Below are 56,137 nucleotides of genomic sequence, written 5' to 3'. Positions count from 1 at the left end.
GCGTGTTGCAACACGGCGTTGGATGCATAGGGGTCCGGCTGCGGCAGGCGTAGCTGTGGCCCTGCCGACCGTACTCCTCCTAAGCCATGGAAGCCTAGCTAACCCATTGTTCATTTCATCCTTCCTCAGCAACTTCCTCATCTCCCTTGCAAGGGTCTCAGCGATCACGCTTCTATCCCTAGTCGCCTCCGTGGCCCTAGCATACCTGGCTTTGACGAGGCAGTGGGGTGTTGGAATAGCGTTCATCGGCGAGGTGCTCGGCTCAATACCAGCCATCATCTGGTGGCCCCTGCTCTCACCGCTGGCATCACCCCTACCCTGGCTTGTCTCACTCGTCGTCTTCCTCCAGGGCTCCTTCTGGTACGAGTTCTTCAACATAATGCTATTCGGCGTCCCAGAGGTTAGAGAGGAGCTCATGGAGTTGGCCAGGGTCTACGGCGTCAAGGGCTTCAACTACTTCAGATACATCCTGCTACCCTCCCTCCTCCCCTCGATAGCCTCCGGTGCGCTGAGCGCGTGGGGCGGTGCATGGAACTCCACGATAGTAGCCGAGTACTTCTCAAGCGGCATACTAACCGTGGATCTCGGCGGCGTCGGCTCCACACTAGCTAGATACGTGTACAGCGGGAACCTTGAGGCTGCAAGCCTCACAATCCTACTGTGGGCTGTAATGATAGTTGTACTGGATAAAATCCTATGGTCCAGGATATTCAAGCTGGTTGAGAAGACGCATGCCGTGGGCGAGTAGCCATGCAGCCCATCATCAGGCTTAGGGAAGTATCCAAGAGCTTCGGGGAGGGCGGGAGAATCCTGAGGGTCCTGGACAGCATTACACTGGACATAGGCTCAGAGTTCATCGCTATACTGGGTCCATCCGGCTGCGGGAAATCCACGCTACTAAAGATCATTGCCGGCATCGAGAAACCTGACAGCGGGTCGATAGAGGCCCGTGGCAACATAACATACGGGTTTGTATTCCAGTCACCAACCCTGCTACCATGGCTAACAGTGCTGGATAACGCGGCTTTACCGCTCATCGCTAAAGGCATCAGTAAGAAGGAGGCCAGGGATAAAGCAAGGAGATACCTGTCCCTGGTGGGGCTGCAAGGGTTCGAGGACTTCTACCCGAACGAGCTGAGCGGGGGTATGAAGCAGAGGGTGAACATTGCAAGGGCGCTTGCAGTAGAGCCCTCTATCCTCCTAATGGACGAGCCCTTCTCCCAGCTAGATCCCTTAACAGCCGAGGCGCTCAGGGCTGAGGTGGTGGATCTATGGCTCTCCGGGGTGACAACTGTCGAGGGAGTGATCATGGTGACGCATAATGTGGAGGAGGCAGTATACATGGCTGATAGAATAGTTATCCTCACACCGAGGCCCGCTAAGGTGGCCAAGGTGGTTGAGGTCGGGCTCCCGAGGCCAAGGGATAGGAGGTCGAAGGAATTCCAGGATATAGTGGATGCGGTCTACGAGTACGTGAGCTGACGCACGGAGGTTTAATGCATCTCCACTTCTTTCCCATCAAGGGATGCGACTAGTTGTTACGTGAAGCAACATCTTTAAAAATCGCTTAACGATTTCTAGAACCTAGATCCAGGAAATAGGACTCTATATATGGCTTTGGGTGTTTGTTTATGGGTAAGAGAATAAATGTTCTGGAACACGAGCTAGTGCCGAAGCACGAGATCCTACCACCCGAGGAAGCATACCAGGTCCTCAAGAAGCTCGGGGTGGAACCGTGGCAGCTGCCATGGATATCGATCAATGATCCCGTTGCTAAGGCTATAGGGGCTAAGCCAGGCGACATAGTGAAGGTTATCAGGAAGAGTCCGACAGCCGGGGAGTTCATCACGTACAGGTATGTAGTCGTCGACGTGACGAGGTGACCGGCTCATTGAATAATCGAGCAGACTACTTGACGCCGGACGACCTCTGGATTGTTATGAGGAAGTACTTCGAGGAGAAGGGGCTGGTAAGACAGCACCTTGACAGCTATGAGAGGTTCCTCAAGGAGCTGCTTCCATCGATCCTAGAGGAATTCAGGGAGATAAGGATAGCGGAGAAGACGAGGATAGTCATCGAGAAGTACAGGGTTGACGAGCCCAAGTGGACGAGCATAGAGGGCATAGAGGAGTCTAAAAGCCCCATGGAGTGCAGGCTGAGAAACCTCACCTACGCCACCCCAGTGTACGTGACTGTGAGGATAGAGGATGAAAGCGGCTATACAAGGGAGCAGGAGTTAAAACTCATGGATCTACCGGTTATGTTGAAGTCCAGCATAGACCCCTTAAGCAAGCTTACACCTGAAGAGTTAGTTGCGATGGGGGAGGATCCAAGGGATCCCGGGGGATACTTCATAATCAACGGTAGTGAAAAAGTCATCGTGGCCCAGGAGGATTTAGCAAGCAACAACATCATAGTTGACGCAATGCCTGAAGGCAGCTCCGTGACCCATGTAGCCAAGGTCACCAGTGTTGCAAGAGGGCGTAGAAGCCAGTTGGTCATTGAGAGAAGGAAGGACGGGGTCTTCTACGCTAGCTTCCAGGGCCACAAGTTCCCCGCTGTGATGCTGATGGTGGCTCTAGGACTAGCCAGCGAGGCCGAGATACTGTACGCTACAAGCCTTAAACCAGAGGTGCACAACCACCTGCTACCATCCATAATCCAGATACAGGAGGTGCTTCCAAAGCTAGAGATACCTGAAGGCGCCAGCGAGGAGGAGGTTGAAAGACTCAAGGAGGAGTATAGGAGGAGGGTTGTCGAGGAAGCCCTCGACTTCATAGCCTCTAAATTCATAATAGGTAAGCCGAGGGAGGAGAGAATACTTAGAGCGCAGAGACTGCTGGATGAACGACTCCTACCCCACATAGGCACCGACCCCTCGCCTGAGACAAGGCTGAGGAAAGCCGTCTTCATAGGGCAGATGATATCGAGGATAATAGAATTGTACCTGGGCTACAGGAGCCCCGACGACAAGGATCACTATAGGAATAAACGGCTGAAGCTCGCTGGAGACATGCTCGCCACCCTCCTCAGGGCTGCAATAATGGGCTTCTCACGGGAGATAAAGGAAGGGGTTGAAAAACAGCTCGCCAAGACGAGGAAAGTAGACTTGAAGATGGTGTTTAAGCCGAGCATAATAACCGATAGACTCCTCCACGCCATGGCCACGGGCAACTGGCCCGGCGGCAGGACAGGTGTAAGCCAGCTCCTGGATAGGACGAACATGCTGAGCACGCTGAGCCATCTGAGAAGAGTCGTCTCACCGCTTGCCAGGGGGCAGCCGCACTTCGAGGCCAGGGAGCTCCATGGAACACAGTGGGGTAGGATGTGCCCCTTCGAGACGCCTGAGGGCGCCAACATCGGGCTGGTGAAAAACCTAGCTTTAATGACCAATGTCAGTGTTGGAGTAGACGATAAGGAAATCGAGCTACTCCTATACAGGATCGGCGTGGTACCACTGGTCTCAATCAATACAGGGGACAAGTCGTATAAGGGTATACTGGACATCATCCGGGAGGATGTCTCAGCAGCCGTCGAGTTAAGTGAGAAGTACTCCGGGTGGAGCAAGGTCTTCCTGAACGGGAAGCTAGTGGGCTACCATAGGAACGGAGAGGAGCTGGCTAGAGCTATAAGAGAGCTTAGGAGGAAGGGGAAGATAAGTAGTGAGGTTAATGTAGCCCATATAAACAGTGGATACGTGGACGAGGTAGTCGTGAACACGGATCCAGGGAGAATAAGGAGGCCGCTGATAGTCGTCGAGAACGGGAAACCCAAGCTGACCAGGGAGCATGTAAAGATGCTTGAGGAGGGCAGGTTAGGGTTCGAGGACCTCGTCAAGCAGGGTATAATAGAGTACCTGGATCCCGACGAGGAGGAGAACGCGTATATAGCGCTGGAGCCAGGCAGCGTTGGAGCTGAGCACACCCACATGGAGATATGGATACCAGCTATCCTAGGGATAACGGCCTCCATCATACCCTACCCGGAGCATAATCAAAGCCCGAGAAACATGTATCAGTCAGCTATGGCTAAGCAGAGCCTCGGCCTTTACGCAGCCAACTTCCAGAGGCGAATGGATACAAGGGGGCACTTCCTACACTACCCGCAGAAACCACTCGTCCAGACCCGTGCAATGGATGTAATAGGCTATAATGAGCGGCCTGCAGGCCAGAACATGGTTGTAGCCGTGCTCACCTACACCGGGTACAACATGGAGGACGCGTTGATACTGAATAAGAGTAGTGTGGACAGGGGGCTCGCTAGATCCACGTTCTTCAGGCTGTACACGACAGTAGAGTACAAGTATCCCGGTGGAATACAGGATGAGATAACTATTCCCTCAACCAATATAAGGGGGTATAGGGGGCAGAAGGCGTATGAGAAACTGGAGGAGGACGGGATAGTAGCGCCTGAAACACCTGTGACAGGGGGAGACGTGTTAATAGGGAAGATCAGCCCACCCAGGTTCCTCAGCGCCCAGGAATACGAGGTAGGCAGCACGCTGACACGGCAGGACACGAGTGTTGTGATGAGGCATGAGGAGAAAGGCGTGGTTGACACCGTCTTAATAACCATGGACAGCGAGGGCAACAAGCTCATCAAGGTCAGGGTGAGAGACCTCAGGATCCCTGAGCTAGGCGATAAGTTCGCGTCCAGGCATGGACAGAAGGGTGTTGTAGGACTACTGGTGCCACAGTACGACATGCCCTTCACGGAGGAAGGCGTGGTCCCCGACCTGATAATAAACCCGCATGCGTTCCCGAGCAGAATGACCGTCGCACAGCTCATGGAGAGCATAGCCGGTAAAGCCGCCGCACTCGAGGGGCGAACCTTCGATGCGACCCCGTTCTACAAGACCCCTATCGAGGAGCTACAGGTAATCATAAAGAGGCATGGGTACTCCCCAACCGGCGAGGAGGCCATGTATGATGGGAGAACCGGTGAACTACTGGATGCACCGGTCTTCATAGGGGTAGTGTACTACCAGAAGCTCCACCACATGGTCAGCGATAAAATGCATGCGAGAGCCAGGGGGCCAGTACAGATATTGACGAGGCAGCCCACGGAGGGCCGTTCAAGGGCCGGCGGGCTGAGATGGGGTGAGATGGAGGTCGACTGCCTGGTTGGACACGGCTCCGCCATGTTGTTGAAGGAAGCCATGACGGATAGGAGTGATTCAACAATCATCTATGTTTGCGAGCTATGCGGCTCCATGGGATGGTATGATAGGAACAAGGGCAAGTACATGTGCCCGGTGCACAAGGAGAGAGGAGTGTTGAAGCCCGTTGAAGTATCATATGCGTTCAAACTGCTGCTACAAGAGCTCATGAGCCTGGGTATAAGGCCCAGGCTGATAACTGGTGAAGTCGCGAAGGGTGAGGGACAGTGAGCAGGGTTATAACCAACAGGATAACCCGTGTGAAGTTCGGGATACTTTCACCTGACGAGATTAGGAAGATGAGTGTCACGCAAATATTCTCCGCCGAGGTATACGATAACGACGGCTCCCCTATAGATGGAGGCGTAATGGATAGGAGGCTTGGCGCAATAGAGCCGGGTGAAGCCTGCCCTATCTGCGGCAACACGAGGGACTCATGCCCCGGGCACTTCGGCCACATAGAGCTAGCTAAGCCCGTTATACATGTCGGGTTCGTGAAACACATACTCATGTATCTGAGAGCCACGTGCAGGAATTGCGGGCGCCTCAAGATACCGGAGGAGGAGAGGAACGAGTACCTCCGCTTACTGAGCGACCTACATGAGCTGGGAGCACCCTACTTGATCAAAAGGTTCCATGAATACATTAGGAGGAAGGCTAGTGCGGCAGAAGTATGCCCTCACTGCGGTGTCAAACAGTACAAGGTTAAACTCGAGAAGCCGCATACATTCTACGAGCAGACCGAGAAGGGATTAGTCAAGTTAACGCCCAGCGAGGTCAGAGGCAGGCTCGAGAAGATACCCGACGACGACGTCAAGCTGCTGGGAGGAGACCCCAGGGACGCTAGGCCGGAGTGGATGGTTCTAACAGTGCTACCCGTACCCCCGAGAAGCGTGAGGCCTTCAGTACTGCTGGAAACAGGTATAAGGAGCGAAGATGACTTGACACATAAGCTCGTAGACATAATAAGGACTAACAACAGGCTCAGGGAGCACGTTGAAGGCGGGGCACCAAGCGCCATCATAGAGGATGAATGGGAGCTACTGCAGTACCATGTGACAACATACTTCGATAATGAGGCTCCAGGCATACCTGTTGCGAAGCACCGTAGCGGTAAGACCTTGAAGGGCATAGCGCAGCGGTTGAAGGGCAAGGAGGGCAGGTTCAGGAACAACCTCAGGGGGAAGAGGGTTGACTTCTCAGCTAGAACCGTTGTAAGCCCGGATCCAAGCCTCAGCATCAACGAGGTAGGGGTCCCTGAGGATGTAGCCAGGATACTGACGGTGCCGGAGAGGGTTACACCATGGAACATTGAGGAGATGCGGAGGCTAGTGTTGAATGGACCGGAGAAGTGGCCTGGAGCAAACTATGTCGTGAGACCGGATGGAAGGAAGATAAGCCTCAAGTTCGTTGACAGGAAGGCCGCGGCAGAGGCGCTTGAACCAGGCTTCATAGTGGAGAGGCATCTCATGGATGGAGACGTCGTGTTGTTTAACAGGCAGCCCTCACTCCACAGGATATCGGTGATGGCGCACATTGTAAGAGTGCTACCCTACAAGACGTTCCGCTTAAACCTACTCGTGTGCCCGCCCTACAACGCTGACTTCGATGGAGACGAGATGAACCTGCATGTACCTCAGAGCGAGGAGGCCAGGACGGAAGCCAGGCTACTAATGCTCGTGGAGAGACACATACTGACGCCGCGTTACGGAGGACCCATAATAGGCGGCCTCCAGGACTATATAAGTGGAGCATATATCCTGACAAGTAAGACAACCCTTCTCAGCAAGGACGACGTGGTAGACCTCCTCGCTGTGACAGGCTATAAAGGGGAGATACCGGAGCCAGCGATCCTAAAGCCGCGGGAACTGTGGACCGGGAAGCAGCTTGTATCACTCTTCCTCCCCAAGGACTTCAACTATAAGAGGAACTCGAAGATAGGTAGTGCTGCAGCGTTGAGATGCATTGACGAAGACTGCCCCCATGACAGCATGGTGATAGTTAAGAACGGCGTGCTCCTAGAGGGAGTACTGGATAAAGCCAGCATAGGGAGAGAGGAGCCGGAGAGCCTTGTACACTGGCTCATAAAGGAGTACGGTGAGGACTACGGTAGAATGTTCATGGATAGAGTGTACAAGATGTTCATAAGGATGTCGGAGAAACACGGCTTCACAATGAGCTACAGTCACCTGACGCTACCAGAAGAGGCTCGCAACAGGCTAAGGGAGATAATACTCGAGAAGAAACGGGAGGTTGAAGAACTAATATCGAAGTACAGGAGGGGAGAACTACAGGCAAGGCCAGGTAAGACCCCCGAGGAGACATTGGAGGACGAGATAATCGATACTCTTTCAAAGAAGCTGCTGGACAGCGTTGCCGAGGTGATAACACCATACTTCACACTGGTGAACCCAGTGGTAGTCATGGCTAGAACCGGTGCCAGAGGAAACCCGGTTAACCTGACACAGATGGCGGCACTACTAGGGCAGCAAACGGTTCGAGGTAAACGACTCACAAGAGGCTACCTCGGAAGGGCACTACCCCACTTCAAGCCCGAGGACCTGGGACCCGAAGCCAGGGGCTTCATAGCCAACGGGTTCGTGAACGGGTTGAACCCGGTTGAAATGTTCTTCCATGCGGCTGCCGGAAGAGAAGGATTAATCGACACCGCTGTGAGGACAAGCCAGTCGGGATACATGCAGAGGCGTTTAATAAACGCGCTACAGGATCTAAGAGTCGAGTACGATGGGAGCGTCCGCCTAACCACTGGTGAAATAGTTCAACTACTATACGGTGAGGACGGCGTAGACCCCATGAAGAGTGACCACGGGAGATCAGTCAACGTGGATAGAGTCGTCGAGAAAGTGTTCGGGGGTAGAGGTTAGATGCATGGGCTCTCAGCCGAGGAGATCCAGCGCATCATAGATGAGAAGCTGAAGGGACGTGTAAGCCCACAGGTATACGAGGAGGTACGCGGGAAGCTGTTGAACATAGCTGGGAGAATCAGGGTTACAGTGGATGATGTTGAGAGACTCGTGGAACACGTTGTTGAAAGGTATCATTCATCACTCATAGAGCCAGGCGAGGCTGTTGGAACCATTGCGGCACAGAGCCTTGGAGAGCCTTCAACACAGATGACACTGAGGGTCTTCCACTACGCCGGTGTACGTGAGTACAATGTAACCCTGGGTCTGCCGAGGCTCATAGAGATAGTTGACGCCAGGAAGAAGCCGGAGACACCTATCACAGAGATATACCTGGTCGACGAGTACAAGGGGAGCGAGGAGAAAGCCAGGGAGATAGCGAGACGGATAGAGGCAACATACGTGGAGAACATTGTAAAGGAGCTAGACATAGACCTCTTCGAGGGTAAGGCAACGCTGCGACTCGACCCCGAGATGCTTGAAGACAAGGGTGTCTCAGTAGGCGAGGTGATCGAGAAGCTTGAGGAGCTCGGGGTAGGGGATGTATCAGAAGGCGACAACCCCTACGAGGTGGTGATCTCCCTTAAGGAGGAGTACCTGGATTACGGTAAGCTGGAGAAGTTGAGGAGCAAGATCCTCAGTACGCACTTGAAGGGGATTAAGGAGATACGGAAGGTGATAATTCAGAAGAGAGGCGACGAATACGTCATAGTTGCTGAGGGAAGCAACCTAGAGGAAGTGATGCGCGTCGAGGGCGTTGACTGGAGGAGGGTTTACACTAATAATATACAGGAGATAGAGGAGGTTCTAGGCATAGAAGCCGCACGGCAGGCGATAATAAGGGAGATAAGAGAGATACTCGAGGACCAGGGCCTCGACGTCGACATAAGGCACATAATGCTCCTAGCAGACATGATGACGTGGACCGGGCATGTGAGACAGGTTGGTAGAATGGGTGTAGCAGGCGAGAAGCCGAGCGTGCTGGCTAAGGCGACATTCGAGATGACTGTTCAGAAGCTCCTCGAGTCAGCCGCCACGGGCGAGGAGGACAAGCTATACGGGGTCACGGAAAACATTATAATAGGCCAGATAATACCTGTAGGAACGGGCACGGTACATGTTTATATGACCCCAAGCATATTAAAGAGCGATTCCGGTAGTGGTAAAGGTGATAGAAGTGAGTAGCCAGGTTGACCTGCTTAAGGCTATCAGGGTAGCAGCTGAGACAGGGCACGTAGTATACGGTGCCAGAGAGGTTAGGAGGCTCGTCTTGCATGGGAAGGCTAAAGCAGTCATCATAGCAGTCAACGCGCCTCCAGAGGTGAAGAGGGATTTAACATACTATGCGAAGCTAAGCGGTATCCCGGTGATAAAGTTCCCGGGAACCAACATGGAGCTGGGAACACTACTGGGGCGACCCCACAGTATTTCATCGATAGCCGTGGTGGACCCCGGTCAATCAAACATACTTGAGCTGGCTGAAGGGGTGCAGGAATAGATGAGTAGCGATAAGTCACAGGTCAAGATAACCCCGGACGAGTTCCGTTTCATGGCCCTGTTAAACGAGCTCACAGGCGCCGTTGTAAGGGACTGCATAGTTGAAGAGGAGAACAACCGAGTCATATTCCTAGTCAACCCCGAGGATGTTGGAAGAGCCATAGGGCCCAAGGGGTTCTTCGTCCAGAGATTGAAGAAGATACTTAACAAGAACATTGAGATCGTGGGATACAGCAGTAACCTGGAGGAGCAGGTTAAATACGCGCTTGCACCGGCAAGGATAAAGGAGATAAAGCTATCGACGAAGCCTGATGGAAGCAAAGTCCTCTACGTGGCAGTGGATCCAGCCGATAAAGGGATAGCAATAGGTAAAAACGGTAGAAACGTCCAGAGAGCCAGGCTTATTTTAAAAAGGCATTTCGATATAGATTCAGTGGTTATAGCGTGAGCAAGAGGCTCTCGCAGGGAGGGATAAGATGCCCGGTAAGAAGGCTCCAGCTGGATTATACGCGGCTAGAAAGCTCGAGGAGAAAAGGCTGAAGTTCCGTTGGAGCCAAAGGGATTTCAAGCGTAGAATGCTGAGGAAGACAGGCAAGCTAAGGGACCCCTTGGAAGGAGCACCAATGGCCAGGGGGATAGTACTGGAGAAAGTGGGAATAGAGTCCCGTAAGCCGAACTCAGCTGTGAGGAAATGTGTAAGGGTGCAACTAGTCAAGAACGGAAAGGTTGTCACAGCCTTCGTCCCATGGGACGGTGGAGTAAACTACATAGATGAACACGACGAGGTAATAATAGAGGGCATAGGTGGCCCACTAGGCGGCTCCCTGGGAGACATCCCGGGAGTAAGATACAAGGTTGTAATGGTCAACGGCGTCTCACTCAAGGCACTCTGGCTTGGAAAGAAGCAGAAGCCTGTCAGGTAAGGGAAACCACATGGTTTTAAACCGCTCAGCAGATATTGAACCAGAAGGTGTTTACCCATGGAGAACACTGGTTCAAGAGAGCTTGTAATCAAGGAGATAAAGCTGTTCAACAAGTGGAGCTACGACTTCATAGAGGTCAGGGATCCAAGCCTGAAGAAATACATCTGTCTGAAACCAGTATACCTGCCGCACACAGGCGGAAGACATGAACATAGACGCTTCGGTAAGACCCATGTACCCATAGTTGAGAGACTGATAAACAAGGTGATGCGGCCGGGTAGAAACATGGGTAAGAAGCATCTAGCATACAACATAGTCAAGAAGGCCTTCGACATAATTCACATAAAGACGGGTGAAAACCCCATACAGGTATTGGTGCGGGCGATCGAGAACGCTGCGCCAAGAGAGGAGACCACGAGGATAATGTATGGTGGAATAACATACCACGTCTCCGTAGACGTAGCACCACTGAGGAGAATAGACCTAGCACTGAGACACCTAACCGAGGGCGCGAGGATGAAGGCTTTCCACAGCCCTATCCCCATAGAGGAGGCGCTTGCAGAGGAAATAGTGCTCGCCGCCTCAAACGATCCAAAGAGCTACGCTATACAGAAGAAAGAGGAGATAGAAAGAATAGCGTTAAGCAGCAGGTAGCCCAGACACACCACTGCTTTCACACCCACAGTCCACTCCTCCCCATTCATGAAAACACTGCGGGAAACACGAGAACCCTTCACCCCACTGAAAAACCCTTATCGCCTCCCTGCTACACCACTGTTGAACCGACCTCCTCCCCGCCCTAAAAGGGCGGGGTTTCCCTGTTTAGGGGTTCGCTGGTTCCCCTGCATCTCCCCGGGTTTACACATCTCCTCTGCAGGGCGGTCAGAGAGCTCCGTCTGGGTTAGGGCTTCCACACGTATGTTTAACACTGCGACAGTATCCCTGTCGGCTTCGAAGCCGCAACCAGTGCACTTCAACCTCCTATACTCGTTTTCAGCGAGCCTGAAGCCGCATCTTGGGCAGGCTGTAGATGCCCCTTAGGGTCGACGGCTACGTGTGTAATGTTAGGCTTGGAGCACGCGGTGAATCGTGAAATGAAGGCAGTCCTCGTCAATGCTGCACCAGTGGTGTAGGAGGGTGCTTTTATAAATACCCTAAACTTATTAAACTAGAGATGACATGTTGATGAGGTTGAAAGGTGGTAGAAGTGAGTGCACCGCAGAAGCCACATTTAAATATAGTGATAATAGGGCACGTAGACCACGGTAAAAGCACGATGACAGGACACATACTGTACCGTCTAGGATACTTCGACGAGAAGACAGTGAAGATGATCGAGGAAGAGTCCAAGAAGATGGGTAAGGAGAGCTTCAAGTTCGCGTGGCTACTCGACAGAATGAAGGAGGAGCGTGAGCGTGGAGTCACTATATCGCTGTCGTACATGAAGTTCGAGACGAAGAAGTACTTCTTCACCATTATCGATGCCCCTGGCCACAGGGACTTCGTTAAGAACATGATTACCGGTGCAAGCCAGGCTGATGCAGCGATCCTCGTGGTGAGCGCTAGGAAGGGTGAGTTCGAGGCAGGGATGAGTGCTGAGGGCCAGACACGTGAGCACGCTATACTAGCGAGAACCATGGGTATAAACCAGTTGATCGTCGCGATAAACAAGATGGATGCCACTGAGCCACCGTACAGTGAGAAGAGATACAATGAGATCAAGGAGATCCTGGGGAAGTTCCTGAAGGGACTCGGCTACGATGTCTCGAAGATACCCTTCATACCTATATCGGCTTGGACCGGTGAGAACCTGATAGAGCGCTCGCCTAACATGCCATGGTACAATGGTCCTACACTAGTGGAGGCACTGGATACACTGGAGGTCCCGCCTAAACCCATAAACAAGCCGCTGAGGATACCGATACAGGACGTCTACAATATCTCTGGAATAGGCGTTGTACCAGTGGGCAGGGTTGAGACAGGTGTACTGAAGGTTGGCGACAAAGTAGTGTTCATGCCAGCCGGGCTCGTGGCCGAGGTCAAGAGCATAGAGACACACCACACTAAGATAGAGAAGGCTGAGCCAGGCGACAACATCGGGTTCAACGTGAAAGGCGTGGAGAAGAAGGATATTAAGCGTGGAGACGTAGCAGGCTCACTGGATGTCCCGCCAACCGTGGCAGACGAGTTCACGGCTAGAATAATGGTTATGTGGCATCCAACAGCCATAGCGGTTGGATACACGCCGGTGATACATGTCCACACAGCCAGCGTAGCCTGCAGGATAACCGAGATCATAGCGAAGATTGACCCGAGGACCGGTAAGGAAATCGAGAAGAACCCGCAGTTCCTGAAGCAGGGCGACATAGCGATAGTGAAGTTCAAGCCGATTAAGCCGCTGGTAGTGGAGAAGTACTCGGACTTCCCAGGCCTTGGAAGATTCGCTATGAGAGACATGGGTAAGACTATAGGTATAGGCCAAGTGCTCGAGATAAAGCCTGCACAGGTCAACATTAAGAAGTAGAATCTTTTTTAAGCCCGGATGAGTCTCACATCAACTTTCAGGGGTGCTTACCGAGCCGCTGCCCAAGGTTGATCAATATGTCTGCGACACGAATGGTTAAGATAAAGATTTGGAGCACTAATGTAAAGGTACTCGATGATTTCGTAGGTAAAATAACGGATATAGTGAAGAAGACCGGTGTCAGAATGGATGGCCCCATACCACTACCCACTAAGAGAATGAAGATTAGAACCATGAAGCTGCCTCACGGCGAGGGCAAGAAGAAATATGAGAAGTGGGAGATGAGGATCCACAAGAGGCTACTCTACATAGCCGAAGATGAAAGAGTAATGAAGCAGTTGATAAGGGTAAGGATACCCCCCGAGATATGGATGGAGATAGAGATATAGGGACACATGGTTTTACATAAGGTACCCCTATACAACTCCTCCCTGGATTGCAGATCTATCCTCCCCCGCCCTGAAGGGCAAGGACCCCCGTTTAGGAAAGAGATATAAGCCGCCAGCATTAATTAACCGAGTGGGGAGCCGGGGTGCCCGAGCGGTTCAAGGGGCTGGCCTGGAGAGCCAGTGCCCCGAAAGGGGCACGCGGGTTCGAATCCCGCCCCCGGCGCCTAATCCTCTTCACGCAGGGCTCAATACTTATGCGTTGACGCGGGTCTTCATGAAGCTAAGCTTTAAAAACCGTCAACGGCTAATTAGATGGTAGTCGTACATGCTTACGAGTCAAAGTGGTGGAGGAGTTGAGTAGCAGGGAGAGCTTTAGACAGATAGTTAGAATACTTGAGACGGATGTCGATGGGGAGCTACCGTTAGTTTACGGTCTTTCAGAGGTAAAAGGGTTAGGATACGCGTTCAGCCTAGCTGTGTGCAGGGTGCTTGGACTGGATCCACGGCAACGCACGGGATTCCTGAGCGATGACACTGTGAAAAGCATTGAGGAAGTCGTCCGCAACCCAGGTAAGTATGGGATACCGGCATGGATCTACAATAGGCGGAAAGACTATGCTACGGGTCAAGACCTGCACTTGACTAGTGCGAACCTGATATATTATGTTAAAGAGGACATTGAGAGGGAGAAGCGCATTAAGAGCTGGCGCGGCATAAGGCATGCCTTGGGCTTAAAGGTCAGGGGCCAGCGCACTAGGACAACTGGTAGGACAGGTGTAACCGTGGGTGTCAGAAAGAAGAAGGCTGCTCAGCAACCGCAAGGAAAGAAGGAGCAAGGGTGATCTCCATGGGTGATCCACGTAAGCCGAGGAGAACATATGAGGGGCCACGCCACCCTTGGCGTCGCGACGTATTAATGTACGAGATGAGGCTCATAGGCACGTATGGATTAAGGAATAAGAGGGAGCTTTGGAAGGCCGCAACAATAGTGAGATACTATAGGCATAGAGCGAGATCCCTGTTAGCAGCCCCACAGGAGATCCGTGAAAAAGAGGAGAAGGCGCTCATAGGCAGGTTGATCAAGCTGGGGCTCCTCAAGGAGGGCGCCAAGCTCGACGACGTCCTAAACCTGAGGGTAGAGGATCTACTGGAGAGACGCTTGCAAACCCTTGTCTACAAGAAGGGCTTGGCTAAGACACTACATGAGGCACGCCAGCTAATCGTGCATGGCCATATAGCCATAGGTGGGAGGCGAATTAGGTCGCCTGGCAGGATAGTGAGCGTGGATGAGGAGCCGTTGATAGATTACTACCCGTTCAGCCCATTGAAGCAGAGGGCAAGCACGGAGGTCCAGGGGTGAGTGGTAGATGGCGTTCTCGATGAGAGAGCTGAAGTGGGGGATAGCCCACATCTACAGTAGCCCCAATAACACTATAATACACATAACCGATGTCACCGGGGCTGAAACAGTGAGCAGGTGGAGCGGCGGAATGGTTGTTAAAGCAGACAGGGAGAAGCCGAGCCCCTATGCAGCAATGATGGCTGCATCCAGGGCAGCAAACGAAGCCATGGATAAAGGCATCACTGCTCTACACATAAAGGTGAGGGCGCCAGGGGGACACGGCCCGAAGACACCGGGTCCAGGTGCGCAGGCAGCGATCAGGGCGCTGGCGAGATCAGGGTTCATAATAGGCAGGATAGAGGATGTAACACCGATACCCCATGACACCACGAGGAGGCCCGGCGGTAGAAGAGGAAGAAGAATGTAGAGCCCCACGGGTGTTTTTAGGCTTGCAACTAGACATCATAGAGAAAACCCCCTACACCATCAAGCTCCACCTCAAGGGCATACCGCTACACGTAGTCAACTCTCTGAGGAGAACCATTATATCAGAAGTACCCACTATGGCCGTGGACTATGTGGCGATAACAGAGAACTCCAGCGTCTTCTACGATGAATACATAGCGCACAGGCTTGGCCTGATACCATTGAAGAGCGATGAAGCACTCCACAAGTATAAGCCGCCAGAGGAATGCGCTGAGGCAGGCGAGAAGGGAGTCTTCTCACAGGACTGCTTCGCAACACTGAGGCTGGAGGCCAAGGGCCCCGAGGACGGCGTCCTAACAATATACAGCGAAATGCTTGAGAGCAGCGATCCCGATGTGACCCCTGTGTACGGGAAGGTGCCGGTTGTCAGGCTAACAAGGAACCAGAGCATCAGGCTCGAGGCCTATGCGAGACTGGGCCGTGGGAAAGAACACGCTAAATGGAGCCCTGTCTCAGTCGCCACCCATAAGTATATCCCGGTTATAACCGTCAACGCTGAGAAATGCCAGGGCACCAAGTGCTCCAGGTGCGCCAACACGTGTCCCAAAGGCGTGTTCGAGGCATCCGGGGACGCGATAAGGGTTAAGGAGGACAGGGTGCTCGAGTGCACTTTCTGCAGGCTGTGCGAGAACACGTGCCCCGCAGGCGCTGTAAAAGTATCCTGGAGGGACAACGAGTACATTCTTAGCCTGGAGCTCACGGGGGCTTTAAGCGCTAGAAATGTTTTATTAGAGGCCGTGAACATTCTAAGTAGGAAACTGGATGCTTTCATGGATGAATTAAGGAGAAACGGTGTTGTAACGTGAGCGGGTTGAAGAAGACGAACATAGTCTTAAGGAAAACGATAGAGGAGTTGAGGAGGCAGGCATCCCGGAGCAATGCACCCATATGGGGTGCTGTCGCGGAGGAACTCTCGAAGCCGACGCGTAGGAGGAGGGCCGTCAACGTGAGCAGGATAAACAGGCATACGGCGCCAGGCGACATAGTAGTGGTGCCTGGAAAAGTGCTTGGAGCAGGCGACCTCGACCACCCTGTCACCGTGGCTGCATTCAGTTTCTCGAAGACAGCCATAGAGAAGATAGTGCGGAGCGGGGGCAGGGTCCTCCACATCATGGATTTACTGAGGGAGAACCCGTCGGGAAGCAATGTTAAGATCATTGGGTGAACCATATGAGTGAGGAGAAAATACTCTACGTGGATGCATCGAACCAGGTGCTTGGACGAGTAGCCAGCATAGTGGCCAAGAAACTGCTTGAAGGCTACAGGGTCATAGTCGTAAACGCTGAGAAAGCCGTGGTGAGCGGCGAGAAGAACAGGGTTATAGCCGGCTACAAGCTACTGTTAAATGTTAAAACCCACTATAATCCCGAGAAAACAGGTATCAGGAGGCCGAGGACACCCGTAAACATATTTAAGAGAACCGTGAGAGGCATGCTGCCAGTAGACCAGCCGAAGGGGAGGGAGGCGTATAGGAGGCTCAGAGTCTACGTAGGCGTACCCAGCAGCATGAAGAACGTTCAGTTCACGCAGTTCCCGGAGGCATCCGCATCCAGGCTTAGAAACAGGTTTGTTTACCTGGAGGAAATAGCTAGAGCCATGGGTTGGAGGGGTGTGAGGAAGTGAGCGAGGCAACCAGTGAGAGAGTGAAAATAGTGGTGTCCTCAGGGAAGAGGAAGACCAGTATAGCGAGAGCAGTGATAAAGCCTGGAGCTGGAAGAGTCTGGATAAACAACACTCCACTGGAGATCATACCGTTCGAACTAGCGAGAATGAAGATCCTTGAACCACTGCTACTGATAGGGGACCTCGCTAAAACCATTGATGTAAAGGTGAATGTGAACGGCGGAGGCTACATGAGCCAGGCTGAAGCAGCCAGGATAGCTATTGCAAGAGGCCTGGTTGAATTCTTCGAAAGCGACCATGTGAAAACAATCCTGAAAGAGTACGACAGGTACATGTTAAGCGGGGATCCACGTCAAACAGAACCCAAGAAGTGGGGCAGGTATAGTGCGAGGAGGAGATGGCAGAAGAGCTACAGGTAGGTGGGCGTATTGCTATTCCCCGTGAGATGCTTCACATGCGGTAGGCCGATAGGGCACCTCTGGGACGAATACATTAAGAGAGTAGAGCAGGGAGAAGAGCCTGGCAAAGTACTCGACGACCTAGGCGTGAAAAGGTATTGTTGCAGGAGAATGTTTTTATCATATGTAGACGTATCCAGGGAGATACTATACTTCCCGAAGATTTCGTAGGGTGATACATATGAGTGAGACACCTGGAACACCAGGGGGAGAAGAACCACCCATTTCAAAACCCGAGGGCGGCGTAATAGAGCTACTGGTACCAATAGAGAAATACCTGTCGGCCGGCGTACACATAGGTACACATATATGCACGAAGTTCATGGAGCCCTTCGTATACAGGGTGAGGTCGGACGGCCTATACATATTGGACGTCAGGAAGATCGATGAAAGACTCAGGATAGCCGGTAAATTCCTCTCACGATACCAGCCTGAGAAAATAGCCGTGGTCTCAGTGAGACAGTATGGTAGGAAACCAGCCCAGAAGATGTGCCAGTACGTTGGATGCAAACCATTCACCGGTAGATTCATGCCGGGAACATTCACTAACCCAAGCCTCAAAATATACTTCGAACCAGACGTAGTAGTGGTCACAGACACCAGGTCCGATGCACAAGCACTCAAGGAGGCTGCTGAAACAGGCATACCGATAGTGGCTTTCGCCGACACTGATAACAGGGTTGACTACGTAGACCTCATAATACCAGGAAACAACAAGGGGAGGAAGAGTCTCGCACTACTATACTGGATACTTACACGGCAAATACTCCGTGAAAAAGGCGCAATACCGCCCAACGCCGAGCTCCCCGAGCAGCCAACGGACTTCGAGGCATCCCTGTAGAAGGCTTTTCAATACATTCAAAGCCGGCTTCACCCTTTTACATCCTCCTTGACGGGGATTCGTGTCGAGCCCCTGAGAGGCTTGAATCATTATTAGCCTACCAATGGATCCTATTATGTGGAAGGGGGATTTCATGAAGAGGAGAACCGCTGTAGTAGCCGGGTATTTTTACCCGGATAAACGGGAGGAGCTTGTGAAGGTAATAGAGTGGTCCTTTAAACACGGGGTCGGGCCGGGTAGCACTCCCTCGGTGTCAGAGGCCCCTGTAAGCAACATAATAGGTTACGTGGTGCCCCATGCAGGCTACATCTACAGTGGCCCGGTGGCTGCTCACGCGTATTACGATATGGCTGTGAACGGTAGGCCTGATACAATAGTGATCCTCGGCACTAATCACACCGGGATGGGGAGAATTGTATCAGTGTATCCCGGGGGCTTATGGGAAACCCCGATCGGGGATCTCACTGTAGACGGGGAGGTGGCTGAGGGCATAGTCAAGCACAGCAGTGTAGCCGAGTTCGACGAGTATGCACATCTAGAAGAACACTCTGTGGAGGTGCAGCTTCCATTCATCGCATACCTCTACAATGGACGCGTGAGAATAGTACCAGTGGTTATCAGAGTCCACACGCCCGATATCGCCAGGGATCTGGCTGAAGCAATACGCAGGGTTACAGAATCCTCCGGTAAGAAGATAATCATACTGGCCAGCAGCGACTTCAACCACTACGAGCCACATGATGAAACCGTTAGGAAGGATATGGCGGCGATAAACGAGATACTTAAGTTGGATAGCGATGGATTCTACAACACCATGTTACGCGACGACATAAGTATCTGTGGGCCAGGGGGCATCATGACTCTCATCGAGTACACTAGGATGCTTGGAGGCAAAGCACTCCTCTTGAAGCACGCTACGAGCGGGGACACCTCTGGAGACCGCTCCCATGTAGTCGGATACGCCAGTATAAAGTTTTATTTGTGAGACAACTCCTCTAGGATCCCGTATACATTTAATGCTGAAGGTCACGGTAGCCATGGATGAGGTTCAGAGCAGGAAGCTACACCACATAGAGGTAGCACTGGATCCACGCGTCGACTTCGAGGACAACTGCAGTGACCTCTACAGGGAGATACAGCTCGTGCACAGGGCTTTCCCAGGCTTCGAGCTCGGCGACGTCGACTCCTCACTAGAGTTCCTGGGCTACAGGCTTGAAGCACCTTTAATGATAACGGGTATGACGGGAGGCCACCCCTCGCTCACAGGCATAAACAGGGCGCTTGCAGAGCTAGCTGAGAAGAAGCGTGTGGCAATAGGTGTTGGCAGCCAGAGAGCCATTGTTACAAGCGGGTTCAGAGAGGATGTCGTGGCAAGCTACCGTGTCGTGAGAGATGTTGCGAGAGACGTGCCAGTCATAGGTAACATAGGCTTGAACACCTTGAACGATGTGGAATACGACACTATTGTTAAACTCGTCGAGGTACTTGAAGCCGACGCGCTGGCAATACACCTCAACCCAGCGCAGGAGGTAATACAGCCGGAGGGAGACACCAGGTTCAACCACAGGTTACTGGAGAAGGTTAGAGAGCTCGTTAAAACCCTTGGTAAACCAGTTATAGTCAAAGAGGTTGGCAACGGGTTATCCATGGAGACCGTTAAAGTATTCCATGACGCAGGCGTCAGAATATACGATGTGGCAGGTGCATGCGGCACAAACTGGGCTCTCGTCGAAGCACTCAGGAACCAGCCGGGCACCCCGCGCTACGAGTGCGGAATCATGCTGGCTAAATGGGGTATACCCACACCGCTCTCAGTGATCGAGACCCGCTTCACCGCAACCGACTCATTTATAATAGCGAGCGGCGGCGTCTGGGACGGCTTCAAGGCAGCTGTAAACATAGTGCTCGGCGCAGACATGGCTGGATTAGCCAAGCCGCTTCTGAAGAAGCTTCTCAAAGAGGGGTTGAAGCAGGCTGAAACATACCTCGACACATACGTCTTCGAGTTGAAGACAGCCATGTTCCTGAGCGGCGCTAGAACCCTCAGGGAGCTGAGGGAGGCACCAGTGATCCTCGGTGGAAGAGTGACGGGCATAATGCTTCAGAGAGGCATAGATCCAGCCACATATCTAAGGCAGGTGAGGAGAGGGTTTTGAGCGAGTACATCTTCCCAGAGATATTCGTTGAAGACGTTGAATCCAACAGGGTTATATGCGTCAAGGACTCGAAGTTCATCCTGCTGGAGAACACTGCCACTCGTGAAGAGTGCTCCAAGCACTATGGTAGCATACCATACGAGGAGGTCTTAAACTACGTAGATCTCGAGAAACCCGCCTTGAAGAGAAGCATAATAATCCTAGATAAGAAGAGGAACGGGGTAGCCCTATTATTCCCGGGGGAAACCCCCCTATGCCTCCAGGAGGTCAGGGGTAGAGCCGTATTCTACGTGGGGAACCCTGAACGTGTAAGGAAGGGGGATTTAATAGCGTACGTAACCACCAGGAAGAACGAGGTCAGGAACGAGTACTCACTGTGCGAGGGATTTTTACTGGCAGTCATTGATTTAACCTGGGAGAAACCTGAGAGGATAGTGGTGGTGGCGTCAAGTGAGCAACCCAGAGAAATCGCTCTTGGATAAGGTGAGGGAAGCCGCATTTAAACACGCATTAGTCAACGCTGTTAAACACGATGGGAAAGCAGATTTGAAAGCCGTGATGTCCAAGGTTATAGGTGAGACACCGGAGATACGTAGCCGGGTGAAAGAGTTCATTGAAGTAATACGGAGCATTGTTGAGGAAGTCAACAAGATGAGCCTCGAGGAGCAGCTTAAACTAGTGAAAACCAACTGGCCTGAGCTACTCGAGGAGAGGAAGGAGGCTAGGGAGAAGGAGCTCACCCCCCTCCCCAATGCCGAGGCCGGGAAGGTGGTAACCCGGTTCGCGCCGAACCCGGATTACACCATCCACCTGGGTAACGCGAGGCCGGCACTACTGAGCTACTGGTACGCCGAGCTCTACAATGGGAGAATGATACTCAGGTTCGAGGACACGGATCCAAGGATTAAATCACCCTACCCTGAAGCATACACTAAGATAAAGGATGCCTTGAGATGGCTCGGCGTTAAGTGGAGCGAGGAATATGTTCAGAGCCTCCGCATGGAGATATTCTATGAGGTAGCCAGGGAGCTGATAAAGAGGGGAGGCGCCTACGTCGACAACTGCAGGGACAAGGAGTTCCGCTCATATAGGAATGCTGGCAAGGCATGCCCCCATAGGGATACACCGGTTGAAGACAACCTGGAGAAGTTCGATAAGATGCTGGAGGGGCATTACGGTGAAGGAGAGGCAGTCCTAAGGGTTAAAACAGACCTAGCACACCCGGATCCAAGCGTCAGGGACTGGGTGGCTTTCCGGGTAATAGATACCTCTAAGACCCCTCACCCGGTGACCGGTGAAAGATATGTTGTATGGCCCACCTACAACTTCGCTGCCGGCGTAGACGACCACTTAATGGGCGTCACACACGTCCTCCGCGCCAAGGAACACGTATCAAACACTGTTAAACAGAAGTACCTCTACGACCACATGGGGTGGAAGTACCCTGAGACCATACACTTCGGCAGGCTCTCCCTGGAAGGAGTGATCCTAAGCAAATCCAAGATGAGGAGGCTCGTCAAGGAGCAGGGTATCTCCCCCTACGACGATCCGAGGCTGGGCACGATAAACGGGTTGAAGAGAAGGGGCATACTGAGGGAAACCATTTGGAAAATAGTGAAGGAGGTGGGCATAAAGCCCATAGACGCTAAGATAAGCCTCGTAAACCTGTACGCCATGAACAGGGTGCTAGTGGATCCAGTGGCAAACAGATACATGGCGGTTGATGAACCAATCCCCCTGGTGCTTAAGGGCTTAGAAGGAGAGTTGAAAGCCCAGATACCTGTCCACCCATCTAGAAGGGAGCACTACGAGTACACTCTAACCGATGACTCGGTGATCTACATTTCCTCAAGGGATCTAAGGCTCATACTCAACAGTGAGCACAGGGTCTTCAGGGCCATGGGGCTAGCTAACTTCACTATATCGGAACACGTGTTCATCGACGGGAAGCCAGCCCTAGTGGCCAGGTTACACAGCGTCTCACAGGATGATGCAAGGAGGATGAATGCACCGATAATACAATGGGTAAGCGATAAAGAGAAAGCCACTCTCTCCCTACTAGTGCCAAGCGACGTGGATCTCAAGGAAACCAGGTACCTCGTGGAGAAACGAATCCTCAGCGAGAAACCCGATTCAATAGTACAGCTCTACAGAGTCGGCTTCGCGAGAATAGACTCTGTTGGAAGAGACAGCGTCACAGCCGTCTTCTCACATGACTAACCATTTGACCCCGAACAGTCATTCCAACCTCTATACCCGTTCACACCCAGGGTGCCTCAGCCAGTGGTTTGAAACACGTTGCCACGGGAGCAAATGATTTATAAGAGCTTACACCACTCGATATAAGCCTGTAGACGACCTGAGTAAGGGAGGAGGATGAATACATGCCTAAGCCGTTTTACGTAAAGTTCGAGGTACCTGCGGAACTAGCTGAGAAAGTATACCAGGCGGTAGCGAAAGTTAGGGAAACCGGTGGAAAAGTCAAGAAGGGAACAAACGAGACCACGAAAGCTGTTGAGAGGGGGCAGGCTAAGCTAGTCGTAATAGCTGAGGATGTGGAGCCCCCGGAGATAGTGGCACACCTACCTCTACTCTGCGAGGAGAAGAAGATACCATACGTTTACGTGCCGAGCAAGCAGAAGCTGGGTCAGGCAGCCGGCATAGAGGTGTCAGCTGCCTCCGTAGCAATAGTTGATGTCGGCGGAGCAAAGGACATAGTCGACGAGGTCATTAAGAGCGTTCAACAGATAAGGACGCAGAGCGGTTGATCAACAGCCCTCACTATTTTTTAACCAACCCGAAAAGCCGGCAACACGCCTCCTGGAGACGCCGGCTTCAACCATGTTACCGCATACTGAACTCATGTGACCCAGCACAGCTGGAGCCCTAGTGTTTTGAAACAAGAGGATTCACGTGTTCAAGGATTTAGATGATGCATGCTTGGATTAGTTGAAAAGCTACTTCCTGCTGGTCAGCTTCCTGGCCTCTCTCTCAGTCTCCCTCAGTATAACTATGTCGCCTACTCTTACAGGCCCCTTGACATTCCTGGTTATTATCCTACCCCTATCCCTTCCCTCTAGCACTCTGACACGTACCTGTATTATCTCCCCTGTAACACCTGTTCGGCCGAGTATCTGTATCACCTCTGCAGGGAACCCTATCTCCTCTACTACATTCACGCTGGGCGATTTCAAGACCACTTTATCGCCTGTAGCACCACTCTCACTCATCGCTTCCACCGATTAGTTCTCCACATATTACTCGGGCTTTATAAGTGTTAGAGGGTATTTTAAAACCCTTGCCACCAATACATTGAGTAGCGTTAGAAAGGGTGTTTACCATGGTTAGGCAGGCTAAGTGCGTGTTCTGCGGCAGCGAGATAGAGCCTGGAACCGGTGTAATGTACGTCATGAATGACGGCACAATACTGTGGTTCTGTAGCAGTAAGTGCTTGAAGAACTATAGGATGAAGCGGGATCCAAGGAAGTATAAGTGGACCCTGAAGTATGGGCAGCAAGCAAAGTAGTGCCTCATGTATGGAGCCTGCTTTTTAAGGCGTCACACACAGTGTTCTAGTGGAAAGCCACCAGCTCCCTCTCCGCGGTTTGAACCAGGAATCATGGTTGAATAAGGCTGGGATACCGCTCCCTGATTACAGGAGAGCCTTTTCGTCAGGCTGTGAAAACCATCCCGTATAATGGGTCGCTCTTCCTCTTTATGCTTATTATTTCTTTGAGAACCAGCTTCTCGTCATCGCTTAGCTCGCTGTTGAAAGTCGTCAGCCAGAGGCGTACATGATCCCTTGGTATATCCGTGTACAATATGTCGCCTTCATCTATGTGTCTGCCGACCATCACCTTGCCCTTTATGCTTATGGCTACCTGTTGCCCGACGATCGCCTCCTTCAACACGTTGTCACGGTCACGTATCTGCATCACCGTGCCGATACTCCTGCCATCGGACGTCATCAACGGGTAGTTGGGCTTGATCCTCCCTCCGAGAACCTCGACGCCTACTATGGCTGGCTCACTCCTCCTGAAGACCGCGCCGGGTATCACCCTTATCTTACCGGGTCTTACAAGGGATTCCATTATTCTAGTCTTCTCCTGCTCCTTGAACTCCCTGTACCATTTAAAGTACTCCTCGAGCAACTGGTATATCACGTTATGCTTGAATACGGGGATGCCCTCCTTGGCTATCAGCTCCTCCGCCTCCGGGAGAACCTTGACGTTGAATGAGAGTATCACACCGTACTCGGGCTTAGACTTCTTCACCACGGAGGCCTCTATCACATCGTTCCTCGTCACATGGCCCACGTCAGCCAGCTTCACCGGGATGTTCTCCCGCCTCATAGCCTCTATCAAGGCCTCCAGGGTTCCCAGGGTGTCGGCCTTCAATACGACTCCGTCGCTCTCAGCCCTGAACCTTATCTGCGACACCTCCTCCTGCGTGATCCTCTTATACTCCTCCACCTTGTCATCGGATGGCACCACGTAGAAGGGGGAGCCGGCTAGTGCGTCCTCGAGCCCTGGTGCAGCTACTTTAACCCCTGTTGCAGCTGTCACAAGGTCGACGTTTATGAACCTGCCCTCATGCATCCTCATGTCTTGGAGAGGCCTAGGCATCAGTAGGCTCCTCACCCTTGTCACAATAGGGCCGTTCCTGCCTGCTACAACGAACACGTCGTTCCTCCTTAAGACGCCATCGTAGATTATGACGTCTATGGTGGTGCCGAGGCCGGGTTCCTCCTTCACCTCTAGGACCACTCCTTTAGCCGGCTCCTCGCTTGTCACAAGCCTCTTCTTCATGAACTGCTGTGAGAGACCGGCTATCAATGCCAGTAGCTCCGGTATCCCCTCACCTGTTTTAGCTGAGATGGGGACTATTGCTACTGTCCTCCTAAAGTCCCTGACCCTGTCGAATCTCTCGGCTTCGAATCCATGCTCGTAGAGCTTCCCAACCAACCCGTATATCTTCTCCTCCAGGAGGCTCAGCGTCCTAGGGCTTTGATCCCTTATGCTCTCGAGGAACGGTGTATCCGCATGGGGCTTCCATCCCTCAATCCTGTCTATCTTGTTTGCTGCGACAACGAATGGAACCTTCTTCTCCTTCAATATGTTGATCGCCTCCACGGTCTGCGGCTGGAACCCCTCTATGATGTCGACTACCAGTATAGCCATGTCAGCCACGCTACCACCTCTCTTCCTGAGGTTGCTGAAGAGCTCGTGGCCCGGGGTGTCGATGAAGAGGAGGCCGGGTATCTCTATCACGAGTTTCGGGAAATACTTCCTCAACGGCTCCGCCAGCTTCTTCAGGACGCTTGCAGGCACCACGCTTGCCCCCACGTGCTGCGTTATCTCACCGGGCTCCTTCCTAGCTACAGCCGTACCCCTTATCTTGTCTAGGAGCGTGGTCTTACCGTGATCCACGTGTCCCAATACAACTATTATCGGCTGCCTCATCCAGGTTTTCTTCTCGCCACTCAACCCTGAACACCGTGAAGTGAGCACTACTGCAGTAAGTTAACCGATACATGCTTTAATTAACCTAGCTGGCGCTGTTAAAGCACCGTGGAGGCCGCCTACATGCATCCAGGGCGGTAGCTGAGTATAAAAGGAGGCTCCAACATTAGAGCCATGTGTCCACCGGGCAACTGGTGGTTGGATATGCCTGACTTCAAGATAGTGGTAAACGACCCGGAAGCCCCTAAGAAGGAGAAGCTAGTCAAGGTTAAAGTAGAGGGGGATTCCGAAATCCCGTTCACCGATAGAGTGAAGGAGAAGTTCGAGCTACCGGTCTTCAAGATGAATAGTAAGACGGCTGCAGAGATCGGCGCCGTGCACGGTGTAGCCACCATAAGGGTGAGGCGCCCTGACACAGGCGACAAGGTCAAGTTCACCGGTAGAATAGTTATCGATGACAATGTACCCGACTACGTTGTCAAGGTCAACATGGAGCAGTTGATAAATGCCACTGGGCAAAACGAGCTGGAGGGCGTGATCTTCCGTGCGAGAGCATGGCAGATAAGGGTCAACGATGAGAGGACTCAGTCGCTGCTAGGCCTCAGGATAGGTGACTCCATAGATGGCTCCATAGTGGGCTTGAAGGGTGTGAGGCTAACCATAACCGGTGGAAGCGACATAAGCGGCTTCCCAATGAGGCCTGATGTAAGCGGGCCGGTTAAGAAGAAAGTACTGCTGTCGGGTCCCCCGGGCTTCCACCCGGAGGAGGATGGTGAGCGTAGGAGGAAGATGGTGAGGGGTAACACGATAGCACCCGACATAGTTCAAGTGAACACCAAGATCACTTATGAATCCAAGTAGCCTGCGGTACGCTGGTATGAAACCGTTTTCAACGCATCCTTGAACACTTATAAGTAGAGTCACTCCTAATTATCCCCTGGTTGAAGCGGGTAATTAGACATGCCATGGGACATTAAACCACCCGAGGTCAACATAGGTGTTGTAGGACACGTCGACCACGGTAAGACCACGCTGGTTCAAGCCCTTACAGGCGTCTGGACAGCTAAGCACAGCATGGAGCTTGAGCGTGGAATGACTATTAAACTAGGGTATGCTGACGGAAACATCGCCTACTGCGACGGCATGCCCACGCCTGACGCCTACACGACGAAGGAGCAGTGCCCGGATGGCTCCGAGTCAAGGCTCATTAGGAGAGTCAGCTATGTGGATGCACCGGGCCACGAGTCCTACATGACAACTATGTTGAGCGGTGCAATGATAATGGATGGAGCAATACTGGTTATCGCAGCCAACGAGCCGTGTCCCCAGCCGCAGACCGTGGAGCACTTAATGGCGTTAAACATCCTGGGCATCAGGAACATCGTGATAGTGCAGAACAAGATCGACGTCGTCGACAAGAAGCGAGCCCTCGAAAACTACAATGAGATCCTGAAGCTTGTGAAAGGCACTGTAGCCGAGAACGCCCCCGTGATACCTGTAAGCGCCCTCCACAACGTTAACATAGATGCACTGCTACAGGCAATAGAGGAAACCATACCCACACCGGAGAGGGATTACAGCAAGCCCCCATTAATGTACGTCGTAAGGAGCTTCGATGTAAACAAGCCGGGGACCCCGTATGATAAGATAGAGGGTGGAGTAATCGGGGGAACACTCCTCCAGGGTAAGTTCAGGGTTGGAGACGAAGTCACAATACTACCGGGTATGAGGGTGCAGGTGGGAGGCGCCAAGTCGCAGACCTTTAAATACGAGCCTGTGACAACCAGCATCGAGGAGATACGCTACGGCAACCTCGTCGTGGAGGAGGCTAAGCCGGGTGGACTCGTAGCTCTTCAAACAAAGCTAGACCCCTCGCTGACCAAGGGGGATCAGCTCGTGGGCTCCGTGGTAACCAGGCCGGGCAACGAGATCCCGGTGGTGAAGACCCTTGAGGTAAGATACCAGTTATTCGAGAGAATAGTGGGTGCGAGAGAACTGGTGAAGCTGCCGCCGTTACAGGCAAACGAGAAGATAGCGGTCGCCATAGGTGCAGCGAGCAGGGTGGCCGTTGTGAAATCCGTGAGGAAAGACGTTATGACGATAGAGCTTACGGATCCAGTGGCTACTTGGAGTGGCTCCAGGATAGCTATCAGCCGCCGTGTGCTCGCCAGGTGGAGGCTTGCTGGATGGGGGATAATAGAGGGTGTCTCAGAGTAGGGGCGTAGCTGTTTTACTGGATACAAATATGCTCCTCCTAATGGCTGAAGGCATACCCCTCATGGATCAAATAGAGGAGAAGCTCCTCGCGAAGCCAAGGTACATTGTAATAACCCCGGTTCTAAACGAGTTAGCCAAGCTGGCTTCAACGGGGAAGCCGAGTGTAAGCAGGAGGGCTAGGCTTGCACTCGAAATCATAAGCAGGTTCTGCGAAGTCGTGGAATACCAGTTGAAGCCCGGGGAAAAAGTGGACGACGCCATAGTGAGGTATGCACTGGAGAACGAGGCGATAGTCGCCACCAGTGACCGGGAGCTCAGGCGGAGGCTGAGGGAGCACGGCCTCCCCGAGATATATCTGCGTGAGGAATCCTGGAGGATAGATGTGGAAGGAGTGCCCTCCAGCTACTAGGATCAAGCATGCGTGGATAAGGGTCGCCGGAGACCTATATTTAAACCCGGCTACCAATTAGAGATATCTATACCTACATGCTTACATAGAAGCACGGTGTCCAAGCATGTACTCATTGATCAAGATAAGAGATGTCGTCAGGATACCGCCATCGAAGTTCGGTAGACCAGTGAAAAACGTCGCCCTCGAAGAGCTGCGTAGCAGGTATGAGGGTGCAATAACATCCATAGAGACCCCTCGCGGTGAAAGCAAGCTGGGGATAGTTGTCACAATAGTGGACGCCAACGTGGATGAAAACGGGAGGATACTCCCGGGAGACGGGGCAACATACCATGACGTCGAAATGTATGCGCTCGTGTTCACCCCATTCATCAAGGAAGTGGTAGAGGGTGAAGCCGTCACAGTCACCAAGTCCGGCATATACGTGAATCTAGGCGTCCTAGACGGCTTCATCCATATAAACCAGGTTTCCGAGGAGAAAGTGGTCTTCGACCCAGCCCGTACAGCACTAGTATTGGAGGAGTCGAGGAGGGTGATTGAGAAGGGGGATGTCCTCAGGGCGAAGATATATACTATTGGATTACTGCCGGGTAAGGGATTGAGGATCCATATGACGATGAGGCAGACATACCTCGGTAAAACGGATTGGCTCCGGAAGCAAGGTGAGCAGAAGTGAGCAGTAAGAGCAAGGCCTTCAAGGCGTGTAGGAAGTGCCGTTCACTCGTACCCAAGAACGCTACCGTGTGCCCGGTGTGCGGCTCCCAGGACTTCACAATGGAGTGGAGTGGCGTCGTAATAGTGATAGACCCGGAGAACTCGAGGATAGCTAAGACCCTTGAAATAAAGACGCCGGGTAAATACGTGGTTAAAATTGACTAGGAGGCTGCCGGTGCTTAAACTACCCGAGGAGCATAGATCATTCCTCGGCATCCCCCAGGGAGACCTCTACGTATCCCGCACCAGGGGGCTTGTCCAAGGGCTGGAGGCGGATGTAGCCGTCGGCGACGTGGTTTCAAGAAACCACACGGTCGCTTTAAGGGTCACGGATGCTAAAACCAAGAGGAGTATGACCGTGGACACCGGTCTAAGCAGGTGCGACACCACTATCGTCAACCCTCCTGGATCGATAAGCATGCAGGCTTTCACAGCCTCACTGATGAAGCAGGCTAAAGGGATCTGCGTGATCGGCGAGGAGGATCTACTGGTGATCCCGTTCACGCTTACATGGGGCAGCGTGATATACGGGCAACCGGACACAGGCGTCGTGAAAACCGCTTCCAGGGAGAGAGCTTTAAAAATACTTAAAGGATTAAAACCACACATGGCTATTATCAACCTGAAAGGTGAACAGCGAAATGGGTAAACCCGTAGTGCTCGGCAAGTATAGTGGCGAGATAGTGGAGGAGAAGTATAACCCGTTGATCAAGAGGCTGGAGCTGAAGATACGTGTAGGCCACCCAAACGAGGGGACCCCGAGTAAAGGACTACTCAGGCTCGAGCTAGCCAAGATCTATGGTAAAGGAGTCAACCTAGTATACATCAGGAACGTTAAAACCGAGTACGGGCTGGGAGTAAGCCTCGTTGAAGCCCACGTGTACGATAGCGAGGAACGCGTTAAGCTTTTCGAGCCTGAATACATTATTAAACGCAACGAGGAGTCCCTCCAGAAGGTTTCACAAAGCCAGGAGGCTGGTGCTTAATGCCCTACATTCACAAGCTCTACGAGGTAGACTATAAAACCGGCACCGTGAAGAGGAAGAATAAAATGTGCCCGAAGTGCGGCTCCTTCATGGCGTTCCACAAGGAGCCTGTTGCCAGATGGCACTGCGGTAAATGCAACTACACGGAGTACGTGAAGTAGCAGCGCGATCTAAACTCATCGCCAGCACCCCCTGGTTTTTGAGAGGAAGCACATGCCGGGAATCCCCATACCCTTCAAGCTACCTGTGGCAACCGGGGGCGGGAGGCTAAGGATCCTTGGCGTAGAGTCCACGAGCCACACCATCGGGATAGGCGTGGTCGAATACTTTGATGGAAGCGTTGAAGTACTCGCCAACGTTAACAGCCAGTATAAACCGGAGAAGGGAGGGCTACACCCGAGGGAGGCATCCCTCCACCATGTTAAAGCCGCTCCCCAATTACTCCGTGAAGCCTTGGGGAAGGCCGGTGTATCAGTCAGGGAGTTGAATGCTATAGCTGTATCCATTGGGCCAGGTATAGGTCCATGTCTAAGGGTAGGCGTCACACTGGCTAGATTCCTCTCGAAATACTACGGTATACCCTTCGTCCCCGTGAACCATGCTGTCGCCCACATAGAGATAGGTAAGCTATACAGTGGTTTCAACGACCCTGTGATCGTGTATGTTTCAGGCGGGAACACCATGGTGGTTGTACAGAAGGATAAACGCTTCAGGGTCATGGGGGAGACCCTTGACATACCCCTGGGAAACCTGTTCGACACGTTTGCAAGGGAGATAGGTATAGCACCACCCTATGTGACTGAGGGAAGGCATGCTGTGGATATATGCGCCGACTGGAACCCTGATTTCCAGCCACTGCCATACACGGTGAAAGGCAGTGATCTAAGCTTCTCAGGGCTGCTAACGGCTGCACTGAGGCTCGCGAGAGAGGCCCGTGGAGACAAAGGGATCCTTGGCAGGATATGCAACAGCCTAAGGGAAACAGCGTTCAACATGCTCATAGAGGTTTCAGAGAGGGTTCTAGCATTGACCGGTAAGAAGCAGCTCCTCCTGGTTGGAGGCGTGGCGTCGAACAGGGTTTTAAGGGGGAAGATGGAGACCCTTACCTCCATGTATGGTGTGAAATACTATGGGACCCCGCCGGATGTGGCGGGTGATAATGGTGCAATGATAGCTTACACAGGGCTACTCCTGTACCTTCACAACATGGTGAGTGAGCCGAGTGAAACCCGTATAAGGCAGAGATACAGGATAGATGAGGAGTTGTATCCATGGCTGTAGACGGGGAAAACCCCTACTCGTGGGGTGCTGAAGCCACCATATACCTCGGTGAGTTCCTCGGTAGGAGAGTAGTCGTTAAAAAGCGTAGGAGTAAACCATACAGACACCCCCTCTACGACTCACTCTTCATACAGTCGAGGACAAGGACCGAGGCGAAGATACTCGTGGAGCTCTACACCGCAGGGATCAATGTACCGGCACCCATAATTGTGGATATAGAAAACGGTGTACTCGTAATGGAGTATGTTGAGGGAGAGAGAATGTCGGAGGCTCTTGGAGCCATGAGTATTGAGGCGGTCGTAGATGCTGCACGTGACGTGGGCAGGCAGACTGCTTTAATGCACAACATGGGGGTATACCACGGCGACCTCACACTGGCAAACATGATTCGCTCCAGACGCGGAGTCTACATAATAGACTTCGGGTTAGCCGGCTACAGCACGGACATCGAGGAGTACGCTATAGACATACATTTACTCCGTAAAAGCGTCTCCACACTACATCCACCGCTCCTCCAACCATTCATGGATGCATTCATGGAGGCCTACAAGGGGTACTATAAGGGGAACTATGAGGAGCTACTGCAGAGACTCAGGGAGGTCAGCATCAGGGGTAGATACGTTGACAGAGAGCTGAGAAGGACGGTGATGAGGGAGAGATACCTTGATTGAGCTACTCCTCCTCTCAGGTAACAAGCATAAGTACGCTGAGATCGCCGAGGTAGCCGGGAGATACGGTGTGAAGGTGACGCCGCTGGAGGGATTCAAGGTCGAGATACAGGATGACGATTTATCAAGGATAGCTTTAACGGCCGCGCTAATAGGATACTCCATCCTCGGTAAGCCCGTCCTAGTCGAAGACGCTGGATTATTCATCAAGGCGCTCAACGGGTTCCCGGGGCCGTATAGCAGCTACGTCTTTAAAACACTGGGAGTACACGGCATCTTGAAGCTGATGGAGGGCGTTGCGGAGAGGGATGCATGCTTTAAATCTGTTGCAGTAGCAGTCGTCGACGGCAATGTGGTGAAGGGTTATGGAGAGGTATGCGGCTACATAACCGTCGAGCCAAAGGGGAGCAGGGGCTTCGGCTTCGACCCCATATTCACGCCGAGGGATCAGCCGGGGAGAACCTTTGCCGAAATGGATGTCGCCGAGAAAAACAAGTATAGCCATAGAGCGAAGGCTGTTGCAGCGGTCTTCGAGAAGGTTGGAAGCCTCCTAGGGGTGTCGATGCATGGATAGGGTTCCCAGAGCGTTGGAATCATATTTAAAACCCGGTCTTTAATATGGTCTTAATAGTGTATCGTTTAGCTCGGGAAAACACTGCGTGGAAGAGGTTGTGCAGCAATGAACAAGAAGAGGGATAGGGGAAGCTCGCATTCAACGAGGCCTGCGAGAGCCGGGCCGCCCAGATGGCTGAAGCTAGATATGAGTCCAAACGACGTGGAGCTGCTTGTCGTCGAGCTAGCTAAGAAGGGGTATACTCCCTCAATGATAGGCGTGATCCTCAGGGATCAATACGGTATACCACTGGTTAAGCAGGTCACCGGTAGGAAGCTCGTGGAGATACTTGAGAAGCACGGTGTCAAGATAACCATCCCCGAGGATTTGATGTCGCTCATCCAGAAGGCTGTCAACCTGAGGAGGCATCTCGAGGAGCACCCGAAGGATACGCATAGCCAGAGGGGGCTAATAGAGGTGGAGTCGAAGATACACCGCCTCGTCAAGTACTATAAGAGGATTGGCAGACTGCCGCCTGACTGGAAGTACGACCCCGAGAAGGCCAGGCTACTTGTCTCACAGGGTATATATGCTTTTACACACCAGTAGTTGCCTTGATTTGAAGCACTAAAACCCGTGTCGCCATCACCTATACCTGGTGGATGTTTTGGGTAGGGCAGACCTGGTTTCCCTCATAACTAAGAATAAGAGTATAAGGATACTCACGGATACCTCCCTGGACTCCTTGCTCGCCGCAGGCATCTTGATGAAGACTCTTAGGGAGCATAATTTCACAGTGAGAGTGACGCTCGACGCGAAGACCGTTATAGATGAACGGGATTTCCCCACGATAATGATTAATCTACCCCCGTTGAACCAAAGCATGCATGCCTCCATCAGCTATGAGCGGGATCACACTGCAACGGGTTCCGTGGCAAGCACGCTGGACGACTTGTTCGCGCTAGAATGGTGGGATAAAGCCCTCTCCATTGTAGCCGGCCTCTACAGGGGGCTCTACGACTTCAAGGAGGGGAAGTTCAAGGGTGTTGAAGACCGTATTCTCAGGGAGCTCCTGGACAACAAGAAGCTTGAGGAAGCCCCCACGTTGCCTAGGGCATGGGGGATTAAGAGGGTGGGCTTCGTCTCGGCTTTCAGGAGAACCCTTATACCGTTTATGCAGGGTTTCACAGGGAACCCGGATAGTATCCGTGGACTAGCCTCCAAGGTTTTCGGGAAAGACCCTGATCAATTGAGAAACATAGATGCTTCAAACGAGAAGGAGCTGGATCTATTACTGAACTTCCTCATGGAGCTGGCGAAAGCCCTCAACCTCAGCATTAACGAGCTCTCGAATAAGATCCTCGGGGACTTCGTAATCCCCCCTGACGTATTCGGGGAGCTCGAGCTCCAGTTGAGTGAAGCCATGGGGGGACTCCTAGTCTTCGGCAGCCTGTTTAAAGACTCACCGCTACACGTGGTCAGCGTCAGCCTGGATCCAAGCATTCTCCCATCGATCCTCTCGATCTACGACTCCTACATTGATGAAGCCTCAAGCGTCCTAGGCATGGTGATACCTGAGTGGCTGGCGAAGAGAGGCGACTACATAGATGTAGAGGAGTACTTTGAGCGCCCCGGCCTCATCGTGGATATTCTCGCAGACCTCAATGCTCTACCACCCAACAAGCCTGTCTCAATACTTTACAATGGGCAGAGGGTTACAGAGCTAAGGGAGCTCTTAAGGATCGGGGTGAAACCCGAGGAGGCTTACACGCTGTGCGACGAGGTACAGTTATGCGTGGTGAAACAGTGACGGCTACATGCTCACATGTAAGGGTGGCAGGCGGGCAACGCTACATTGAGGCACTCTATGCATCACTCCACCCTGACAACATGGAGCCAGCCCGTGGGATGCGTATCTCTGAATCCCTCGTGAAAGGGGTCTACGAGGTTGAAGTATGCGTTGAAAACGGGTTGAGAGACTCCTTGAAGACTGTGCGCTCCACCGTCGACGAGATACTCGGCTTGATCACGATGCTTGAAGCCGTGGTTGACGCACTAGGTGCTTGAAGCCCCGGGGGTCCCCGTGGCTGCATCCATGTGCCCTGAATGTTTAAATATCCCTTTTACGTATTAGGTCGCCTGGTAAAAGTGATTATCAGGGTTGGCTGATATGTCTTCGAAGCACAGGGTTGTCGTGAAGGACAAGTGGAAGATTAAGAAGTGGTTCGAGGTAGTCGCACCTGCATCGCTTGGAGGGGTTAGTCTCGGCACTACTCCCGCCGACATGCCTGAGAAGCTTATAGGTAGGGTCATAGAGACAACCCTGTACGATATAACCGGTGATATAACGCAGGTACACGTGAAGCTCTACCTGCAGGTAGTATCCGTTGAAGGAAACAAGGCTGTAACCAGGTTCAAGGGTCATGAGCTGGCCCGCGACTACATGAGGAGCTTGATAAGGAGGAAGAGCAGTAAGATCCAGGGTATATTCGATGTCACCACGAAAGACGGTTACATACTACGCCTCACAATAGTAGCCTTGACGAGCTACAGGTGTAAGACCAGTCAGAAGAGAGCCATTAGGAGAGTGATGCGGGACTACATATATAAGAAGGCTGGCGAGCTCACGCTCGATGAGCTGATACAGGAGATAATGAGCTACAAGGTGTCCAACGAGATCTCCGAGCTAGCTAGGAAGATATATCCTATTAGAAGAGTCGAGGTATACAAGTCCAAGCTGCTCATGGTGCCGTCCCCCGAGGGGCCGAAGCCGGCTGTGGTTGTTTCCCCGTTACAGTTGAAGGCTGAGAGCAAGTAGCCGCCTTCCTTCCCGGCCCAGGGTCGCCGGCCGCGTTCAACCATGTTTATTTAGTATTACACCACTAATTTCATCACCTTGAGGGAGAACACGGCTCAAGGGAGACTGGTTTTGAAAGCAGTTATACTTGCAGCGGGGAACGGGGTGAGGCTGAGGCCGATAACTGAGACACGGCCTAAGCCGCTCATACCGATCCTGTGTAAGCCTATGCTTGAATGGCATCTTGAAAGGCTCGCCGGGGTAGTGGACGAAGTAGTCCTGGTGGTTGGATACATGGGTGAAGCAGTGAGGAGGTTTGTTGAGGGAATGAAGCTACCGTTCAAGACGAGGTTTGTGGAGCAGGGTGAACCCAGGGGCACAGGGGACGCAGTTGTGAAAGGGGTGAGCGGGCTAGACAGCGATGAGGAAGTACTGGTAATATACTCGGATGTATTCACTCCTGTAAACATAATCCCCGAGATAGCTGGGGCGGAGGGGAATATACTCGTAGCCAGCGAGGTGGAGAATCCGAGAGACTACGGCGTGGTGATCGAGGAGAACGGTTACTTTAAGAGAGTACTGGAGAAGCCTGCTGAATCCTACTCCAGGCTGATCAACGGCGGGATATATAAGTTGAGGGTGGGAGACATACTTGCCAACAGCGACATAGCGCCGAGCCCCAGGGGTGAGCTAGAGTTCACCGATATATTGAACAATATGAGTAGGAGGGGTGTGGAAATCCGGGTTCACAGGCTTCCGGGATCCTCCTGGATAGACATAGGTAAACCGTGGCAGCTACTCGAAGCAAACAAGATGGCGTTGAAAAGCATTAGAAGGGAGATAAAGGGGAGTGTAGTCGGCCCGGTGCACATAGAGGGAGACGTGTTCATAGGTGAGGGAAGCATTGTGAAGCCTTTCACAGTGATCGAGGGACCCGTCTACATAGACCAGGGGGTTGAAATAGGCCCGAACGCGAGGATAAGGCCATGGAGCGTTATCTGCAAGGGGTCGAAAATAGGCTTCAGCGTCGAGGTGAAGGAAAGCATCATACTTGAAAACGTGCATGCAAGCCACCTTGCATACATAGGTGACAGCATCATATGCGAGGAGGTGAACCTGGGGGCTGGAACCATAACAGCCAACCTGAGGTTCGATGAGTCGACTGTTAAAATGCTGGTGAAAAACAGGCTTGAGGACACTGGGAGGAGGAAAATGGGGGCCGTGATAGGTGCCGGCGTGAAGACAGGCGTCAACGTGTCACTTATGCCGGGTGTTAAAGTCGGAAGCAACACGTGGATCATGCCTGGGTCAGTGGTCTACAGGGATGTAGACTCCAACTCTATCCACTATGCAGATGGACGGGTAGAGATAAAAGCCCGTGACGTCAAGAGTAATAATAGTGAGCAGTGATGCCGGGCACATACAGGATAGATGACTTCAGAAAGAAATACCCTCACCTAGCCCGGGAAATCCTAGATGGAGAAGGGGGCCAATCCATAGAGCTCACCGTGGACATGGGTTACTCCGACCCGTGGAGCGGCTACGTGCCAACGGTGATAGACTACATAAGGCGCTGTAAAAGCGTCTCGGAGGCCCTTGAAGTAATAGACTACCTCGTCAAACATGAAGAGTTAAGTACTAGGGACGCCGAGGAGTTGAGGACCCTGCTGAGGGAGAAGGGATTAGAGTTCTTCGGAGGGAGGAAGCAGGACGACTACTACTATAAGGAGGCCAGAAGGTACTGGGAGAAAGCCTTCGAGAACACATAGCTGTATCACGCAGGGAAACAACCTCTGAAGCAACGGGTGACCCTAGGCCTCCCTCTTGGACTTCGCCGCCACTATCTTGACGACGTCTCCGTTCTCAAGGATGTGATCCTCCCCTATCCTCCTCTTCCTCCTGGCGTCCACAGCGTAGAGGAAGCTCTCCCCGAGCTCTGTGTGAACCATGTACGCGAGCTCCCTTGCCGTGGTGTTTCCGGGCACAAGGTAGGCATCGGGCAGTATGTTTCCATAGTGGTCGGTGAACCTGTTCTCATCCTCAACAGGGTAGACAACTATTAATCCAAGCTTCTTGAAGACCGCCGTGTTCAATAGTTCTTGGACACCTGTTGAACCATAGTGTTTAAGCACGTTTTCCTCGATGAGTTTAAGCGCCTTCAACTGTTCACCGGTGAGCCTTGAAGCCTCCTTGACCCTGAATGATGAATCCCCTGGGATATACTCGATTAAACCGTTTTGAGCAGCCTTCCTGAGTATGTATTCTCCAAGCGCGCTCACAGGTATAACGTTCTCATCGCCGAATCTCTTCTTCAACTCCTTGACGTAGTCGGCTGCAATGGGTACATCTATCTTGTTTGCAGCTATGATAACTGGCTTACTGATCTCCCTCAGCGTTACTGCGAATAAGCCTACGTCCTCCAGCGTCCAGTTCTTGAAGGGCTTGCCCTCTAATCCAGCCCTCCTAACAGCCTCTATGACATGATGCCTCTTAACGCTTAAACCCGAGAGGTTTTGAACCATGAGATCCAGTGGAGCCTGCGAGGATGCAATATACCTCGATATCTTGGATTCCCATATGCGTGTAACCGTTGCCTTAAACCACTCGTTTATCTCGTTTAGAATCTTCTCCGCCTCCTCCACAGGATCCTGTGTGCCAGGGGGGACAGGGTTCCCCTCGAGATCCGTGGAGCCCGATGCGTCGACGACATGTATGAGGACGTCGGCCTGCCTCAGGTCATCCATGAACTTGTTTCCAAGCCCCCTACCCGTGCTGGCGCCGGGTATCAGCCCGGCGACATCGATCACCTTAACGGGGATAAACCTCTGCCCTGAGATGCAGAGCCCGCTCCGCGGGTTACACCCCGGGAGCCCTAGCTCCACGTGTGCGCACTTAACCCTTACGTGCCCGACACCTATGTTTGGCTCGATCGTTGTAAACGGGTGGTTAGCTATCTTGGCTGGCGCCAGCGTCATAGCCGAGAAGAGCGTGGATTTACCGACGTTGGTCTTGCCGACTACGCCGATAAGCTTCTCTGGAGGCGGCATCGAGTACACCACTCTACTGCCACTCACTTTTTATAAACCCCGCTAACGCATTTTATATACACCTAGACAACGGTGCTTAACCATGGCTAAGAGCATGTACCACTATATAGCTGAGACATGGAAGGAAGGGGGAGACGAGTTAGAGTCGTTGATGAAGCAGAGGCTCATAGAATGGAGGAGAGAGCCATCGGTTGTCAGAGTGGATGCTCCAACCAGGCTTGACCGGGCCAGGGCGCTGGGCTACAAGGCTAAGGTCGGCTTTATCATTGTACGCGTAAGGGTTAGGAAGGGAGGGCAGAGGAAGCCGAGGCCTGACAGTGGGAGGAGGCCTAAGAGGATGGGTGTCTACGGCTACGCGCCTGCGAAGAGCCTTAGGCTGATAGCCGAGGAGAGGGCTGCCAGGAAGTTCCCCGGGCTCGAGGTGCTCAACAGCTACTATGTTGCCGAGGACGGGAGGTACAAGTGGTTCGAAGTAATAATGGTTGACCCTCATCATCCATCAATATGCAGCGACCCCGAGATAAACTGGATATGTGAGCCGCAGAACAGGGGTAGAGTGTTCAGAGGGTTGACGAGCGCTGGGAAGAAGATGAGGGGCCTCAGGAAGAGCCGCGGGTTGAGAGGCACCGTGTACTATAAGTGGAAGCGGAAGCAGAAGGAGAGGGAGCTGAGGAAGCGGCATGAGGCCAGTAGGGGAGCACGTGACCCATGGCAGGTGGCAGAGAAGCTAAAGGAGGAGAAGTAGTCCTACGCTCTGTGGAGCTCTCGTCTTTTTGCCACGCTACAGAGGATTGTAGCAGGGTTCGCTCATCGCTCCTAAACCTACTGCCCCCTGAGCTCCGCTCCAGAGTAGTGCTCGTAGAGGAGGCCTTGGAGGGATACTACGGTAACAGGATAGTGGTTGTGAAAACCCAGATCCTTGAGGAATGCGAGAAGATCCTTGAATACCTCTCATCCATTATGAGTAGCTCGGAGAAATCCATCCTGAAGGCTACTCTCCCGCTTAGACTAGACCAGAGAACCGGGCGCCTTATCCTGCGTTTCAGTAAGCAGGATGCCTTCCGCGGTGAGGCAAGGCTACTTGACTCAGACGACGTTGTTAAAGTGGTGCTTCACTTCAAGGGTGCTAGAAGCCTCGAGAAGCTCTCAATGTATCTCGCGAAACACTCGCTTATCCAGGCATGATTAGCGAAGGGGGTTTAAGTGTTCATAGACGTCAATATTGCGAGATGCGATGGAGATGTATTGAAGCATGCTAGGAGACTCGGCTTTAAACTAGTTGCATGCAGTGGGGTGGAGCAGGCGGGGTTCAACGGGGTGGCCGTCGTGAGGAGGGTTGACGCGGCGACCGGGGATGTCGCCGAGTTAAGGAGCATCCTAGCTGAGCACGGGGGCTCCGCATACATAGCTGTTACACCATTATCCCTGAGGGTGGCAAGGTGGAGTGCCCACGACGAGAGAATAGACACCATTGTCATGACCGGCGGAAACATCGAGTTCTTCGATAAGAAGCAGTTCAGCGCTATGAAGACTTACGGCAAGCCCCTCGAGGTATCCGTGGGGGATTTCCTCAGGTTGGATGACGTTAAAGGAGGCCAGTTCTACAGGAGGGTAAACCTGGCGTTACGGATGGGTATTAGGCTTGTAACGGGTTCGGGGGCTAGGTGGTGGTGGGAGCTATACCACCCGTATGTCATCGTGAGCATGCTTTCATCAATGTATGATGTGCCGAGGCAGACGGCGCTAGCCTCTATTACTGCTGCACCCCTGCAACTCATGGCCTCGAAGAAAATACTGGAACACATATATAGTTAGCGATCCATCGTTGAAGAGTGGAGCGTGTAACGCATGGACCCCGTGGATGCATCAATATACATAGCTGTAGCAGCGTTGACAGCATCCATTCTAGCGCTCGCAGTCTCAGTTAAAGCCTACGGGACTGCTTCACGCGCCATTAGAGCAGCCGTACTCCTCAAGGGATCCGGTAAAGAGGTCATTGTTAAACCGAGGAAACGCTACATTGCCTTCTCCCTCGTGTGCGATAAACCCGTTGATAAAGGGGTCTTAGAGGATGCGTTCACAAGGCTTTACACGGAGTACTTTGGGAAAAGCACTCTCCAGAAGGCGTCCCCACAGCTGATACTGTTCCTCGAGGATAAGCAGGCAGGCGTGCTGAGAACCAGCCACCTCTACAGGGATCACACGGTGGCCGTGCTAGGCGCCCTTAAACATGTGGGTGACAGTAAATGCGTGGTGATACCGTTGAAGACCTGTGGCTCCCTCCGTAAATGCAGGGAGGCGGTTGAAAGAAAGCGTTAAGGGAGTGGGTTATGCGGGGGGTGGGATTTGAACCCACGCAGGCCTGTGCCAGCGGATCTTAAGTCCGCCCCCTTTGACCGAGCTCGGGCACCCCCGCGTCTCTCCCGAGTAATTATTGCTGGTAAGGGGGTTAAAAACCTCGTAGAAGAACGCCGGGTCATTTAATAAGGCCTCCACTACTCTATTAAAGGATGGATGATGACGCCGCTCCAGAATGAGGATGGATGATTGCTTCGCGACGATCTGATCAATACTCCTCGAAGCCTATGCCCGTAGCCAACCGTTAAGAGTTAAAAACGCGTTGCGACATGTAGAGTTAGCCAGGACTCAGAGTGGTGTGTTGAATATGGGTTTCTCCATGGCTGCAGCATATGATAGAGCTATAACGATATTCTCACCGGACGGACGGATCTACCAGGTCGAGTATGCTTTCGAAGCAGTGAGGAGAGGATGGACCACCATAGGTATAAGGACGAAGAGTGCATCAATAGTGGCAGCCGAGAAGAGGAAGATAACCCCTCTCGTCGACGAGAAGGCAATACAGAAAATCTTCAAGATAGATGACCACGTGGGGGCCAGCTACGCCGGCATGGCTGGCGATGGAAGAATCCTTATAAACTACGCTATAAGTCAAGCACTCCTCCACAGGTTCTACTACGATGAGCCTGCGCCAGTCGAATACCTTGCTAAACTAGTCTGCGACGTTAAACAGGCTTACACGCAGCACGCCGGCGTCAGACCCTTCGGTGTCGCAATGATCATAGCTGGAGTCGACGAGAAGGGCACCCAGTTATTCATGACGGAGCCTAGTGGAAGATACCTCAGCTACTATGCCACAGCGATCGGCGAGAAGAGTAACAATGTGATCGAGTTCCTCGAGAAGAACTACAAGTACGACCTAGATGTGGATGAATCATTGAAGCTGACGGTGCTCACACTAGCCGGGATAGTCGAGGGTAAACCCTACGAGGACTACATGGAGATAGGCTACGTTGACACTGAGAGCAAGCGCTTCAAGATCCTTACACATGAGGAGATAAGAAGGTATGTTGAAGAGCTCGAGAAGGAGGGTAAATTAAAGGCTTAACCAATCCCTGATCCCATGGCTCTGAAAGGGGTTTTTAAACCATGAAGGAGAAGCTGGTCATCGCACGCTACGAGGCCAAGGGGCATAGGTTCGAGGTCCTCGTGGACCCGGATCTAGCGCTTAAAATCAAGGAGGGGAAGCCCGTCAGCATAGATGAAGCCATCGCAGGGGACTTCGTGTACAAGGATGCCAGGAAGGGTTTGAAGGCATCCCCGGAGTCCATGAGGGAGGTCTTTGGAACAGATGACCCGAGGACTGTTGCACTCGAGATCGTGAAGCGCGGCGAGCTGCAATTGACAACCGAGCAGAGGAGGAAGCTCCTCGAGGAGAAGAAGGCGCAGATCCTCAACTTGATAGCTAGGAACGCCGTGGACCCTAAGACCAAGCTACCCATACCCTTAAAGAGGCTTGAACTAGCCATGGAGCAGGCTAGGGTGACAATAGACCCCTATAAGCCTGCGGAGCAGCAGATGGAGCACATTGTTTCACAGCTGGCTAAGGTCATACCGATCAAGGTTGCGAAAGCCTATGTAGCGGTTAGGATACCCAGTGAGCACGCTGGTAAGGCTTTGAAGCCGCTTCAATCCTTCGGTGTAAGCAAGAAGGTTCAGTGGCGTGAAGACGGGAGCCTCTACATGGAGCTCGAGATACCTGCTGGACTACAGCAGGAGTTAATAGATAGGGTCAACGCGTTGACCAAGGGTAGCGGTGAAGTCAAGATACTGAGCATAGGGTGATCGATGTGAAGATCCTTGTAGCAGATAGACAACTAGTTAGGCCGGGGGACTGCCTAGCTGTACTGGAGGAGGCGGCCCCGCAGGAGCTTAAGAGGTATCCTGAGAAACACATCTACGTCCTAGGAGGAAGGGTTTACAGCGATGTACTAGGCGTCGTCTACATTGAGGATAAGGATGTCAACGTGATTCCTCTTGAAAGCATATATTACCCTAGGAAAGACGACCTGGTAATAGGCGTTGTAAACGGCGTGGGGATAACCGCGTGGAGCGTTGACATAAGGGCTCCATACAAGGCTGTGCTACCCGGCTCAGACGTGATAGAAGGGTTTAACCCGATAATGCATAACCTTAGAAACTACCTGGATGTAGGCGACTTCATACTGGCAAAGATAGCTGTCTTCGACAGGTCAAGGGACCCTGTTTTAACCATGAAGGGGAAGGGGCTTGGGAAAATAGTGGACGGCGTTGTCGTCGAGGTCAAGCCCAGCAAGGTGGCTAGGCTCGTGGGGAGGAAGGGCAGCATGTATAACATCCTGACATCCACTAGTGGATGCGATATAACGATTGCTCAAAACGGATACGTGTGGTTGAAGTGCAGGGATGAACACACCACTAAAGTTTTAATACAGGCGATAAGACTCATTGAATCGAAAGCACACATGCGTGGATTAACAGAGGAGGTACGTGGATTCCTAGAGTCGAAGCTGGGTGGAAGCAAATGAGTGAAAAACCAGTCTTACTCAGAGAGGACGGGTTAAGGGTTGACGGGCGGAGACCAGACGAGCTTCGCCCCGTGAGGATAGCCATAGGGGTTTTAAAGAACGCTAACGGGAGCGCACTGGTGGAATACGGTAATACGAAGGCGCTGGCAGCCGTCTACGGTCCAAGGGAGGCTATGCCGAAGCATATAAGCCTACCCGACCGCGCAGTGCTCAGAGTAAGATACCATATGGCACCCTTCTCCACGAGCGAGCGCAAGTCACCCGCCCCATCTAGGAGGGAGATAGAGCTCTCCAAGGTGATACGTGAAGCACTGGAGTCAGTGGTCTTCACAACACAATACCCGAGGGCCAGTATAGATGTATTCATAGAGATACTTCAGGCAGACGGCGGCACCAGGACAGCAGGGTTAACTGCTGCATCACTAGCATTAGCCGATGCAGGGATACCGATGAAAGACCTCGTCATCGGCGTCGCCGTTGGAAAAGTCGGCGGCGTACTGGTCCTAGATATAAATGAGCTTGAAGACGAGTACGGTGAGGCCGATCTCCCCGTGGGGATCGCGCCGAACACTAATGAAATAGTCCTGCTCCAGCTCAACGGTGTTTTAACACCCGAGGAATTCAAGCAGGCCATGGAGATGGCTTTCAAAGGAGTTGAACAAATCTACAAGGTGGCTAAGGAAGCCATGTACCGCAAGTACCTTAAGATGCTTGAGGAGGTGAAGTAGGGTTGAGCATAACACCCGAGAAAGAACCCCTCCTACCTCGGCTACAGGTTGAGAACATCATTAAATCCATTAAGAGAGGGGAGAGAATAGATGGCAGAGGCCTCTACGACTACAGGCCGCTGGAAGTAGTGTTGAACCCTATACAGAAGGCATCGGGGAGCTCCCTTGTAAGGCTCGGTGGAACCCAGGTAATAGCCGGTGTGAAACTGGAGCTAGGTGAGCCGTTCCCTGATAGACCTAATGAAGGGGTTCTCCAAGTACACGCTGAGTTCGTTCCATTGGCATCCCCCTCGTTCGAGCCGGGTCCACCGGACGAGAACTCAATAGAGATAGCGAGGATCATTGATCGATCCCTAAGGGAGCCCAAGGCCGTTAAGCTTGACACGCTAGTAGTGGAGCCAGGTAAAGTAGTATGGGTGGTGTTCGACGACATCTACCTCGTAGACCACCAGGGTAATATAACGGATGCAAGCATGATGGCGTCAATGCTGGCCTTGGCAACCGCGAGAATCCCTGGTTTAGTGAAGACTGAAACCGGGTACAGGGTTGACAACACCAAGCAGACGGGGCCTCTACCGATAAACACCCTCGTGGTAACGGTCACCATGGGTATATACGGTGACACCATTGTGGTCGACCCATCCCTCGAGGAGGAAGCCGTGTTAGACTCCTTCCTAACCATCGCTGTAGATGAAGCCGGGAGAATCTGCGGCGTGCAGAAGAGGGGGATGAAGGGGTTCTCGAGGAACACGCTTGAAAACGCTGTGAACACGGCGTTATCCAAGGGGAGGGATCTCATAGAGCTGTTGAGGAAAATATTAAATAACCCTGGTGAATACATGAAACCCCTAGTGTCAGAGTAGGGTGATGCTGCTTATGGGTAGAACCAAGGTTGTCGGAATAGCTGGGAGATATGGTGCGAGATATGGTTCAACCCTCAGGAAGAAGGTCCGCGACATACTGGAGAAACGCTACGCTCCCCACACATGCCCCTTCTGCGGCTACAAGGGGAGAGTGGTGAGGCTTAGCACAGGGATCTGGACGTGCAGGAAGTGCGGTGCTAAATGGGTTGGCGGCGCGTACACGCCTAAGACCGAGGTAGCGAAGCTCTTCCCAGACATCATTGTAAGGGAGTAGACTACTTGATCCTTGTAACCACATCGCACAGGCCTTCACAGAGAACCAGGTCTTTCACCAAGGATCTCTCGTCAGTCTTCCCGAACTCCGTGAGGGTTACCCGCGGCAAGAAGACCATAGACGACCTGGTTACAGAGGCCTATAGGAGCAGGGTCTCCTTCATACTTGTAGTCGGCGAGAAAAGAGGGAACCCGTCACTGCTCAACATCTACAGGGTTGACTCCGCTGTGCTTCCCCCTAGGGCAGTTGAAATGGCTGTTATCCTGCTTAAAGGGGTCAGGCTCTCAAGGGAGATCCCTGATTCACAGAGAGTCTACAATCCTAGGACGATCGGGGTTGACTACGATGGATGCTCCACTGATGAGTGCTTCGAGCTAGCCGATGTACTGTTGACTATTACGTCGAAGGCGTCGGCTGCTCAACCAGACGTCAAGATACTGCTGGAGGACAGGGAGTGCATTCACATGGAGTTCCACAGCTCCACGGGGCACCGGGTGGGTCCCGTGATACGGGTTTCAAGGGTGGTGCTCTATAAGTGAAGTAGTTGAAGTAGAGTACCTGGTGGAGGCAGGGGACGCCGCTGCACCAGTAGCCTCCGCCCTTAAGCCGGATCTCGAGGATATGCCTGAGGGGTGCAGGGGCGGGGCAGTGTTGAATGGCAGTGTACTCGTCCTGAGGCTCTCGTGTAGGGACGCTGGCTCCTTGAAAGCCTTAAATAACAGCTCTATAAATATGTTGCTCATGCTATTAGATGTGGTAGAGGTGCTTAAGGGATGAGTGAGAAGCCTCTTCCACCGGAAGTACAGAACATGATAATACACTACCAGTCGATCCTTGAGAACAAGGCGAAGATGGAGGCCGAGCTGAGGATTATTGAGGCCGAGCTAAGCGATATAGAGAACATTCTGGAGACATTGAAGAACCTCGGCGACGACGCCGAGCTGTACAAGGCACTCGGCCATGTACTCGTGAAGAAGAGTAAAGCCGACGTGGTTAAGGAACTCGAGGAGAGGAAGGAGCTGCTCACAGTGAAGAGGGATAAGTACCGTAAGCAATTGGACTTCCTCACCAAGGAGGCAGGCAACTTAGAGGGGAGGATCAAGGAGGCTTTAAGTAAGCATGGATACACGACGAGCTAGCAACCCTCTTGGAAGAATACGTGTGGAAGAACTCACGAGCGACGTGCTGGAGGACCTAGCATCCGAGATAGAGCGTAAGGTGTCCGAGTATCTTTCCTCCAAGCTACCGAGGAAAAGCGTCTTCAATACCACTGTGAGCCTGGAGGTTGAAGGCGACCACGTGAACCTTCTCCTGGACCTCGAGGCCTCAGGCCCCTTCGGCGACATCTACGACTACGGGCAGGTGCTGCGGGACGCCATAAACTATGCGAGAAGCGTTTTCGAGGAGCTGATAGAGAAGTATAGGTCTTGAATAATCCTCAACCCTGATGCTTCATGAAAGTTTTTATAATCAGGTAAGCTTATTTCCGTGAAACAGGTTGAAAGAGGCTGGTGAGTAATGGTTAGATTCAAGCAGACTAGTGAAGTATTGAAGATCATGAGGAATATAGAGCAGATCAGGAACATAGGTATCACGGCGCACGTGGACCACGGGAAGACAACGCTCTCGGACTCGCTTCTCAGCGCCGCTGGACTCCTCTCCGAGAAGATCGCTGGTCAGGCACTGGCACTCGACTACCTTGACGTGGAGCAGAAGAGGCAGATGACTGTTAAAGCAGCCAATGCCAGCCTGTACCACGAGTACAAGGGTAAACCATACTTAATCAACCTGATAGATACGCCTGGACACGTTGACTTCCAGTCGAAGACTATACGTGCACTGCGCGTGATAGACGGCGCCATAGTGGTTGTCGACGCTGTTGAAGGCGTTATGACGCAGACCGAGATGTATCTCCGTGTAGCTCTCGAGGAAAGGGTTCGCCCAGTATTATTCATAAACAAGATTGACAGGTTGATAAAGGAGCTGAGGCTGTCGCCGAATGAGATACAGCAGAGGCTGGTCCAGATAGTTAAAGACGTGAACACCCTTATCGCCACGTATGCTGACAAGGAGTTCCAGAAGGCATGGCTCCTGGACCCCATGAAGGGGCAGGTCGCCTTCGGCTCAGCCAGGGATCGCTGGGGGCTCACGATACCTTTAGTGCAGCAGAAGGGGATAAAGTTCTCTGACATAGTGGACGTCTACACTAAGGGCAAGGAGGCTGTCGCAGAGCTCCAGAAGGCTGCCCCCCTACATGAGGCAATCCTAGACATGGTTGTGAAATACGTGCCGAACCCGAGGGACGCGCAGAGATACAGGATCCCGAAGATATGGCACGGCGACCTCAACCATGAAGCCGTGAAATACATGATGGAGGCCGACCCAAACGGCCCCCTCGTAATGCTCGTCAACGATATAAGGGTTGACCCCCACGCCGGGCTCGTTGCAACCGGTAGAATATACTCTGGTACCCTGAGGGCTGGTGAAGAAGTATGGTTGGTGAATGCGAGAGTGCCGCAGAGAGTGCTCCAGGTAAGCCTCTACATGGGTCCCTACAGGGAGCTAGCGGATGAAATAACCGCCGGCAACATTGCAGCCGCCCTCGGCCTCGAGAAGGCTAGGTCTGGTGAGACGGTTGTCGCAATGAAGTACAAGGACTCGATGACGCCTTTCGAGAAGCTCAGGATGATAACGGAGTCCGTGGTGACGGTTGCAATAGAGCCGAAGAACCCGCAGCAGCTCACAAAGCTCGTCGACGCACTCTACAAGCTGCACCTAGAGGACCCAAGCCTCATCGTGAAGATAAACGAGGAGACGGGAGAATACTTGTTGAGCGGAGTGGGGACACTCCACATAGAGATAGCTCTCACACTGCTGAAGGATCTCTACGGGCTGGAGGTGGTTGCATCCCCACCGGTCATAGTCTACAGGGAGACGGTTAGGGAGAGCAGCCAGGTCTTCGAAGGGAAGTCACCTAACAAGCACAACAAGTTCTATATTAGTGTGGCACCCTTGAACGAGGAGACCCTTAGACTGATGTCAGAGGGCATAATCGTGGAGGACATGGATGCACGTGAAAGAGCGAAGATACTGAGGGAGCAGGCCGGCTGGGATGCTGATGAGGCCAGGAGGATAATGGCTATCGATGAAAACCTTAACATGCTGGTGGATATGACGACGGGTGTACAGTATCTTAGAGAGATAAAGGACACTGTTATCCAGGGCTTCAGGCTCGCAATGAAGGAGGGCCCCCTGGCAATGGAGCCTGTGAGAGGAGTGAAGGTGGTGCTCCATGATGCAGTGGTCCACGAGGATCCGGCTCACAGGGGTCCGGCGCAGATATTCCCGGCTGTGAGGAACGCTATATTCGCAGGCTTCCTGACGGCTAAGCCCGCTATACTGGAGCCTATACTGAAGCTAGATATAAGGACCCCGATGGAGTACATCGGCAACATCTCCACAGTGATAACTAAGAAGAGGGGTAAACTCATAGAGGTGCAGCAGATGGAGACGTCTGCAAGAGTTATCGCTGAGATACCTGTCTCAGAGTCGTTCGACATAGCCGACATGCTGAGAAACGTTACAGCTGGGAAAGCAATATGGGGCCAGGAGTTCAGCAGGTGGGCGCCGGTGCCTGAGAGCATGCTGATGGATCTAGTGTCGAAGATCAGGACTAGGAAGGGGTTGAAGCCGGAGCCGCCGAAGCTCGAAGACTTCCTGTCACCATAGTGGTTTAAGCCGGTTGAAGCAAACCTGTTTTTCAGGAGGGTGTCGGCAACGATTTATTAATCCCTCAAATATCCTTATGAAATAGTGGTGCCGGGGTAGCTCAGCTCGGTAGAGCGCCGGGCTGTTAACCGCCGATAAAGTAGCCTGGTGCGGAAACCCGGTGGTCCGGGGTTCGAGTCCCCGCCCCGGCGCTACCTGCCACTCTACTGCTCTAATCCCCGTTGTCACGCCACATCGATCTCGTCCCCTGTGTTGGGGACATGTATTCTTACATCGCTGCCGAGCTCCTCTAGTATAGCCTCCCTCAGGGAGAATGCTTCCTCCTCGCCGCCGTGGACTATTATGATGTCTCTCACAGTGCTCTTATATCTTGAAAGTATGTCGACTAATCCTTTTTGACCAGCGTGACTGGAGAAGTCGAGCCACTCTACTCTTGCATTCACTCTGCCTACCTCTAGCTCAGGGATCTCGCCTGCCTCCAGTAGCTTGTGGCCGTTGCTGTTCGGGGCTTGATAGCTGACCATGATTATTGAGTTCCGGGGGTTCTGGTGGAGTTTCTTAAGGTAGTAGACGCTGGGGCCGCCTTTCAGCATCCCGGCTGAAGCTATTATCACGCATGGCTTGTTTATTATTTTCTTCCTGTCACGGGTGCCTGTGACGAAGTTCACTGTCTCGAAGACCTTGTTGAAGAGCGCTGGGTCCCTGAGGTACTTCCTGTACCTTAAATATATGTCCGTTATATCCTTGATCATGCCGTCAAGGTATACCTCTATGTAGGGTGCTTCGGAAGCTATTAGTGCAGCTATCTCCTGGCTGCGTCCAACGCTGAACGCCGGTATGAGGACTGTTCCCTTCCTGTCAATGGTTTCCTCAACTATTTCGAGGAGCCTTTTCTCAACGACGTGTCTCGGTGGATGGTTTCTCCCGCCGTAGGTTGACTCAACTATCACTGTTTCAACCCCTGTCTCAAGTGTCTCGGCTCCTGGAAGCGTCCATGTCTCCCTGTCGTTTATGTCCCCCGTGTACATAAGTCTGCGGCCGCTCCCTGTTTCAAGGTATGTTATGCTGCTGCCGATTATGTGGCCGGCGTTGGCGAAGACTAGTTTAAATCCATCCTCCTCGTATGTCTCACCGTAGTCGAGGAAAACCGTGTTATCGTAGAGGTTCTCGAACTCCCTCATATCATACTCTATTACAGCGGCGTTCAGCTTCAGGAAATCCATGGTTAAAAGCCTTGCAACCTCGAGCGTCGGCTTCGTTGAGAAGGCTTTAGGCCTCCCGGTTATGTAGAGGTAGGGTGCTGCACCGACATGGTCTAGGTGTGCATGGGATACTATGAGCCCTGATACGTCGACGGGCCTCACGTGCTGGGGTAGCCTGGGCATGTCCCGCTCATCGAAGTTGACCCCGTAGTCGAGGAGGAACCTCTGTGATCCATCCTCGACGAGGTATGCTGCCCTCCCTACCTCCCTTCCTCCTCCAAGCACCTTTATCTTCAACGCTTATCACCGATGCAACGGCAACACGGCCCTGGTGGGAGCCTGTTGATGGAAACGTATTTTAGTGCTCCACCATATTGATTTGTAGTAAGCTTTTTATAATTTAGGTGTTTACCATGATGGCCGGCAACCCGCGTGAGTTGAAGAGGCTCCTTAAGAGAATGGGGGTTGAAGTCGAGGAGTTAAACGGGGTTAAACGCGTTGAAATAGTCTTCGAGGACAGGAAGATAGTGGTCAGGGACCCCCAGGTTCTCGCGTTCAAGGCAGGCGGGCAGGTCTTCTACCAGGTCACCGGGACACCTGAAACCGTTGCACAGGCTGAGGAAGCCGTGAAACCCGTTGAAGAGGTAAAGGTATCCGAGGAGGACGTGCGGTTCATCATGGAGCAGACGGGGGCTTCATACGAGAAGGCCAGGGAGGCGCTTGTAAAGGCTAAAGGCGACATACTGCAGGCCATAATGCTCCTCAGGGAAGGATGATGCAGTCATGACGTACATGGGGGAGCAGCCTCCACCAGGGTTCATTGATAGGTCATCCTATAAAGCCCTGAGTAAACCCCATTATCTCCTAGGCGTATACTACGATGGCAAGCTCGGCAGGGCTGTGTTAGAGTTCCTTAGTGAGGAAGGAGATAGAGTGGTTAAAGTCGTCGATCCAACAGGGCATAAACCATACTTTCTAACAGACCTCAGCCTGGATGAGGCTAAGTCCATTAAGGAGCTTTCAGGCGACAAGGATGTAGACCGCCTTGAGGAAGTCGTCAAGGTAAACCCGTTGACAATGGAGAGGGTGAGGGTTACAAAGATCGTTACGAAAGACCCGTTGGCCGTGAAGAAGCTGAGGGATAAGGTGCCTAAGGGTGCATCAGTGTGGGAGGCGAAGATCAAGTATCACAGTAACTACATCTACGATAACCAGTTGATACCCGGCATGAGGTATGTAATCGAGAACGATGGCCAGCAGCCCAGGATAACCCTGGTTAAGCCCGAGATACCTTTATCCCTCGTGCAAAGCGTCAGGGAGCTCTTCAGGAAGGAGCCTCCTGAAACCGTTAAGCTGGCTGAAGACTACCTGATACTCTTCGAGGAGGCTCCTCCTAGAGCCGTGAGGGTGGCCATGGATATCGAGGTCTACACGCCGTTCAAAGGCAGGATACCGAATCCCAGGCAGGGCGAGTACCCTGTTATCAGCATAGCGTTCTCCTCGAATAACGGGTTCAGGAAAGTGCTCCTCCTCGGGAGGCCTTTCAAGCAGAGATTCGACTACATGATTGAGGAGTACCCTGTCGACGTCGAGGTCGAGGTGTTTGACTCGGAGAAGGCGATGCTCCTGGAGGCGTTGAAAACCGTCTCCAAGTACCCTGTGCTACTCACGTACAACGGCGACAACTTCGACCTCGTCTACATCTACACGAGGGCTGTAAGGCTCGGGGTGCCGAGGTACCTCGTCCCATTGAGCATAGGGGAGGATATGGTTAGGCTTGAAACAGGCGTCCACCTCGACCTCTACAAGTTCTTCTCTAATAGAGCGGTGAAGAACTATGCTTTCAGCGGGAAGTACCAGGAGGAGAAGCTGGACGCCGTGTCATCAGCCCTCCTAGGCGTGTCCAAGATAGGGTTCGAGGAGACCATAGGCGATATCTCAGCGTCGCTCCTAGTAGCCTACAACATGAGGGACGCAGACATAACCCTCCAGTTGACCACGTTCAGCAACGAGCTAGTGTGGAGGCTCATGATCCTGCTTGCACGTATCTCGAAGACAAGCATAGAGGATGTGTGCAGGAGGCAGATCTCCAGCTGGATACAGAACCAGTTCTTCTGGGAGCACAGGAGGCTGGAGTACCTTATACCCAACAGCGAGGACATAGTTAAGTACGCTGGGAGAGCCGGCACCAGGGCCATAATAGACGGGAAGAAGTATGCTGGAGCCCTGGTGATAGAGCCGCCGAAAGGCGTATTCTTCAACGTAATGGTCCTGGATATTGCTTCACTGTATCCCAGTATCATCAAGAAGTATAATCTCAGCTATGAAACCGTGGACATGCCGTGGTGTAAGTCAACCATCGATATAACTGATGAAACAGGCAGGAAGCTGCACAGGGTCTGCACGGATAAGCCGGGTTTAACCGCGCAGATCACAGGTATACTCAGGGATTTCAGAGTGGGGATCTACAAGAAGAGGGCTAAGGATAAGTCTCTGCCGAAGGACACTCTGGCATGGTACGATGTAGTGCAGCGCGCTATAAAAGTGTTCATCAACGCGAGCTACGGGGTGTTCGGTGACAGCCGGTTCTCACTCTTCTCGCCCGCCGTGGCCGAGAGCGTTACAGCTATGGGCAGGAAGTCGTTTATGACCATAGTCTTAAAGGCCGCTGAGCTAGGCGTTAAACCACTCTACGGGGACACGGACTCCATATTCGTGTGGAACCCTAACCGGGGCCAGCTGGAGGTGCTCCAGAAGTGGATACTTGAAAACCTCGGCCTCGAGATCGAGCTCGACAAGGAGTTCACGTACGTGGTTTTCACAGGGCTGAAGAAGAACTATCTCGGTAGAACCGGTGACGGAGGCATCGAGATAAAGGGGCTTGTGGCGAAGAAGAGGAACACGCCTGAGTTCCTTAAGGAGCTCTTCCAGGAGATACTCGGCAAGCTGAAGGATGTTGAGACACCGGAGGACTTCGTCTCCTTCGCCAACTGGCTGGAGGACAGGTTGAAGGAGTACTATGTAGGGTTGAAGCGTAGGGAGGTGCCCTTGGACAGGCTTGCTATAAGGGTTGCACTCACCAAGCCTCCCTCAAGCTACACTAAGACCAAGCCTCCCCATGTGAGGGCTGCGATGCAGCTGGCGAACTACGGTATCAGCGTGCAGGAGGGGGATGTCATAACATATGTGAAGGTGAAGGGTAGGGAGGGCTATAAGGCTATACAGCTCACGAGGCTGCATGAAGTCGACCCTGATAAATACGTGGAGCTCATAAAAAGCGGGCTCGAACAGTTGCTGGCAGCTCTCTCCATAAGATGGGAGGATATAGTGGGTGGAGTAGGGTTAACGGGCTATGCTACTGGGGCTGCCAGGTACAGGTAGATGCTGGTGATGTATGCATGTCTCCCAGGATGCATCCCTCAACATCTACGGCTACGGCGCCCAGGGCGGTGTTAGCGGTCACAGTGATACTCCTGGCTGCGTCAATAGTCGTGCACATGCCGACGGAGGTTCAGAAAACCCTGCTGGGACGCGTGATCCTCCACGACCCCGTGTACGACGACCTCTACGCGTCGGTTAAGCAGGTGTTCTACGTTGACTCCTGTAACCCGGGGAGCGGTGTCTGGCTCGACAAGGCGGCTGCCTCAACGCTGTGTAGTGGTGGACGAGCCCTGGTGTTCCCCTACCTTGACTACAGGCTGAATCAACCGCCTCTCGCAGGGTTTATCCTTGCCTCGATGACCTCGCTCAGCATGCTTTCCCCCGGGGGCCCTGAGGTATTCCTCTCCGTGTTCTACCTGCTTCAATCCATCCTCTCCACGGCTGCAGCCCTGTACAGCGTGTACAGGTTGACTACTAGGGGTGGCGTCTACTTCTACCCCTTGTACGCTGCAACCCTACTGGTCTACGGTGTCTACGGCTTCGACGTGTTCGCACTGCCCTTCATAGTTGAAGCCTTCATAGCTATCCGTGAGGGGAGGTGGAGGAGGGCGGCTTTCTCCACTGCACTAGCGCTCTCGGTAAGCTTCTACATGTTGATCCCGCTTGGCTTACTGGCCTACATGGTTGTGAGAGGCGACCTCGATGAGCGTGGAGTGGTGGCCGGCCTACTCTCCGGTGTACCATTGTTCATCGCCGTCGTCGCAATGGATCCAGGCTACTTTAACAATGTGATCGGCGACGTGCTTCAACCAGTCTTCAACAACGGTGTCTTCTCAATCCTCACTCTTAAGGCTAGCGTGGGAGCCGCCTACGCTTTTAACACAGGGGTGTGGATTCTTGGAATGCTCATACTCTACTCCATGAGCCCGCCTGCGGGCAGCAGGATGGATCTCCTAAGGCATATGGCTGCATCAATGCTCCTTCTCTACGCTGTACACCCTAGGATGGTGCCGCAGACACTCCTACTCGTGCTCCCCCTTCTACTCTCCTTCATCAAGCCGGCTGACCCCGGGATGCTTGTAGTGGAGGCATCCAACGCCGCAATAATACTACTATGGTTCAAGGCTGGCGAAGCCTCCAGGTATCTCTCAGCAATCCTAGGGGTTGAAGCACCGCCTCAGCCAACGTCGCTGGGTAACCCCGTCCAGTGGATCGCCTTGTTCAGGGGTGCCCTCACCCTGCTCTACGCTTTAAGCCTCCTTACTCAACCCCTTGGGGAGGAGAGTGAAAAAAAACTACTCTGGCGGGGGTAGAGACTTCTTAAGTAGCTCCACATGCTCCTCTGTGAGGTTGCTTTCAGCGTACTTTACTAGGGAAGGCTTCCCCTCGGTGAACAATATCTTGCTGTAGTTGAACTTCCCTGCGTTTAGGTCAGCTGTGAAGACCCTTACCTCGGGGAGGGAGCCAAGGTATCCCGCCAGCTCGGGATCCGAGAGCAGCGTCGTCAACTGCTTTGTCGCCAGGAAGACCCTCACGTGGAACACTATGGGGACTTGAATTCTTCTCCTCGCGAACGCCTTGAGCACTCGTTGCGTTGCCGATGCAACGAAGCTCATTTTCTGCTCGCCTCCGAGCACTATGCTCACTGCGTCAGGCTTCATTGACGCTACTTCCTCAGCTAACGCGTCCTCCCCGCCCTCCTCGTAGAAGAACACCTTGAAGACCCCGTTGCCGTATCCATGCCTATGCATATAGCCGGCTACCTGTGCCGCGACGATTGAGCAACAGATCCTGTCTGCAACGGTCACCACGGCTATCCTCTTGTATCCCTCGTAGAGGGTTGCACCGGTGAGGAAGCCTGTGAGGCCCCTTAGGTAGACTTCTTCACCTAGTGAAGCCCTACTCATGCTCATTTTTATCCCCTGGATAAGTAATATGAGTGGATTGTTTAAAAATGTTTCCTTTACAGTTACTTGTTTTAAGATGCTTAAACAGGGATCCAGCTGTGTGTTGAAGCAGTTGAGACATGGCGCTGGGAAAAAGTTATAAGTCTTAGCCACCATTACGTGGATCCGTGGGAGCCGGGGTCGCCTAGCCTGGTAGGGCGCCGGCCTGCTAAGCCGGTGGGGGATTCCCCGCGCGGGTTCAAATCCCGCCCCCGGCGCGTCCTTCACACGGTTCGCCATGCTTCAGCAGCCACATTATTTACGGTGGGTGAGCATACCTATCCAAGCGGGCTGCGCGTGGAGGGTGCTTGACTTGGGGTGGAAGACCGTTGAAACACTAATAGTCCTCCTGGTTGCAGCTGTGGCGCTAGCGGTGTTCACGTGGAGCGCCCTGGGGTTCGAGGAGCTTGAATCCGTGAAGGGCGGTAAAGGCTATGTGTCGGATGAAGTATGGTATGTTGGCTCGGCCAGGACGATCCTTGTGAAAGTGTTTGGACTGGAGCCGAGGATGCCTGGGGACAGCTACGGGTACACTGTGGTGTACAGTGGGCAGGTGGACTACGGAGTGCTCGAGTCCCTTGCAGCTAGGTATGGTTTAAGGCTTCGAGTAGACTACAGTGACCTCAAGGCATTCTACGTGTCGGGGAGCAGGGAGGGTTTAACCGGTTTCCTCAGCGAGGCCAGGAGGTATGTT

General features: G+C 52.7%; 68 protein-coding genes, 4 tRNA genes and 1 pseudogene (2 of these 73 cut by a window edge). 66 read left to right on the top strand and 7 right to left on the bottom strand.

The genetic code is table 11. The annotated features are described in order from the left end of the window. The 10 genes from DESMU_RS06985 to DESMU_RS06940 all read left to right on the top strand — a co-directional run. Positions 1-748: the 3' portion of an ABC transporter permease subunit gene (locus DESMU_RS06985; protein WP_013562885.1), read on the top strand. Its footprint begins 746 nt before the window's first position; the window shows 748 of its 1,494 coding nt (coding positions 747-1,494); its start codon lies beyond the left edge, outside the window; it ends in the stop codon at positions 746-748. Between the two features lie 2 nt (positions 749-750). Continuing rightward, positions 751-1,482: an ABC transporter ATP-binding protein gene (locus tag DESMU_RS06980; RefSeq protein WP_013562884.1), complete on the top strand. Its 732-nt coding sequence runs from the start codon at positions 751-753 to the stop codon at positions 1,480-1,482. Between the two features lie 149 nt (positions 1,483-1,631). Continuing rightward, positions 1,632-1,883, top strand: a complete 252-nt coding sequence (locus DESMU_RS06975) for a DNA-directed RNA polymerase subunit H (RefSeq protein WP_013562883.1) — start codon at positions 1,632-1,634, stop codon at positions 1,881-1,883. Between the two features lie 8 nt (positions 1,884-1,891). Beyond that, positions 1,892-5,389 (top strand): DNA-directed RNA polymerase subunit B, encoded by a 3,498-nt coding sequence (locus DESMU_RS06970; RefSeq protein WP_013562882.1) that lies wholly within the window; start codon positions 1,892-1,894, stop codon positions 5,387-5,389. 68 nt (positions 5,390-5,457) lie between these two features. After that, complete coding sequence (locus tag DESMU_RS06965; RefSeq protein WP_245526525.1) at positions 5,458-8,043, top strand: DNA-directed RNA polymerase subunit A'; 2,586 nt, start codon at positions 5,458-5,460, stop codon at positions 8,041-8,043. A 33-nt stretch (positions 8,044-8,076) separates the two neighbouring features. Further along, entirely contained in the window at positions 8,077-9,267 is a 1,191-nt protein-coding gene (rpoA2, locus tag DESMU_RS06960; protein ID WP_425358437.1) for a DNA-directed RNA polymerase subunit A'', read from the top strand. Beyond that, positions 9,260-9,580, top strand: coding sequence for a 50S ribosomal protein L30e (locus tag DESMU_RS06955; RefSeq protein WP_013562879.1), 321 nt, complete (start codon positions 9,260-9,262; stop codon positions 9,578-9,580). Before rpoA2 ends, DESMU_RS06955 begins: the two co-directional genes overlap by 8 nt. Beyond that, complete coding sequence (locus DESMU_RS06950) at positions 9,581-10,027, top strand: NusA-like transcription termination signal-binding factor (RefSeq protein WP_013562878.1); 447 nt, start codon at positions 9,581-9,583, stop codon at positions 10,025-10,027. Between the two features lie 28 nt (positions 10,028-10,055). Further along, entirely contained in the window at positions 10,056-10,502 is a 447-nt protein-coding gene (locus DESMU_RS06945) for a 30S ribosomal protein S12 (protein ID WP_013562877.1), read from the top strand. A 57-nt stretch (positions 10,503-10,559) separates the two neighbouring features. Further along, positions 10,560-11,156: a 30S ribosomal protein S7 gene (locus tag DESMU_RS06940; protein WP_013562876.1), complete on the top strand. Its 597-nt coding sequence runs from the start codon at positions 10,560-10,562 to the stop codon at positions 11,154-11,156. 98 nt (positions 11,157-11,254) lie between these two features. Here DESMU_RS06940 and DESMU_RS07305 read toward each other — a convergent pair. Beyond that, positions 11,255-11,488, bottom strand: a pseudogene (locus DESMU_RS07305) (hypothetical protein); the annotation flags it as partial. Positions 11,489-11,709: 221 nt separating this feature from the next. Here DESMU_RS07305 and tuf point away from each other — a divergent pair. From tuf to rpl7ae, 17 genes are all read left to right on the top strand, one after another. Beyond that, on the top strand, positions 11,710-13,026 hold the full coding sequence (gene tuf, locus DESMU_RS06935) for a translation elongation factor EF-1 subunit alpha (protein WP_013562875.1): 1,317 nt from the start codon (positions 11,710-11,712) through the stop codon (positions 13,024-13,026). Positions 13,027-13,103: 77 nt separating this feature from the next. Next, entirely contained in the window at positions 13,104-13,415 is a 312-nt protein-coding gene (gene rpsJ / locus DESMU_RS06930; protein WP_013562874.1) for a 30S ribosomal protein S10, read from the top strand. A gap of 137 nt (positions 13,416-13,552) precedes the next feature. Beyond that, a tRNA-Ser gene (locus DESMU_RS06925) sits at positions 13,553-13,638 on the top strand. 130 nt (positions 13,639-13,768) lie between these two features. Beyond that, positions 13,769-14,257 (top strand): 30S ribosomal protein S13, encoded by a 489-nt coding sequence (locus tag DESMU_RS06920; RefSeq protein WP_013562873.1) that lies wholly within the window; start codon positions 13,769-13,771, stop codon positions 14,255-14,257. 5 nt (positions 14,258-14,262) lie between these two features. Then, a complete protein-coding gene (locus DESMU_RS06915; RefSeq protein WP_013562872.1) occupies positions 14,263-14,775 on the top strand; it encodes a 30S ribosomal protein S4 in 513 nt (170 codons plus the stop codon). Between the two features lie 7 nt (positions 14,776-14,782). Beyond that, the gene (locus DESMU_RS06910; protein WP_013562871.1) at positions 14,783-15,184 is read left to right on the top strand and encodes a 30S ribosomal protein S11; all 402 of its coding nucleotides are present in this window, start codon (positions 14,783-14,785) and stop codon (positions 15,182-15,184) included. 22 nt (positions 15,185-15,206) lie between these two features. Then, on the top strand, positions 15,207-16,049 hold the full coding sequence (locus DESMU_RS06905) for a DNA-directed RNA polymerase subunit D (RefSeq protein WP_013562870.1): 843 nt from the start codon (positions 15,207-15,209) through the stop codon (positions 16,047-16,049). Further along, positions 16,046-16,408, top strand: coding sequence for a 50S ribosomal protein L18e (locus tag DESMU_RS06900; protein ID WP_013562869.1), 363 nt, complete (start codon positions 16,046-16,048; stop codon positions 16,406-16,408). Before DESMU_RS06905 ends, DESMU_RS06900 begins: the two co-directional genes overlap by 4 nt. Positions 16,409-16,413: 5 nt before the next feature. Beyond that, positions 16,414-16,866 (top strand): 50S ribosomal protein L13, encoded by a 453-nt coding sequence (locus DESMU_RS06895; protein ID WP_013562868.1) that lies wholly within the window; start codon positions 16,414-16,416, stop codon positions 16,864-16,866. Further along, the gene (locus tag DESMU_RS06890) at positions 16,863-17,285 is read left to right on the top strand and encodes a 30S ribosomal protein S9 (protein WP_013562867.1); all 423 of its coding nucleotides are present in this window, start codon (positions 16,863-16,865) and stop codon (positions 17,283-17,285) included. Before DESMU_RS06895 ends, DESMU_RS06890 begins: the two co-directional genes overlap by 4 nt. Before the next feature lie 9 nt (positions 17,286-17,294). Beyond that, on the top strand, positions 17,295-17,495 hold the full coding sequence (locus DESMU_RS06885) for a DNA-directed RNA polymerase subunit N (RefSeq protein WP_013562866.1): 201 nt from the start codon (positions 17,295-17,297) through the stop codon (positions 17,493-17,495). A gap of 10 nt (positions 17,496-17,505) precedes the next feature. Then, positions 17,506-18,165 carry a 30S ribosomal protein S2 gene (gene rpsB / locus DESMU_RS06880; RefSeq protein ID WP_013562865.1) on the top strand — a complete coding sequence of 220 codons (660 nt, stop codon included), beginning with the start codon at positions 17,506-17,508 and terminating at the stop codon, positions 18,163-18,165. A 133-nt stretch (positions 18,166-18,298) separates the two neighbouring features. Then, positions 18,299-19,150, top strand: coding sequence for an AmmeMemoRadiSam system protein B (gene amrB / locus DESMU_RS06875; RefSeq protein ID WP_013562864.1), 852 nt, complete (start codon positions 18,299-18,301; stop codon positions 19,148-19,150). Between the two features lie 52 nt (positions 19,151-19,202). Further along, positions 19,203-20,321 (top strand): type 2 isopentenyl-diphosphate Delta-isomerase, encoded by a 1,119-nt coding sequence (gene fni, locus DESMU_RS06870; protein ID WP_013562863.1) that lies wholly within the window; start codon positions 19,203-19,205, stop codon positions 20,319-20,321. Next, positions 20,318-20,803, top strand: a complete 486-nt coding sequence (locus DESMU_RS06865; protein WP_013562862.1) for a DUF2118 domain-containing protein — start codon at positions 20,318-20,320, stop codon at positions 20,801-20,803. The genes fni and DESMU_RS06865 overlap by 4 nt, the downstream gene beginning before the upstream one ends. Continuing rightward, positions 20,772-22,541 carry a glutamate--tRNA ligase gene (locus DESMU_RS06860; protein ID WP_013562861.1) on the top strand — a complete coding sequence of 590 codons (1,770 nt, stop codon included), beginning with the start codon at positions 20,772-20,774 and terminating at the stop codon, positions 22,539-22,541. Before DESMU_RS06865 ends, DESMU_RS06860 begins: the two co-directional genes overlap by 32 nt. Positions 22,542-22,705: 164 nt before the next feature. After that, positions 22,706-23,089, top strand: coding sequence for a 50S ribosomal protein L7Ae (rpl7ae, locus tag DESMU_RS06855; protein ID WP_013562860.1), 384 nt, complete (start codon positions 22,706-22,708; stop codon positions 23,087-23,089). Between the two features lie 189 nt (positions 23,090-23,278). Here rpl7ae and DESMU_RS06850 read toward each other — a convergent pair whose 3' ends face one another. After that, a complete protein-coding gene (locus tag DESMU_RS06850) occupies positions 23,279-23,551 on the bottom strand; it encodes a 30S ribosomal protein S28e (RefSeq protein WP_013562859.1) in 273 nt (90 codons plus the stop codon). Between the two features lie 110 nt (positions 23,552-23,661). On the opposite strand from DESMU_RS06850, the gene DESMU_RS06845 reads away from it, so the two are divergent. After that, positions 23,662-23,847: a 50S ribosomal protein L24e gene (locus tag DESMU_RS06845; RefSeq protein WP_013562858.1), complete on the top strand. Its 186-nt coding sequence runs from the start codon at positions 23,662-23,664 to the stop codon at positions 23,845-23,847. A 145-nt stretch (positions 23,848-23,992) separates the two neighbouring features. On the opposite strand, the gene infB is transcribed toward DESMU_RS06845, so the two are convergent. Continuing rightward, the gene (gene infB / locus DESMU_RS06840; RefSeq protein ID WP_013562857.1) at positions 23,993-25,807 is read right to left on the bottom strand and encodes a translation initiation factor IF-2; all 1,815 of its coding nucleotides are present in this window, start codon (positions 25,805-25,807) and stop codon (positions 23,993-23,995) included. A 180-nt stretch (positions 25,808-25,987) separates the two neighbouring features. Between infB and DESMU_RS06835 the strand changes: the two genes are divergently transcribed. The 17 genes from DESMU_RS06835 to DESMU_RS06755 all read left to right on the top strand — a co-directional run bounded on the left by DESMU_RS06835 (position 25,988) and on the right by DESMU_RS06755 (position 37,177). Beyond that, on the top strand, positions 25,988-26,644 hold the full coding sequence (locus tag DESMU_RS06835; RefSeq protein ID WP_013562856.1) for a 30S ribosomal protein S6e: 657 nt from the start codon (positions 25,988-25,990) through the stop codon (positions 26,642-26,644). A 99-nt stretch (positions 26,645-26,743) separates the two neighbouring features. Continuing rightward, positions 26,744-28,000 (top strand): translation initiation factor IF-2 subunit gamma, encoded by a 1,257-nt coding sequence (locus tag DESMU_RS06830; protein ID WP_013562855.1) that lies wholly within the window; start codon positions 26,744-26,746, stop codon positions 27,998-28,000. Next, positions 27,987-28,409, top strand: coding sequence for a type II toxin-antitoxin system VapC family toxin (locus DESMU_RS06825; RefSeq protein WP_013562854.1), 423 nt, complete (start codon positions 27,987-27,989; stop codon positions 28,407-28,409). Before DESMU_RS06830 ends, DESMU_RS06825 begins: the two co-directional genes overlap by 14 nt. Before the next feature lie 106 nt (positions 28,410-28,515). Then, positions 28,516-29,085 (top strand): DNA-directed RNA polymerase, encoded by a 570-nt coding sequence (locus DESMU_RS06820; protein WP_013562853.1) that lies wholly within the window; start codon positions 28,516-28,518, stop codon positions 29,083-29,085. Then, positions 29,082-29,288, top strand: coding sequence for a transcription elongation factor subunit Spt4 (gene spt4 / locus DESMU_RS06815; protein ID WP_013562852.1), 207 nt, complete (start codon positions 29,082-29,084; stop codon positions 29,286-29,288). The genes DESMU_RS06820 and spt4 overlap by 4 nt, the downstream gene beginning before the upstream one ends. Beyond that, positions 29,281-29,772: a DUF359 domain-containing protein gene (locus tag DESMU_RS06810; RefSeq protein ID WP_013562851.1), complete on the top strand. Its 492-nt coding sequence runs from the start codon at positions 29,281-29,283 to the stop codon at positions 29,770-29,772. Before spt4 ends, DESMU_RS06810 begins: the two co-directional genes overlap by 8 nt. Next, entirely contained in the window at positions 29,753-30,109 is a 357-nt protein-coding gene (locus DESMU_RS06805; protein WP_245526438.1) for a 30S ribosomal protein S24e, read from the top strand. Before DESMU_RS06810 ends, DESMU_RS06805 begins: the two co-directional genes overlap by 20 nt. Continuing rightward, positions 30,109-30,270 (top strand): 30S ribosomal protein S27ae, encoded by a 162-nt coding sequence (locus DESMU_RS06800; protein ID WP_013562849.1) that lies wholly within the window; start codon positions 30,109-30,111, stop codon positions 30,268-30,270. The genes DESMU_RS06805 and DESMU_RS06800 overlap by 1 nt, the downstream gene beginning before the upstream one ends. Before the next feature lie 52 nt (positions 30,271-30,322). Further along, on the top strand, positions 30,323-31,390 hold the full coding sequence (kae1, locus tag DESMU_RS06795) for a KEOPS complex N(6)-L-threonylcarbamoyladenine synthase Kae1 (protein WP_013562848.1): 1,068 nt from the start codon (positions 30,323-30,325) through the stop codon (positions 31,388-31,390). Continuing rightward, positions 31,381-32,061, top strand: coding sequence for a Kae1-associated kinase Bud32 (locus tag DESMU_RS06790; RefSeq protein ID WP_013562847.1), 681 nt, complete (start codon positions 31,381-31,383; stop codon positions 32,059-32,061). The genes kae1 and DESMU_RS06790 overlap by 10 nt, the downstream gene beginning before the upstream one ends. Then, positions 32,054-32,632: an RdgB/HAM1 family non-canonical purine NTP pyrophosphatase gene (gene rdgB / locus DESMU_RS06785; protein WP_013562846.1), complete on the top strand. Its 579-nt coding sequence runs from the start codon at positions 32,054-32,056 to the stop codon at positions 32,630-32,632. Before DESMU_RS06790 ends, rdgB begins: the two co-directional genes overlap by 8 nt. A 105-nt stretch (positions 32,633-32,737) precedes the next feature. Continuing rightward, positions 32,738-33,220 carry a 30S ribosomal protein S15 gene (locus DESMU_RS06780; protein WP_013562845.1) on the top strand — a complete coding sequence of 161 codons (483 nt, stop codon included), beginning with the start codon at positions 32,738-32,740 and terminating at the stop codon, positions 33,218-33,220. 58 nt (positions 33,221-33,278) lie between these two features. Further along, on the top strand, positions 33,279-34,421 hold the full coding sequence (locus tag DESMU_RS06775) for a hypothetical protein (protein ID WP_013562844.1): 1,143 nt from the start codon (positions 33,279-33,281) through the stop codon (positions 34,419-34,421). Next, the gene (locus DESMU_RS06770; protein ID WP_013562843.1) at positions 34,418-34,678 is read left to right on the top strand and encodes a KEOPS complex subunit Pcc1; all 261 of its coding nucleotides are present in this window, start codon (positions 34,418-34,420) and stop codon (positions 34,676-34,678) included. Before DESMU_RS06775 ends, DESMU_RS06770 begins: the two co-directional genes overlap by 4 nt. A gap of 103 nt (positions 34,679-34,781) precedes the next feature. Continuing rightward, a complete protein-coding gene (locus DESMU_RS06765; RefSeq protein ID WP_013562842.1) occupies positions 34,782-35,429 on the top strand; it encodes a 30S ribosomal protein S3ae in 648 nt (215 codons plus the stop codon). Positions 35,430-35,507: 78 nt separating this feature from the next. Then, positions 35,508-36,818, top strand: a complete 1,311-nt coding sequence (glmU, locus tag DESMU_RS06760; protein WP_013562841.1) for a bifunctional sugar-1-phosphate nucleotidylyltransferase/acetyltransferase — start codon at positions 35,508-35,510, stop codon at positions 36,816-36,818. Beyond that, positions 36,818-37,177, top strand: coding sequence for a DUF2095 family protein (locus DESMU_RS06755; protein ID WP_013562840.1), 360 nt, complete (start codon positions 36,818-36,820; stop codon positions 37,175-37,177). The genes glmU and DESMU_RS06755 overlap by 1 nt, the downstream gene beginning before the upstream one ends. 42 nt (positions 37,178-37,219) lie before the next feature. On the opposite strand, the gene DESMU_RS06750 is transcribed toward DESMU_RS06755, so the two are convergent. Further along, positions 37,220-38,455, bottom strand: coding sequence for a redox-regulated ATPase YchF (locus DESMU_RS06750; protein WP_013562839.1), 1,236 nt, complete (start codon positions 38,453-38,455; stop codon positions 37,220-37,222). A gap of 82 nt (positions 38,456-38,537) precedes the next feature. Here DESMU_RS06750 and DESMU_RS06745 point away from each other — a divergent pair, with 82 nt between their 5' ends. The 4 genes from DESMU_RS06745 to DESMU_RS06730 are packed head-to-tail and all read left to right on the top strand — an operon-like array spanning position 38,538 to position 40,774. Then, the gene (locus tag DESMU_RS06745; protein ID WP_013562838.1) at positions 38,538-39,200 is read left to right on the top strand and encodes a 50S ribosomal protein L15e; all 663 of its coding nucleotides are present in this window, start codon (positions 38,538-38,540) and stop codon (positions 39,198-39,200) included. Beyond that, entirely contained in the window at positions 39,164-39,640 is a 477-nt protein-coding gene (locus DESMU_RS06740) for an RNA-binding domain-containing protein (protein WP_013562837.1), read from the top strand. The genes DESMU_RS06745 and DESMU_RS06740 overlap by 37 nt, the downstream gene beginning before the upstream one ends. Before the next feature lie 18 nt (positions 39,641-39,658). Further along, positions 39,659-40,270, top strand: coding sequence for a PHP domain-containing protein (locus tag DESMU_RS06735; protein WP_013562836.1), 612 nt, complete (start codon positions 39,659-39,661; stop codon positions 40,268-40,270). Positions 40,271-40,303: 33 nt separating this feature from the next. Next, complete coding sequence (locus DESMU_RS06730; protein ID WP_013562835.1) at positions 40,304-40,774, top strand: Rpp14/Pop5 family protein; 471 nt, start codon at positions 40,304-40,306, stop codon at positions 40,772-40,774. 12 nt (positions 40,775-40,786) lie between these two features. Here DESMU_RS06730 and DESMU_RS06725 read toward each other — a convergent pair. Continuing rightward, a tRNA-Leu gene (locus DESMU_RS06725) sits at positions 40,787-40,871 on the bottom strand. Between the two features lie 249 nt (positions 40,872-41,120). Here DESMU_RS06725 and psmA point away from each other — a divergent pair. The 12 genes from psmA to DESMU_RS06665 all read left to right on the top strand — a co-directional run bounded on the left by psmA (position 41,121) and on the right by DESMU_RS06665 (position 49,105). After that, positions 41,121-41,861, top strand: a complete 741-nt coding sequence (psmA, locus tag DESMU_RS06720) for an archaeal proteasome endopeptidase complex subunit alpha (RefSeq protein ID WP_013562834.1) — start codon at positions 41,121-41,123, stop codon at positions 41,859-41,861. Positions 41,862-41,902: 41 nt separating this feature from the next. Next, complete coding sequence (locus DESMU_RS06715; RefSeq protein ID WP_013562833.1) at positions 41,903-42,598, top strand: ribosome assembly factor SBDS; 696 nt, start codon at positions 41,903-41,905, stop codon at positions 42,596-42,598. 5 nt (positions 42,599-42,603) lie between these two features. Further along, positions 42,604-43,320: an exosome complex RNA-binding protein Rrp4 gene (gene rrp4 / locus DESMU_RS06710; protein ID WP_013562832.1), complete on the top strand. Its 717-nt coding sequence runs from the start codon at positions 42,604-42,606 to the stop codon at positions 43,318-43,320. After that, entirely contained in the window at positions 43,317-44,048 is a 732-nt protein-coding gene (gene rrp41, locus DESMU_RS06705; RefSeq protein WP_013562831.1) for an exosome complex exonuclease Rrp41, read from the top strand. The genes rrp4 and rrp41 overlap by 4 nt, the downstream gene beginning before the upstream one ends. Before the next feature lie 2 nt (positions 44,049-44,050). Then, a complete protein-coding gene (gene rrp42 / locus DESMU_RS06700; RefSeq protein WP_013562830.1) occupies positions 44,051-44,911 on the top strand; it encodes an exosome complex protein Rrp42 in 861 nt (286 codons plus the stop codon). Positions 44,912-44,924: 13 nt separating this feature from the next. Next, the gene (locus DESMU_RS06695; protein WP_013562829.1) at positions 44,925-45,185 is read left to right on the top strand and encodes a 50S ribosomal protein L37ae; all 261 of its coding nucleotides are present in this window, start codon (positions 44,925-44,927) and stop codon (positions 45,183-45,185) included. Positions 45,186-45,190: 5 nt separating this feature from the next. After that, positions 45,191-45,724, top strand: coding sequence for a Brix domain-containing protein (locus DESMU_RS06690; protein ID WP_013562828.1), 534 nt, complete (start codon positions 45,191-45,193; stop codon positions 45,722-45,724). Between the two features lie 22 nt (positions 45,725-45,746). Then, positions 45,747-45,962 (top strand): KEOPS complex subunit Pcc1, encoded by a 216-nt coding sequence (locus DESMU_RS06685; protein WP_013562827.1) that lies wholly within the window; start codon positions 45,747-45,749, stop codon positions 45,960-45,962. After that, on the top strand, positions 45,959-46,324 hold the full coding sequence (locus DESMU_RS06680) for a prefoldin subunit beta (RefSeq protein ID WP_013562826.1): 366 nt from the start codon (positions 45,959-45,961) through the stop codon (positions 46,322-46,324). Before DESMU_RS06685 ends, DESMU_RS06680 begins: the two co-directional genes overlap by 4 nt. After that, positions 46,305-46,616 (top strand): hypothetical protein, encoded by a 312-nt coding sequence (locus tag DESMU_RS06675; protein WP_013562825.1) that lies wholly within the window; start codon positions 46,305-46,307, stop codon positions 46,614-46,616. The genes DESMU_RS06680 and DESMU_RS06675 overlap by 20 nt, the downstream gene beginning before the upstream one ends. A gap of 87 nt (positions 46,617-46,703) precedes the next feature. Further along, positions 46,704-48,914: an elongation factor EF-2 gene (locus DESMU_RS06670; RefSeq protein ID WP_013562824.1), complete on the top strand. Its 2,211-nt coding sequence runs from the start codon at positions 46,704-46,706 to the stop codon at positions 48,912-48,914. Positions 48,915-49,003: 89 nt separating this feature from the next. Further along, positions 49,004-49,105, top strand: a tRNA-Asn gene (locus tag DESMU_RS06665). Positions 49,106-49,138: 33 nt separating this feature from the next. Here DESMU_RS06665 and DESMU_RS06660 read toward each other — a convergent pair. Continuing rightward, the gene (locus DESMU_RS06660) at positions 49,139-50,413 is read right to left on the bottom strand and encodes an MBL fold metallo-hydrolase (RefSeq protein WP_013562823.1); all 1,275 of its coding nucleotides are present in this window, start codon (positions 50,411-50,413) and stop codon (positions 49,139-49,141) included. Between the two features lie 116 nt (positions 50,414-50,529). Between DESMU_RS06660 and DESMU_RS06655 the strand changes: the two genes are divergently transcribed. Genes DESMU_RS06655 through DESMU_RS06645 form a run of 3 tightly spaced genes read left to right on the top strand, consistent with a single transcriptional unit; the run spans position 50,530 to position 54,810 of the window. Next, positions 50,530-50,892: a nascent polypeptide-associated complex protein gene (locus DESMU_RS06655; RefSeq protein WP_013562822.1), complete on the top strand. Its 363-nt coding sequence runs from the start codon at positions 50,530-50,532 to the stop codon at positions 50,890-50,892. Between the two features lie 7 nt (positions 50,893-50,899). Next, positions 50,900-53,497 carry a DNA-directed DNA polymerase I gene (locus tag DESMU_RS06650; RefSeq protein WP_013562821.1) on the top strand — a complete coding sequence of 866 codons (2,598 nt, stop codon included), beginning with the start codon at positions 50,900-50,902 and terminating at the stop codon, positions 53,495-53,497. 17 nt (positions 53,498-53,514) lie between these two features. Beyond that, positions 53,515-54,810: a hypothetical protein gene (locus DESMU_RS06645; protein WP_013562820.1), complete on the top strand. Its 1,296-nt coding sequence runs from the start codon at positions 53,515-53,517 to the stop codon at positions 54,808-54,810. Here DESMU_RS06645 and DESMU_RS06640 read toward each other — a convergent pair. Next, positions 54,793-55,404, bottom strand: coding sequence for a hypothetical protein (locus DESMU_RS06640; RefSeq protein WP_222830660.1), 612 nt, complete (start codon positions 55,402-55,404; stop codon positions 54,793-54,795). The two genes, DESMU_RS06645 and DESMU_RS06640, sit on opposite strands and share 18 nt — an antisense overlap. Positions 55,405-55,577: 173 nt before the next feature. On the opposite strand from DESMU_RS06640, the gene DESMU_RS06635 reads away from it, so the two are divergent. Both DESMU_RS06635 and DESMU_RS06630 read left to right on the top strand, forming a co-directional pair. Then, positions 55,578-55,661, top strand: a tRNA-Ser gene (locus tag DESMU_RS06635). Positions 55,662-55,756: 95 nt separating this feature from the next. After that, on the top strand, positions 55,757-56,137 hold the 5' portion of the coding sequence (locus DESMU_RS06630) for a glycosyltransferase family 39 protein (RefSeq protein WP_013562818.1). It continues 1,032 nt past the right edge of the window; 381 of the gene's 1,413 nt are visible here — the first part of the coding sequence; it begins with the start codon at positions 55,757-55,759; its stop codon lies off the right edge, out of view.

The sequence above is a fragment of the Desulfurococcus mucosus DSM 2162 genome, assembly GCF_000186365.1.
Lineage (GTDB): Archaea > Thermoproteota > Thermoprotei_A > Sulfolobales > Desulfurococcaceae > Desulfurococcus > Desulfurococcus mucosus.
The sequence above is the reverse complement of the archived record's forward strand: the minus strand, read 5'-3'. Positions and strand labels throughout refer to the sequence as shown.

Coding starts and splice junctions, on each gene's coding strand:
- DESMU_RS06980 (WP_013562884.1), top strand. CDS start 751: ATGCAGCCCATCATCAGGCTTAGGGAAGTATCCAAGAGCTTCGGGGAG.
- DESMU_RS06975 (WP_013562883.1), top strand. CDS start 1,632: ATGGGTAAGAGAATAAATGTTCTGGAACACGAGCTAGTGCCGAAGCAC.
- DESMU_RS06965 (WP_245526525.1), top strand. CDS start 5,458: ATGAGTGTCACGCAAATATTCTCCGCCGAGGTATACGATAACGACGGC.
- DESMU_RS06950 (WP_013562878.1), top strand. CDS start 9,581: ATGAGTAGCGATAAGTCACAGGTCAAGATAACCCCGGACGAGTTCCGT.
- DESMU_RS06945 (WP_013562877.1), top strand. CDS start 10,056: ATGCCCGGTAAGAAGGCTCCAGCTGGATTATACGCGGCTAGAAAGCTC.
- DESMU_RS06940 (WP_013562876.1), top strand. CDS start 10,560: ATGGAGAACACTGGTTCAAGAGAGCTTGTAATCAAGGAGATAAAGCTG.
- rpsJ (WP_013562874.1), top strand. CDS start 13,104: ATGTCTGCGACACGAATGGTTAAGATAAAGATTTGGAGCACTAATGTA.
- DESMU_RS06915 (WP_013562872.1), top strand. CDS start 14,263: ATGGGTGATCCACGTAAGCCGAGGAGAACATATGAGGGGCCACGCCAC.
- DESMU_RS06910 (WP_013562871.1), top strand. CDS start 14,783: ATGGCGTTCTCGATGAGAGAGCTGAAGTGGGGGATAGCCCACATCTAC.
- DESMU_RS06895 (WP_013562868.1), top strand. CDS start 16,414: ATGAGTGAGGAGAAAATACTCTACGTGGATGCATCGAACCAGGTGCTT.
- rpsB (WP_013562865.1), top strand. CDS start 17,506: ATGAGTGAGACACCTGGAACACCAGGGGGAGAAGAACCACCCATTTCA.
- amrB (WP_013562864.1), top strand. CDS start 18,299: ATGAAGAGGAGAACCGCTGTAGTAGCCGGGTATTTTTACCCGGATAAA.
- fni (WP_013562863.1), top strand. CDS start 19,203: ATGGATGAGGTTCAGAGCAGGAAGCTACACCACATAGAGGTAGCACTG.
- rpl7ae (WP_013562860.1), top strand. CDS start 22,706: ATGCCTAAGCCGTTTTACGTAAAGTTCGAGGTACCTGCGGAACTAGCT.
- DESMU_RS06850 (WP_013562859.1), bottom strand. CDS start 23,551: ATGAGTGAGAGTGGTGCTACAGGCGATAAAGTGGTCTTGAAATCGCCC.
- DESMU_RS06845 (WP_013562858.1), top strand. CDS start 23,662: ATGGTTAGGCAGGCTAAGTGCGTGTTCTGCGGCAGCGAGATAGAGCCT.
- DESMU_RS06835 (WP_013562856.1), top strand. CDS start 25,988: ATGCCTGACTTCAAGATAGTGGTAAACGACCCGGAAGCCCCTAAGAAG.
- DESMU_RS06830 (WP_013562855.1), top strand. CDS start 26,744: ATGCCATGGGACATTAAACCACCCGAGGTCAACATAGGTGTTGTAGGA.
- DESMU_RS06820 (WP_013562853.1), top strand. CDS start 28,516: ATGTACTCATTGATCAAGATAAGAGATGTCGTCAGGATACCGCCATCG.
- DESMU_RS06800 (WP_013562849.1), top strand. CDS start 30,109: ATGCCCTACATTCACAAGCTCTACGAGGTAGACTATAAAACCGGCACC.
- kae1 (WP_013562848.1), top strand. CDS start 30,323: ATGCCGGGAATCCCCATACCCTTCAAGCTACCTGTGGCAACCGGGGGC.
- DESMU_RS06790 (WP_013562847.1), top strand. CDS start 31,381: ATGGCTGTAGACGGGGAAAACCCCTACTCGTGGGGTGCTGAAGCCACC.
- DESMU_RS06780 (WP_013562845.1), top strand. CDS start 32,738: ATGAACAAGAAGAGGGATAGGGGAAGCTCGCATTCAACGAGGCCTGCG.
- DESMU_RS06765 (WP_013562842.1), top strand. CDS start 34,782: ATGTCTTCGAAGCACAGGGTTGTCGTGAAGGACAAGTGGAAGATTAAG.
- DESMU_RS06755 (WP_013562840.1), top strand. CDS start 36,818: ATGCCGGGCACATACAGGATAGATGACTTCAGAAAGAAATACCCTCAC.
- DESMU_RS06750 (WP_013562839.1), bottom strand. CDS start 38,455: ATGCCGCCTCCAGAGAAGCTTATCGGCGTAGTCGGCAAGACCAACGTC.
- DESMU_RS06745 (WP_013562838.1), top strand. CDS start 38,538: ATGGCTAAGAGCATGTACCACTATATAGCTGAGACATGGAAGGAAGGG.
- DESMU_RS06740 (WP_013562837.1), top strand. CDS start 39,164: ATGGCAGGTGGCAGAGAAGCTAAAGGAGGAGAAGTAGTCCTACGCTCT.
- DESMU_RS06730 (WP_013562835.1), top strand. CDS start 40,304: ATGGACCCCGTGGATGCATCAATATACATAGCTGTAGCAGCGTTGACA.
- psmA (WP_013562834.1), top strand. CDS start 41,121: ATGGGTTTCTCCATGGCTGCAGCATATGATAGAGCTATAACGATATTC.
- DESMU_RS06715 (WP_013562833.1), top strand. CDS start 41,903: ATGAAGGAGAAGCTGGTCATCGCACGCTACGAGGCCAAGGGGCATAGG.
- rrp41 (WP_013562831.1), top strand. CDS start 43,317: ATGAGTGAAAAACCAGTCTTACTCAGAGAGGACGGGTTAAGGGTTGAC.
- DESMU_RS06695 (WP_013562829.1), top strand. CDS start 44,925: ATGGGTAGAACCAAGGTTGTCGGAATAGCTGGGAGATATGGTGCGAGA.
- DESMU_RS06680 (WP_013562826.1), top strand. CDS start 45,959: ATGAGTGAGAAGCCTCTTCCACCGGAAGTACAGAACATGATAATACAC.
- DESMU_RS06675 (WP_013562825.1), top strand. CDS start 46,305: ATGGATACACGACGAGCTAGCAACCCTCTTGGAAGAATACGTGTGGAA.
- DESMU_RS06670 (WP_013562824.1), top strand. CDS start 46,704: ATGGTTAGATTCAAGCAGACTAGTGAAGTATTGAAGATCATGAGGAAT.
- DESMU_RS06655 (WP_013562822.1), top strand. CDS start 50,530: ATGATGGCCGGCAACCCGCGTGAGTTGAAGAGGCTCCTTAAGAGAATG.
- DESMU_RS06650 (WP_013562821.1), top strand. CDS start 50,900: ATGACGTACATGGGGGAGCAGCCTCCACCAGGGTTCATTGATAGGTCA.
- DESMU_RS06645 (WP_013562820.1), top strand. CDS start 53,515: ATGTCTCCCAGGATGCATCCCTCAACATCTACGGCTACGGCGCCCAGG.
- DESMU_RS06640 (WP_222830660.1), bottom strand. CDS start 55,404: ATGAGTAGGGCTTCACTAGGTGAAGAAGTCTACCTAAGGGGCCTCACA.